The sequence below is a fragment of the Cobetia sp. LC6 genome (assembly GCF_030264805.1).
Lineage (GTDB): Bacteria > Pseudomonadota > Gammaproteobacteria > Pseudomonadales > Halomonadaceae > Cobetia.
Genome location: NZ_JASSPL010000003.1, coordinates 229,520 through 287,190 on the forward strand (window position 1 = coordinate 229,520; position 57,671 = coordinate 287,190).

A 57,671-nucleotide genomic window follows, 5' to 3' on the forward strand; every position below is an offset into this window, starting at 1 on the left:
GGGTGTCTCGCTGGTCGAGACATTGGTGCTGGAAGTGCCAGGCGAGGAAGGGGAGCGCCACCTTCTGCGCCTCAAGCGCGACTGATAAAGCGCCTCAAGGTGTGCGCAGGGATTGTGCCGGGCGCAAAAGGCAGGCAGCCTGATGTTTTCACGAGGGCAGATCATTGATCTGTCCTCGTGAGCATGTGGCTGGTGCCAATGGCCCCGCTTCTCAAGGAACCAAGGAAGTCGCTCGTGACCAAGATCATCGCGCTGACCAACCAGAAGGGTGGCGTCGGCAAGACCACCACTGCCGTCAATCTGGCGGCGTCGCTGGCGGCACTCGATCGCCGCGTTCTGCTGATCGATCTCGACCCGCAGGGCCATGCCACCATGGGCAGCGGCATCGACAAGCACGACCTCGAAGGTAGCGTGTTGGATGTGCTGCTGGGCGAGCTGCGTGCCAGTGACGTGATTCTCGATTGTCCCGATGCCGGCTACGCCCTGTTGCCCGGCAATGGCGACCTTACCGCCGCCGAGGTCGATCTTCTCGGTGTCGAGGGGCGTGAGCGCCGCCTCACGGAAGCTCTGGCGCCGATCGCCGCGGAATATGACGTGGTACTGATCGACTGCCCGCCCTCGCTCAACATGTTGACCGTCAATGCCCTGACCGCCGCCCATGGCGTGCTGATCCCGCTGCAGTGCGAGTTCTACGCGCTGGAAGGTCTGTCAGCGCTGCTCGATACCGTCGAGCAGATTCAAGGCAACGTGAATCCGGCCCTCGACGTGTTCGGGATCGTGCGTACCATGTACGACGCTCGCAACAGTCTGACCCGCGATGTCAGCAAGCAACTTTCCGATTACTTTGGCGATACCCTGATCAAGGCGACCATTCCGCGCAACGTGCGGGTGGCGGAAGCGCCGAGCCACGGCCTGCCGGTGACCAAGTATGCGCGTCTGTCGCGTGGCAGCCAGGCCTATCGGGTGCTCGCCAAGGAATTGATTCGTCGTCTCTCGCTGTAACTTCACCGAGGAAGGTCCATGACGCGTAAGCGTGCCCTGGGAAGGGGCCTGGATGCCCTGATTGGCGCCGGAAGCCGCCGCCGCCATGTCGAAGCCGATATAGAAACTGTCGATGGCGACGCCATCGATGCGTCACCGGATGCCGCGCTGGCCGCGAATCCGGCCGCTGCCACGGCGGAATTGCCTAGCGAGCGCCTCGAGCGCCTGCCGCTCGGGCAGTTGCAGCGTGGCAAGTATCAGCCACGGCGTGACATTCAGCCGGAAGCGCTCGAGGAGCTGGCGGATTCCATCCGGGCTCAGGGCGTGATGCAGCCCATCGTGGTGCGTCCGGTGGGGGAGGGACGCTACGAGATCATCGCCGGCGAGCGCCGCTGGCGTGCCTCGCAGCTGGCGGAGCTGGATACCATTCCTGCCGTCGTCCGCGAAGGCATCAGCGATGAGATCGCGCTTGCGCTGGCATTGATCGAGAACATCCAGCGCGAGAACCTCAATCCGGTCGAGGAAGCCCTGGCGCTCAAGCGTCTGCTTGAGGAATTCGAGCTGACCCAGCAGCAGGTGGGCGACGCCGTCGGGCGTTCACGCGCCCAGGTCACCAACCTGCTGCGGCTGCTGACGCTGGAACAGGAAGTGCAGACCCTGCTGGAGCGCGGTGAGCTCGACATGGGGCACGCGCGTGCCCTGATCGGCCTGAACCCGGCACGCCAGCGCAAGCTGGCTCATGAAGTGGTCGAGCGCGAGCTGACCGTGCGCCAGACCGAAGCGCTGGTGAAAAGCGTGCAGAAGGGTGAACAGTCCAAGCCGGCGCCGGCACGACCAGACGCCGACATCCAGCGTCTGGAAACGCGCCTCTCGGAGCAGCTGGGCGCCGCCGTCAACATCCGTCATGGCAAGAGCGGCAAGGGCAAGGTCACCATCTCCTACACCAGTCTGGATGAGCTGGACGGCATTCTCGGCCATATCCACTAATGGGGGAGCAGGGGAGGGCTGACCGCTCGTCACACCTCCCTTGGCGGCAATTTTTCGCATGACGGGCCACGATATTCTTTCGCGCCCCTGTGACTCATTGTCGCAGGGGCGCGAAATGCATCTGACATTCAAGATATTGAAGGATATTGCTGACGTCTGGTTGTGATTCATGCAACCCTGTGTCGCTCGCACCGCAAGCGACTGTCAACGTAAGCAAACTGTCATCGGTTTCCCGCAAGATAGTGAGGCTTTGGTCGTAAGCTTGCGAAAGATCAAGGAATTTAGCTTGTCGTTTGGTTGATGGCGGTGAAGCGCTCCCCTATAATCCGGCGAGTTTGCTCCCGGGCTGTGTCCAGCGCAGCGCCAGAAATGGCGAAGGCCATCATTGCGAGACACAGGTCCAAGATGCACAAGACGACACCCGCTGCTCTACAACGCCCTCAGGTAGCTCGATTGCTCTGGGGCCAGGCGCTGGTCATCGTGATTGCCGTCTTGCTGGCGGGAGTGATGAAAGGCAGTGGTGCGGCGCTTTCCGCGCTGTGTGGTGGGCTGGTCTGCCTGCTGCCCAATCTGTTTTTCGCCTGGCGTTCACTGCGTGTGACCGGTGCACGCTACGCCCAGGCAATGGTCAAGGCCTTCTATCAGGCCGAGGCCGGTAAGTTCGGTTTGACGGCCGTATTGTTTGCGTTCTTCTTCATTGCAGTGCCGCCCTCAAACCCCGCTTTATTTTTTTGCGCTTACGTGGCGGCAATGGCGGTTCACTGGCTGGGCCCCTGGCTGGTGAAGCGAACACCGTACACACGAACCTGAGGCAGAGTCATGGCAGGCACCAACCCGAGTCCCTCCGAATATATTCAGCACCACCTGCAGAATCTGACGTACGGCAACCACCCGGAACATGGATGGTCACTGGCGCACAGCGCTCAGGAAGCGGCCGACATGGGATTCTGGGCCATCCACCTGGACACCATGGGCTGGTCCATCGGTCTGGGCCTGATCTTCCTGTGCCTGTTCCGCAAGGTCGCCAAGTCCGCCACCACTGGCGTTCCCAGCGGTCTGCAGAACTTCGTCGAATTGATGGTCGAGTTCGTCGATCAGTCCGTGCGTGAGACCTTCCACGGCCGTTCACGCCTGATCGCACCGCTGTCACTGACGATCTTCTGCTGGATCTTCCTGATGAACCTGATGGACTTGATCCCCGTCGACTGGCTGCCTGGCGTTGCTGCCAAGGTCGGTGAGATGTTCGGCGCCGATCCGGCTCACGTGTTCTTCAAGGTGGTGCCGTCCACTGACATCAATGCCACGCTGGGCATGTCACTGTCCGTGTTCGCGCTGATCATCTTCTATTCCATTCGCGTCAAGGGCCTCAAGGGCTTCCTGGCCGAACTGACGCTGCACCCGTTCAACACTCCGAACAAGCTGGCACAGATCGCGCTGATTCCGGTCAACTTCCTGCTTGAGTTCGTGACGCTGATCGCCAAGCCGATCTCTCTGGCGCTGCGTCTGTTCGGTAACATGTATGCAGGCGAGCTGATCTTCATCCTGATCTCGCTGGTCGGTATCTGGCAGCTGCCCCTGCACTTCCCGTGGGCGGTCTTCCATATCCTGGTCATCACCCTGCAGGCATTCATCTTCATGATGCTGACCATCGTCTACCTGAGCATGGCCAGCGAAGACCACTGATGCAATTCGCCCCACGCCATCCGTGGCGTGGGGCAAGATTTCCGAGCTCTGCTCACACCCTCAACCCCTTGACTTAAACTTGACTAAAACTGGAGTTCCACAATGGAAGCACAAGTTCTTGGCATGACCGCTATCGCCGTCTCCCTGCTGATCGGCCTGGGCGCCCTGGGCACCGCCATCGGTTTCGGTATCCTGGGTGGCAAGTTCCTGGAAGGCGCAGCGCGTCAGCCGGAAATGATCCCGCAGCTGCAGGTCAAGATGTTCATCGTCGCTGGTCTGCTGGATGCCGTGACCATGATCGGTGTTGGTATCGCGCTGTTCTTCACCTTCGCCAACCCGTTTGTCGGTTAAACATCGGCTGGCCTCCGGCCTACCGTGTTTTTGACCCAACAATCGTGAAGCGAGAGGTGCTGGCGTGAATCTGAACTTAACCCTGATTGGTCAGGCCATCGCCTTTGCGGTCTTCGTTTATTTCTGCATGAAGTATGTCTGGCCGCCGGTCACACAGGCTCTGGCAGAACGTCAGAAGAAGATTGCAGATGGTCTGGATGCTGCCAGCCGTGCTACCCGTGACCTCGAACTGGCGCAGGAAAAAGCCACCGAGACTCTGCGGGAAAGCAAGGATGAAGCAGCACGCATCATTGAGCAGACCCATAAGCGCTCCAACCAGATGATCGAGGAAGCACGTGAAACTGCACGTGCGGAAGGCGAGCGTCTCGTTGCGCAGGCCCGTGCCGAAATCTCCCAGGAGATCAACCAGGCCAAGGACGAGCTCCGTGGCCAGGTCGCTGCTCTTGCAGTGATCGGCGCCGAGCGCATCCTGGAATCCTCCATCGACGAAGCCAAGCACCGCGAGCTGATTGACAAGCTCGCTGCCGAGCTCTGAGGAGACTGATTCCATGGCTGAAACGTCTACCTCCACCGCGGCTCGCCCGTACGCCAAGGCGGCGTTCGAGTTTGCACGCGGCCAGCAGGCGCTAGAGGCCTGGTCCGGCATGTTGTCGACAGCGGCGCTCGTCGCTGTCGACGCAAACGTCAAGGCGGTGCTCGACAACCCCAAGCTCTCCACCGAGCACAAGGTTGGCATCTTCCTGGACGTGTGCGGTGAGGCGCTGGATGACAGCGCCCGCAACTTCATCCGGACTCTCGGTGAGCAGGACCGCCTTGCGGCCCTGCCCTCCGTGGCCGAATTGTTCGAGGCCCAGAAGGCCGAGCAGGAACAGCGTGTCGAGGTGACCCTGGTGTCTGCCTTTGCACTGGAGAGTGAGCAGGAAGAAAAGCTCGCCACTGCCCTGCGCAAGCGTCTGAACCGCGACATCTCCATTACCACTCAGGTGGATAGTACGCTGCTCGGCGGCGTCATCATCCGTGCCGGAGATACCGTCATTGACGGCTCCGTGCGCGGCAAGCTGGCCCGGCTTTCCGAAGCACTGAACTCCTGAGTCCGAGGGACATGGCATGCAGCAACTGAATCCTTCCGAGATCAGCGACATCATCAAGCAGCGTATCGAAAAGCTTGACGTCGCATCCGAAGCCCGTAATCAGGGCACCATCGTCAGCGTCTCCGACGGCATCGTGCAGATCCACGGCCTCGCAGACGTCATGTTCGGTGAGATGATTGAATTCCCGGGTGGCGTCTTTGGTATGGCGCTCAACCTTGAGCGCGACAGCGTCGGTGCTGTCGTTCTGGGTGACTACCTCCAGCTCGAAGAGGGCATGACCGCGCAGTGCACCGGTCGTATCCTCGAAGTGCCGGTAGGCCCGGAAATGGTCGGCCGTGTGGTCGACGCGCTGGGTAACCCGATTGACGGCAAAGGCCCGATCGACGCCAAGCTGACTGACGCGGTTGAGAAGGTCGCTCCGGGCGTCATCGCCCGTGAGCCGGTCGACCAGCCGGTGCAGACAGGTCTGAAGTCCATCGATGCCATGGTGCCGATCGGCCGTGGTCAGCGCGAGCTGATCATCGGTGACCGTCAGATTGGTAAGTCCGCCATCGCGATTGATGCCATCATCAATCAGAAGGGCAAGGGCATTACCTGTGTCTACGTCGCCGTCGGCCAGAAGCAGTCCACCATTGCCAACGTCGTGCGCAAGCTCGAAGAGCACGGCGCGATGGAACACACCATCATCGTCGCAGCTGGCGCTTCCGACCCGGCTGCCATGCTGTTCCTGGCACCGTACGCCGGTTGCACCATGGGTGAATACTTCCGCGACCGCGGTGAAGACGCGATGATCGTCTATGACGATCTGACCAAGCAGGCATGGGCGTACCGTCAGATCTCCCTGCTGCTCAAGCGTCCGCCGGGCCGTGAAGCCTACCCGGGCGACGTCTTCTATCTCCACTCCCGTCTGCTTGAGCGTTCCGCACGCGTCAACGCCGAATATGTCGAGCAGTTCACCAACGGTGAAGTGAAAGGCAAGACCGGCTCCCTGACTGCGCTGCCGATCATCGAGACCCAGGGTGGCGACGTGTCTGCGTTCGTTCCGACCAACGTGATCTCCATCACCGACGGTCAGATCTTCCTCGAGACCAGCCTGTTCAACTCCGGTATCCGTCCGTCCATCAACGCGGGTCTGTCTGTTTCCCGTGTCGGTGGTGCTGCTCAGACCAAGATCATCAAGAAGTTGGGTGGTGGTGTGCGTCTGGCACTGGCTCAGTACCGTGAGCTGGCAGCTTTCTCCCAGTTCGCCTCTGATCTGGACGAAGCGACCCGCAAGCAGCTCGAGCATGGTCAGCGTGTCACCGAGCTGATGAAGCAGAAGCAGTACTCTCCGATGTCCGTGGCCGACATGGCGATCTCGCTGTTCGCGGCCAACGAAGGCTACCTGGATGACGTCGAAGTCGCCAAGGTGCTGGGCTTCGAGAAGGCGCTGCTGGACTTCATGCGCTCCGAGCACGCGGATCTTCTGGACAAGATCAATCAGTCCGGCGGCTACGATGACGAGATCAAGAATGGTCTCAAGGCTGGCGTCGAGAAGTTCAAGGCGACTCAAAGCTGGTAAGTGGCATGGCCCGGCCAGGCCGGGCCCTGTCGTTTCCCTTCGGGTGGCATGAATAAGGCAGATCGCTATGGCAGCTGCAAAAGAGATTCGCTCCCAGATCGGGAGCATCAAAAATACGCAAAAGATCACCAGCGCCATGGAAATGGTGGCTGCGTCCAAGATGCGTAAAGCGCAGGATCGCATGGCGGCCAGCCAGCCTTATGCTCATCAGATCCGCAAGGTTGTAGGACACATCGCCCGGGCCAACCCGGAATATCGCCATCCCTATCTGATGGAACGCGATGTGAAGCGTGTCGGTTATATCGTGGTCTCCAGTGATCGCGGCCTGTGTGGTGGCCTGAACGCCAATCTGTTCAAGGCTGTCACCAAGCATGCGAAGAGCTGGCGCGATCAGGGTGTCGAGGTGGACTTCTGTGCCCTCGGCTCCAAGGCCGGTACCTTCTTCCGCAACTACGGTGGCAACCTGCTTGCCGCCAAGTCCGGTCTCGGGGATTCCCCGGGTACCCAGGATCTGATTGGTAGCGTCAAGGCCATGCTGGACGCATTCGACGAGGGCAGCCTCGACCGTCTGTACGTGGTGTTCAACGAGTTCGTCAACACCATGACGCAGAAGCCGGTCGTGCGTCAGCTGCTTCCTCTCGAAGCTGATCTGAATGACGAAGAAACCGGTCCCACTACATGGGACTACCTGTATGAGCCGGATGCCGTCTCGTTGCTCGACAAGCTGCTCAAGCGCTATGTCGAGGCCCAGGTCTACCAGGCCGTGGTCGAGAACATCGCCTGCGAACAGGCAGCGCGAATGATCGCAATGAAGAGTGCGACCGATAACGCCGGCGACCTGATCGACGACCTTCAGCTGGTCTACAACAAGGCCCGCCAGGCAGCGATCACTCAGGAAATCTCCGAGATCGTATCCGGTGCCGCCGCCGTCTGATGACAGCGTGGCAACAGGCAAGCAGGTTTCAATCGCAGGTTTAAGAGGAACCAGGAATGAGCGGACGTATCGTACAAATCATCGGCGCGGTGATTGACGTCGAGTTTCCGCGGGACGCAGTGCCCAAGGTCTACGACGCCCTGAACGTCGCCGATAGCGAGACCGTACTCGAAGTCCAGCAGCAGCTGGGCGACGGCGTGGTCCGTACTATCGCAATGGGTTCGACCGAAGGCCTCAAGCGCAGTCTCGCAGTTGAGAGCACCGGTGCTCCGATCTCCGTGCCGGTCGGCACGGCGACTCTGGGTCGCATCATGAACGTGCTGGGTCAGCCGATCGACGAAGCTGGCGACGTGGGTGCTGAAGAGCACATGCCGATTCACCGTGCAGCCCCGAGCTTCGCGGAACAGGCAGCGTCCAGCGAGCTTCTGGAAACCGGCATCAAGGTCATCGACCTGGTCTGCCCGTTCGCCAAGGGCGGCAAGGTCGGTCTGTTCGGCGGCGCCGGTGTCGGCAAGACCGTCAACATGATGGAGCTGATCCGCAACATCGCCACCGAGCACAGCGGTTATTCCGTGTTCGCGGGCGTGGGTGAGCGTACTCGTGAAGGTAACGATTTCTTCCACGAAATGAAGGAATCCAACGTTCTCGACAAGGTTGCCCTGGTCTATGGCCAGATGAACGAGCCGCCGGGTAACCGTCTGCGCGTGGCACTGACCGGCCTGACCATCGCCGAGAAGTTCCGTGACGAAGGTCGTGACGTTCTGCTGTTCGTCGACAACATCTATCGTTACACCCTGGCGGGGACCGAAGTGTCCGCACTGCTGGGTCGTATGCCGTCCGCGGTTGGTTATCAGCCGACTCTGGCGGAAGAGATGGGCGTCCTGCAGGAGCGCATCACTTCTACCAAGACTGGCTCGATCACTTCCGTGCAGGCCGTCTACGTCCCCGCGGATGACTTGACCGATCCGTCGCCGGCGACCACCTTCTCGCACCTTGACGCGACTGTCGTACTGTCCCGTCAGATTGCCGAGCTGGGTATCTATCCGGCCGTTGACCCGCTCGACTCCACCTCTCGTCAGCTCGACCCGCTGGTCGTTGGCGAAGAGCACTACAACACTGCCCGTAACGTTCAGGGTGTGTTGCAGCGCTACAAGGAGCTGAAAGACATCATCGCCATCCTCGGGATGGACGAGCTGTCTGACGAAGACAAGCAGACCGTGGCACGTGCGCGCAAGATCCAGCGCTTCCTGTCACAGCCGTTCTTCGTTGCGGAAATCTTCACCGGCGCGCCGGGCAAGTACGTGTCCCTCAAGGACACCATCCGCGGCTTCCAGGGTATTCTGGACGGCGAATATGACGCACTGCCGGAGCAGGCGTTCTACATGGTCGGCACCATCGACGAAGCTGTCGAGAAAGCCAAGGGCATGTAATTTCCCTGTTCAGGCATGAGGAAACAGGTATGGCTATGAGCGTCCATTGCGACATCGTCAGCGCTGAGAAAGGCATCTTTTCCGGCTTGGTCGAGCGTCTCGTGGCTGCCGGCAGCGAAGGTGATCTCGGCATCATGCCGGGCCACGCTCCGCTGCTGACCGAGCTGCAACCCGGCCCGATTCGCGTTCAGCGTCAGGGTGGGGCCGAGGAAATCTACTACGTCAGTGGCGGATTTCTCGAAGTGCAGCCGAACCTCGTTTCAGTCCTCGCCGACACCGCAGTACGTGCCGACGATCTGGATGAGGCGGCAGCCCAGGAAGCCAAGGAAGTGGCCTTGAAGGCCATGAACGACCAGGCTTCCGAACTGGAATACTCACGCGCCACGGCCGAACTGGCCGAGGCGATGGCCAAGCTGCGCACCGTGCAGCAGATGCGTCGTCACACGCGCTGAGATGCACTGGGCCATGACGGCCAGTGACAGGAAAGAGGCGACCTTCGGGTCGCCTTTTTTTGTGCTTGGCACAATGGGACGGCCGGTCTGACCGGCGAGGCAGCCTGGCGTGATCCAAGGCTGAGCATACTCATTCGCCAGCGCCTTGAGTGCTGAGCCTATAGGCTCAAGCCTCTTGCGGGAGTACTGCTACTTTCTCGGGTCTGTTCTCGGCGACAGCCCCGTGGGTAAACCTCGTCACTGGCAGGTCACGGATCAGCTGCTATCATGGCGCCACTATTTTCAGGGCTTCAGGTATGAAGACCCGCTTTCTACAGGAGTTCACCGATGAGCAGCGCAGAGCGTACCGACGTCGTCATTCTTGCCGCAGGCCAGGGCACCCGCATGCGTTCCAGATTGCCGAAGGTGCTGCACCCGCTGGCAGGCAAGGCGATGGTGCGTCATGTGGCTGACACTGCTGCAGGTCTGAACGGTGCGCATCTGAATGTCGTCATCGGTCATGGTGGTGAGCGCGTCCAGCAGCAGCTGGCCGATACCGGTGCCAGTTTCGCGGTACAGGCAGAGCAGAAGGGCACAGGGCATGCCGTGGCCCAGTCACTGGACGCCATCGGTGATGGCAAGGTACTGATCCTGTATGGCGATGTGCCGCTGATTCGTCGCGAGACCCTCGAGGCGCTGCTGGCCGAAGTCAGTGAGCAGACCCTGGGGCTGCTGACGGTGATTCTGGAAGACCCGACAGGCTATGGCCGTATCGTGCGTGACGCCGAAGGCCGCGTCAGCGCCATCGTCGAGCACAAGGATGCCACGCCGGAGCAGCTGGCCATCCAGGAAGGCAACACCGGTATCCTCGCCACCACCGGTGCTCAGCTCAAGCGCTGGCTGCCGGCGCTGTCCGCCGACAATGCCCAGGGTGAGTACTACCTGACCGACATCATCGCCATGGCAGCCAGCGAAGGCGTCAACATCGCCACCGCCCAGCCGGCGGCAGTCGAGGAAGTGCAGGGCGTCAACAACCGCCTGCAGCTGGCCGATCTCGAGCGTGCCTTCCAGCGTCGTGAGGCCAACCGCCTGATGACCGAAGGCGCCAGCCTGGCCGATCCGTCACGCATCGATGTGCGCGGCAAGCTGACCATCGGCACTGACATCAGCATCGATGTCGGCTGCATCTTCGAAGGCGACGTCACCCTGGCGGATGATGTGGTCATCGGCGCCCACTGCGTGATCCGCAACGCCACCATCGGTGCCGGTGCCAACATCGCGCCGCACAGCGTCATCGACGGCGCCGTGCTGGAAGGCGACAACAACGTCGGTCCGTTCGCGCGTCTGCGTCCGGGCACCGAGCTTGCGCGTGGCGCACGTATCGGCAACTTCGTCGAGACCAAGAATGCCCAGGTCGGTGTCGATGCCAAGATCAATCACCTGAGTTATGTCGGCGATGCCACCCTCGGCGAGGCCGTCAATGTCGGCGCCGGCACCATCACCTGCAACTATGATGGTGCCAACAAGTTCCGCACCGAAATCGGCGCCAATGCCTTCATCGGCTCCAACTCGGCGCTGGTGGCACCGCTCAAGATCGGTGCCGGTGCCACTGTGGGTGCCGGTTCTACCTTGAGCCGCGATGTCGCCGAGGGCGCGCTGAGCGTGGCGCGCGGCAAGCGTATCGACAAGCCGGAATGGCCGCGTCCGACCAAGAAGTGATCGGCTGCAGTGATCGGCAGTAGTGGTAGTGATGCTTGCCCCCTGAGGGGAGATGAGCATCACCGGCGGGGAGGCACCGACAGGTGTCTCCCCGTTTTTCGTCACGGCCGATTGTGCTGGTTGACCGGCCGGGAGCGAATCGTCTCATCCTCTAGCGTCTTTCACTTGATGTTTCGATTAATCTCTCTTATCTTTCGGTTCGAAACTTTATGGGAGTCCCCGATGTCAAAGCGACTGACACCACAACGGCGTCACCAGATCCTTGATCAGCTGGCGCGTGTCGGTGAGGTCAGTGTCGAGGCACTGGCGCGGGAGCTTGCCACCTCGGAGGTCACCATCCGCAAGGACCTGGCCTTCCTCGAGAAGAGTGGCCTGCTGCTCAGGCGCTATGGCGGCGCTGTGGCCATGCCGCGTGAGCTGCTGGTACATGACGAGCCGGTCAGCGCCGCCAAGCAGGCCATCGCCCGCCTCGCCGCGAGCCGTATCCGCGCGCACCAGCGCATCATCATCGACAGTGGCACCACCACGGTGGTGTTGATTCCCGAGCTCAAGGGCCGGGATGACCTGATCGTGATGACCAACTCGCTGAGCGTGGCCAATGCCATCCGCGAGCTGGAAAACGAGCCGGTGCTGCTGATGACCGGCGGCACCTGGGACCCGCACTCGGATTCCTTCCAGGGTCAGGTGGCGGAGCAGGTACTGCGCAGCTATGACTTCGATCAGGTGTTTCTCGGCGCGGATGGTCTCGATCTCGAGCGTGGCACCACCACCTTCAACGAGCTGATCGGCCTGTCGCGCGTGATGGCCGAGGTGTCGCGAGAAGTGGTGGTGATGGCGGAATCCCACAAGCTGGGCCGTCGCATTCCCAACCTGGAGCTGGCCTGGACCAGCGTCAGTACCCTGATAACCGATGACGCGCTGCCTGATGCCGCGCGTGACCAGATTCGCGCTCATGGCGTCGAGGTGTTGATCGCCCCGCTCATCGAGCCAGCAACTGCATAAGGAGATCGCTCATGTGTGGCATCGTCGGCGCCGTCGCCAGTCGTAACGTCCAGAACATCCTGCTCGAGGGCCTGCACCGCCTCGAATACCGTGGCTACGACAGCGCAGGCATGGCCGTCCTCTCCGAAGAGGGGCGCCTGAACCGCGTGCGTGCGCTGGGCAAGGTCGCAGCGCTGCAGGAGCGTCTCGAGGAAGCGCCGCTCAAGGGGCGTGTCGGCATCGCGCACACCCGCTGGGCCACCCATGGTGCACCGAGTGAGGCCAACGCCCACCCGCACCAGTCCGGTGACAGTCTGGCCGTGGTCCACAACGGCATCATCGAGAACTACGAGACCCTCAAGCGCGAGCTGGAAGGTCAGGGTTATGTCTTTACCTCCGAGACGGACACCGAGGTCGTCGCGCACCTGCTGGCGCGTGAATACACCCTGAGTCAGGACCTTCTGACCGCGGTGCAGAAGGCGGTGGCGCTGCTCGATGGCGCCTTCGCGCTGGGCGTGGTGCATCGTGCCCAGCCGGACGTTCTGATCGGCGCGCGTCAGGGAAGCCCGCTGGTGATCGGTGTCGGGATCGACGAGCACTTCCTGGCCTCCGATCAGTTGGCGCTGCTGCAGGTCACTGATCGCTTCATCTACCTGAAGGAAGGCGATCTGGTGCGCATGACCGCCGAGCAGATCGAGATCTTCGAGCAGGGCGAGCGCCTGGTCACCGAGGCCAACGAGCGTCCGGTGCAGACCTTCGAGCACGCGCAGGATGCCGCTTCCAAGGGCGATTACCGTCACTTCATGCTCAAGGAAATCCACGAGCAGTCGCGTGTGCTGGCCGCCACGCTGGAAGGCCGCCTGAACGGTGACCACGTGCTGGTGCGCAGCTTCGGCAGCGAGGCGGAAAACCTCTTCCGTCAGGTCAAGCAGGTGCAGATCGTCGCCTGTGGGACCAGCTACCACGCCGGCATGGTCGCGCGTTACTGGATCGAGCGTCTGGCCGGCATTCCGGCGGCGGTCGAGGTCGCGTCCGAGTTCCGCTACCGTCCGGTGGTGGTCGCCGATGGCACCCTGTTCGTCACACTGTCCCAGTCCGGCGAGACCGCCGATACGCTGTCCGCGCTGCGCTATGCCCAGTCGCTGGGTGGCTTCCTCGGTAGCCTGGCGATCTGCAACGTCCCGGGCAGCTCGCTGGTGCGGGAATCAGACCTCAGCCTGATGACCATGGCCGGCCCGGAAATCGGCGTCGCCTCCACCAAGGCCTTTACCACCCAGCTGATCGGTCTGATGCTGCTGACACTGTCGCTGCGTCGTGTGCGTGGCGGTGATGAGGCGGGGGAAGCCGAGGTGGTGCGTGAGCTGCGTCAGCTGCCGTCGCTGGTCACCAAGGCACTGGCCATGGACAGCGAGATCGAACGTCTCTCCGAGGCCTTCGCCGACAAGCACAATGCGCTGTTCCTCGGGCGTGGCACCCAGTTCCCCATCGCACTGGAAGGCGCGCTCAAGCTCAAGGAAATCTCCTACATCCACGCTGAGGCTTATCCGGCGGGTGAGCTGAAACACGGCCCGCTGGCACTGGTCGATGCCGACATGCCGGTAGTGGCGGTGGCGCCGAACGACGAGCTGCTCGAGAAGCTCAAGTCGAATCTGCAGGAAGTGCGTGCGCGTGGCGGCGAGCTTTACGTGTTCGCTGACGAGAACATCAGCCTTGAAGAGAGCGAAGGCGTGCGTGTGCTGCGCATGCCGCATGTCAGTGAAGTGCTGGCGCCGATTCTCTACACCCTGCCGCTGCAGCTGCTGTCCTATCACGTCGCCGTGCTCAAGGGCACTGATGTCGATCAGCCGCGCAACCTGGCCAAGAGTGTCACGGTCGAGTGATCCGCGCTGCAGGACGGCTGCGCCCTATCTGGCGCAGCACTGGATGAGCCCAGTCTCATTGTGCCAACGGCAGCCTTCGGGCTGCCGTTTTTGGTATCCTGTGCGCCTGCCTTCTTATCCCCTTCCGTCCGCTGCGCGTTCATCGCCCGGCGCACGCACGTGACCTGCCATGACTGATCGCGACGCATCGCTTACCCGCCTCAACAAGTTCATCAGCGAAACGGGCTTCTGCTCGCGGCGCGAGGCGGACCGCTACATCGCCGAAGGACGCGTGACCATCAATGGGGACGTGCCCGAAATGGGTACCAAGGTCGCGCCGGGCGATGAAGTGCTGGTCAACGGCAAGCCATTGAAAGCCAAGCAGGAAGCGGTCTACCTGGCCTTCAACAAGCCGGTGGGCATCACCTGTACCACCGAGCGCCATGTCGATGGCAACATCATCGATTACATCGGTCATCCCAAGCGGATCTTCCCGATCGGCCGCCTCGACAAGCCCTCCGATGGCCTGATCTTCCTGACCAGTGACGGCGATATCGTCAACAAGATCCTGCGTGCCGGCAATGCCCACGAGAAGGAATATGTGGTGCGGGTCGACAAGCCGATCAACGCCGACTTCCTCAAGCGCATGGCCGCTGGCGTGCCGATTCTGGACACCATCACCCAGCCGTGTCGCATCGAGCAGATCTCGACCTATGTGTTCCGCATCATCCTGACCCAGGGCCTCAACCGTCAGATCCGTCGCATGTGTGAGGCGCTGGGCTATGAGGTCTTCAAGCTCAAGCGGGTGCGCATCATGAATGTCAGCCTGGACGGGCTGGGAGTCGGCGAATGGCGATATCTCACCCAGCGCGAGATGGCGGATATCCAGCAGATGATCGAGGGCTCCAGTGGTACCGAAGAAGCCTCGCGCCTGGCCGCGGCACCGCCGCCTTCCCAGCATGCGACGGCCGCGCGCCATCAGCGCGCCGCCCAGGATACGGACGCTGGCCGGCGTAGCGGGACTCGACGTCATGAAGGCGGCAATAGCGCTGTCGGTCAGCGTGACACACGTCGGCGCAGTCCGGGTCAGCGCAGCCCTGATAAGCGCGACACAGGTCAGCGCGGTGCTGATCAACGCCATCCGGGCCAGCGTTCAGGAGCCAAGCAGGAGAGTACAGGGCGTCGTGAGCGTTCTGATGAGCGCACCCCGGGGCGTGGCAATCAGGAAGGCAGAAGTGACGGTAAAAGTGCCCGCAGGAATACCACCAAGAGTTCGGGAGGCGCCGGCAAGCTCGCCGGCGGCCTCAAGCCGCGCACGCGTGGCAACGCCAGCGATGGTCGCAATGAGCGTGGCGCGGCCAACAGCAAGGGGGCTGTTAACAAGAGCTCTGCCAACAAAGGCTCTGCCAACAAGGGCGGTAGCAGCAAGAGTTACGGCAACACGAGCTCGGGGAAAAACAGCCCGGCTGGCAAGGGCGCCTCGTACAAGGGCGGCGGCTCTTCCAGCGGGGGACGCGGTCGCCGCTAGTGAGCCGTCTGTACCTGCTTGTCATGTGCCGGTGAAGCAGGCTGTGCGGTCTGGGGCGTGCGGCGATGGTAGCGGCCCAGCACGAAGGACAGTGTCGCGAATGCCAGTGCTGAACAGATGACCTGTGGCCAGGGGTAGACCAGCGCGGCGATCGCGATCAGCAGCAGGTCGAAGGCGAAGGTGGTGCGACCGGCATGGATGCCGAAGCGTCGCTCCAGATGCAGCGCCAGAATGTTCAGGCCGCCCAGTGAGGCGTTCTCGCGAAACAGCAGCGTGATGCCCAGGCCGATCAACAGGCCTGCGGCTATCGCCGCGACCGGCAGGCTGACAGCGCCCAGCGGCAAGCTGACCGCCAGCACATCGGACAGCACGGAGAGCAGGGTGACGCAGCCCAGCGTGCGCAGGGTGAAATTCAGCCCCAGCTGTTTCCAGGCCAGGCCGTAGAAGGGCAGGTTGATCAGGAAGAACAGGCTGCCGAAGCTCAGTGCTGTCAGGTCGGCACCCAGCAACGACATGCCGGCAGTGCCACTGACCAGCAGGCCACCGGCCTGCAGCAGGCGTACGCCAAGCGCCACCAGCAGGCAGCCCTCGATGAGCGTGATCAGGCTGCGCAGGGTGATGGCATTTGCCGCGCGTGAGCGGCTGCCGCTGGCGCGCAGTATGAGTCGTTGGAAAGCAGTCATGACAGGCTCCGGGGTATGGGCAGTCAACAAGAGTGTCTTCCGGCGCGGCTTGTGGCTGGCAGGAAGCGGAGTCAGGGCGGTGGGTGGACCGCCTGCTGACGTGTCATGCAGGATGCGGACCATAGCACGCCGTGATGACAGTTTTTATTGTGCTTACGTCGCTCTGGCAGACGATATTCTTCGGCTTGTTGGCTCTTTGACCCTTATATTCCTCTAGTTCTGGCCTCTTCATGCACCATTTTCATGCAGCCTCCGAACCGCCGGATACCTCGCACTCGGCGGGACATCTTCATCTCGGGCTCGCGATGTGGGCCAATGACGACTGGCGCGGCAGCCTGTTGCCGGGCAGCGGCCCGCGGGAACATCTGGCGGATTACGCCAGGGTCTTCGATAGTGTCGAGGGCAATACCAGTTTCTATGCCCAGCCCACGGCTGCTGCCATCGCCAGCTGGGCACGTCAGGCACCGGCCAATTTTCGCTTCTGCTTCAAGTTGCCGGGCCGACTGACTCATGAATTGCGTCTGCAGGGCATCGAGCAGGAATTGGCGGCATTTCTCGATTGCCTGGTACCGATAAAGGACCGCCTCGGTCCGATCATGATTCAGCTACCACGTGACCTCGGGGCGGACGTCCTGCCACGCCTCGAGCAATTTCTGCAGTCGGTGAAGGGAACAGGGCTTGCCTGGGCGGTGGAGCCCCGCGACCCGATATTCTTCGCCAAGGGTGAGGTGGAACGACAGTTGAATCGCTTGTTGATAACTCACGCAGTCGATCGCGTGATGCTGGATGTGCGTCCACTCTTCAGTGGCCCTACCACCGCGCTTCCGGGCCTTGCGGTGGCGCGCTCGGAAAAGCCTCACCGCCCATTGCATGTGTTCTCCAGCGGACAACATCCCGTGGTGCGTTTCATCGGGCATTACGATGAATCCACCAATCGGGCACTGTTTGCCCCCTGGGTAGAGCGTCTTTCCTTGTGGATAAGTCAGGGGAAAAGCCCGTTCCTCTTCGTGCATACACCGGACAACAAGGCAGCGCCCGCACTGGCACGCCTGTTGGCCAATCAGGTGCTGGCGAAACTGGGCCGCCCCTTGGTCGGGGCCTTTCCGGGCGAGGGGCAGGGCAGTCTGTTCTGACGCTCCATCAGGGCGTGATGTTTCTCCTGTGAGGCCATGGTCTGATGGTGGCTTGCTGGCAGATGGCCCCTCAATCGAGTAGCTTTAGCCACATGTTGCCGTTACCGCGGCGATATTTACCGGAGATGGGCAGTCTGCCCGTTCCGGCGTGCCTATCGGCACTTGCCTGTCATTCCCCACGACCTACCCGGTCAGCGTGAATGCCGGGAGCACCACAGCAGTGATCCTGCGACGCCATCGTGTTGGCCACGGATGATCCGTCCGCATTGGCAGCATGATGCAACAAGCACAACAAGGTGCCCGAAGTCGCTACCAGCGACAGGCGCCCTCGCGACGAATCAGGGATTCACATGTCATCCAAACCGCATTCCCACGCACAGTGGTCTTCTCGCCTGGCCTTTACCCTGGCTGCCGTCGGTTCTTCCGTCGGTCTGGGCAATATCTGGAAATTCCCCTACATGACAGGTGAGAGCGGCGGCGGTGCCTTCGTCCTCGTCTATCTGATCTGCATCCTGCTGATCGGCCTGCCGATCCTGATGTCGGAATGGCTGCTGGGTCGCTTGGGGCAGAAGAACCCCATCTCGACCATGAGCCACATCAGTGCCCGGCTCAAACGCAGTCCCGCCTGGGTCTTGATCGGGGTAGCCGGCGTGCTCGGCGCCTACCTGATCCTGTCCTTCTACAGCGTCATCGGCGGTTGGGCGCTGGCCTTCATCGCCGACGCGGCCAGCGGCAGTTTCGAAACCCTGACCTCTGACACGGCCGGTAGCCTGTTCGGCGGTCTGCTGGGGGACCCGACCACGCTGCTGGCCTGGCACAGTGCCTTCATGCTGATGGTGATCCTGGTCGTTGCCGGCGGGATCGCCGGTGGCCTGGAGCGTGCCGCCAAGATCCTGATGCCGCTGCTGGCGGTGATGTTGATCGTGCTGGTCGGCTACGCCGCCACCACCGATGGCTTCGCTGATGCGGCCGCCTGGCTGCTGACGCCGGACTTCTCCAAGCTCGACAAGGATGGCGTGCTGGCGGCCATGGGGCATGCCTTCTTCACCCTGTCACTGGGCATGGGCATCATGATGGCCTACGGCTCCTACCTGTCCGATGACGTCAACATCGGGCGTACCGCGCTGGTCGTGGTGGTGCTGGATACCGTCATCGCCCTGCTGGCCGGTCTGGCCATCTTCCCGGTGGTGTTCTCCAACGGCCTCGACGCCGCCGCGGGCCCGGGTCTGATCTTCCAGACCCTGCCGCTGGCCTTCGGTCACATGCCGGGCGGTGAAGTCTTCGGTGTGGTGTTCTTCGTACTGCTGGTATTCGCGGCCTGGACCTCAGGCATCTCGCTGCTGGAGCCCATCGTCGAATGGCTGGAAGAGAAGACACCGATGTCACGCGTCGGCTCGGCCTGGGTCGCGGGTATCGCCACCTGGCTGCTGGGCATCGCCACCATCCTGTCCTTCAACCTGTGGAGTGACGTGGCGCCGCTGGGCATGTTCGCCAAGTTCGAAGGCATGACCATCTTCGACCTGCTCGACTACGCGACCAGCAAGCTGATGCTGCCGCTGACCGGTCTGGCGACCATCGTCTTCGTCGGCTGGTTCATGGGCCGTGACGAAGTGCGCAGCCAGCTCAACATGAGCGACTCGGCCTTCTCGCTGTGGAGCTTCGTGGCGCGCTATATCGCCCCGATCGGTGTGGTCGTGGTGTTCGCGTCAAGCCTGTAACTACCTCCGTCCTCGCTGACCCCAGCAGAGGCACGTTACACTCAGCACGAAGATGCAGTACCTCAAGAGGCTCGCCTATCCGGCGGGCCTCTCGTGTTTCTGACGAGGCAAGAGGCGGATTCTCTGAGGTCAGATAGGGTCAGTGAGCGCTCGCACTGTAATGGTGCGTCATTGGTCGTAGGGTTTTGCAATATGAGGCATGAATATCACGACCTTTCGGCGAGATATCTTCAGGCCTTGTGTAGAAAACACGCCATTTCAGGAGATTTCAGACGCAACAGGGGCCGCAACAAGAAGTGTTTGTCGGGAGGATCTGACGAGAAATACCGCGAGAGGGGGGTACGACCATGCTCGAAAGAGATGGTGGAAGGTGTCGCATGGAGCCCGAACCCTGGCGGATCAGAGCGTGAAAACATCACTGATCGGCGGGGAGCGTATCGCCTCCCCGCCTGGAATCAGTGGGTGTCGATATCGCTTTCAGTATCCATTTCCAGCACTTCGATGTCGCTTAAATCCTCGCTTAGGCGCTTGATTTCGTTGTGCAATTCTATTCCACGACGGGCGCGGAGATGGCGGACTGCGCTTTGTTTCTTGCGGGCCTGATGTTCGTCGGCACCGAGAGTCATGAAAATATCGAGAAGCTCTTTCTTGAGCGTATCTACCTGCTCTGAATTACGCATGATTCGACCTCCATGGCATCCAAAGGATGTGGGCTTTCACTGGCGCCACACCGTTTTACTATAGCTCACTTGACAAAATTGTGACTATAGCCTGCCTGTGCAGGCGACACCCCCGGGGGGATGACGTAAGCTCAGGCATGCCCATGAAGTCTGCAAGGAGTGTGCCGTGAGCCATGCCATCTTCGACGACCTGAGGAGCCGGATGGAGAATTTCCGCCGCTCTGAACAAAAGGTCGCACGCTATGTCCTTCGCCATCCGGAGGAAGTGATTCACATGCGGATCGTCGATCTGGCCAGCGAGTCATCGGTCAGTGAGCCGACGGTCGTGCGTTTCTGTCGGGCAATGGGCTTTGCCGGCTTCCAGGATTTCAAGCTGCAGCTGGCGCAACGCCTCGCCACCGGCACCCAGTTCGCCCAGTTCTCCATGAATGATTCCGACAGCGTGGCCGAGTTCTCGCACTCGCTGTTCGATTCCACCATCGGTACCCTGCTGTCGGTGCGTGACCGCCTGGATGCCGAAGCCGTCGCGCGTGCCATCCACTCGCTGGCCTCCGCCAGCCGGGTCGAGTTCTACGGCTATGGCGCCTCGGGCGCCGTGGCTCACGATGCCCAGCACAAGTTCTTCCGCCTGCAGATCTCCACTGCCGCCTACACCGACCCGCACATGCAGAACATGTCAGCGGTGACGCTGGGGCCGCGTGACGTGGTGGTGGCCATCTCCCAGACCGGCCGCACCAAGGCACTGATCGCCAGCGTGCGGCTGGCGCGTGACGCCGGCGCGACCGTCATCGGGCTGTGCCCGAGTGGTTCGCCACTGGCGGATGAAGTCACGCTGCCGCTGCACATCGATGTGCACGAAGACACCGAGATCTACACCCCGATGAGCTCGCGTATCGCGCACCTGGTAATCGTCGATACGCTGGCGGTCGGTGTCGCCAAGGCGCGTGGCCCCAAGCTCAAGGAGCAGCTGGAGGCAGTCAAGAAGAGCCTCGCCACTCTGCGCATCGACGACCACGACTTCGATACCCACTGAGCATCACTTGGGCATCCTCTGCCTTGAAGGCAAGTGCAAGGCACGTATGTGCAAGGAAGGCCGGCGCGGGGAAGAGCAGGGCAGGCCGCTGTGATAAGGTGGATGCCTGAACAGGGGCAGCGAATCTCACGCTGCTCCGCTCCTCGACTCCTCTGCCCTGTGGTGAGCCCTGCATGACCGAATCGCCCCTCCTCGATCACCTCAACACGCATCAGCGTGAGGCCGTGTCCGCGCCGCCGGGCAACATGCTGGTACTGGCGGGGGCCGGTTCCGGCAAGACCCGCGTGCTGGTTCACCGCATCGCCTGGTTGATGGACCAATATCAGTTCTCGCCCTACGCCATCCTGTCGGTGACCTTCACCAACAAGGCCTCGCGGGAGATGCGCACGCGTCTCGAGGCGCTCAATGGCAGCAGCCTGCGCCACATGTGGGTCGGTACCTTCCACTCAATCAGTCACCGTCTGCTGCGCACCCATTGGCAGGAGGCGCGCCTGCCCGAGCACTTCCAGATCATCGACAGCGATGACCAGCTGCGCATGGTCAAACGGCTGCTCAAGGAGCACAACGTCGATGATGAGCGCTGGCCGCCCAAGCAGGTCCAGTACTTCATCGCCGGCTGCAAGGAGGAAGGTCTGCGCGCCCATCAGGTGCAGACCCATGGCGATGCCTACATGGGCAAGATGGTCGAGATGTATGAGCTCTATCAGCTCGCCTGTGAACGCGGCGGCCTGGTCGATTTCGGTGAGCTGCTGCTGCGCTCGCTGGAACTGCTGCGTGATACGCCGCATCTGCTGGCGCATTACCGCGAGCGCTTCGCCCACCTGTTGGTCGACGAGTTCCAGGATACCAACACCCTGCAGTACGCCTGGCTGAAGCTGTTGGCCGGTGATCGCGAGTGCATGACCGTGGTCGGCGATGATGACCAGTCCATCTACGGCTGGCGTGGCGCGCGGGTCGAGAACATCCAGCGCTTCACCGAGGAGTTCGCCAACACCCGCGTGGTGCGTCTGGAGCAGAACTACCGCTCCTCCAGCGCCATTCTGGAGGCCGCCAACGCTCTGATCAGCCACAACGGCGGGCGCATGGGCAAGGAGCTGTGGACCGATAGCGGTCGTGGCGAGCGCATTCGTGTCTATGCCGGCTTCAATGATATCGACGAGTCGCGTTATATCGCCGATACCATCCGTGAGCTGGTCAATGAGCATGGCTACAGCCGCGACGAGATCGCGATCCTGTATCGCTCCAATGCCCAGTCACGCGTGCTGGAGGAGACGCTGATCCGCCAGGGCATGCCCTATCGCATCTATGGCGGCCAGCGCTTCTACGAGCGTCTCGAGATCAAGAACGCGCTCGCCTATCTGCGCCTGATGAACAACCGCGAGGACGATGCCGCCCTGGAGCGCGTGATCAACGTGCCGGCGCGTGGCATCGGCATGCGCACCGTCGAGCAGCTGCGCGAGCGCGCACGCTACGGCAACCTGACCATGTGGCAGGCGATGAGCGATGCGGTCTCCGATGGCGCCCTCAAGGGACGCGCCGCGACTGCCGTGCGAGCCTTCGCCGACATCATCGATGGCCTCGACAACGACACCGCCGGCATGGCGCTGCATGAGCTGGTCGAGCACGTCATCCACGCCACCGGCCTGCGTGAGCATCACGCCGCCGAGAAGGGCGAGAAGGGCCAGGCACGCCTCGAGAACCTCTCGGAGCTGGTCAATGCCTGCCGTGCCTTCAGTCAGGGCGAGCGCATGGACCCGGAAGCCCCCAGCGAAGGGGCCGAGGCGCTGGAACCCTTCCTCGCCGAAGCCGCACTGGATGCCGGCGACCATGAAGCCGCCGAAGGCGAGGAATGCGTGCAGATGATGACGCTGCACTCCGCCAAGGGACTCGAATTCCCGGTGGTATTCGTCGCCGGGGTCGAGGAGGGACTGTTCCCGCACAAGATGTCGCTGGAAGAGCCGGGGCGTCTCGAGGAAGAGCGTCGCCTGTGTTATGTCGGTGTCACCCGCGCCATGCAGCGCCTCTACCTGACCTACGCCGAGCTGCGGCGCATGCACGGCAAGGAGACTTTCCAGCGGCCGTCGCGCTTCCTGCGTGAGCTGCCGGAAGAGCTGCTGGAAGAGGTGCGTCTGCGTGGTCAGGTCTCGCGTCCGGTCTCGACCCAGCGCGCCACGCCGAATCGCCGTCCATCCGGTCCGCGTCAGGAGAGTGTCGAGGCCAATGGCGACATGCCGGCACTCTCGCTCGGCAGCCTGGTGCGCCATCCGCTGTTCGGGGAAGGCGTGGTCATCAATGCCGAAGGCCAGGGTGAGCGCGCGCGCGTGCAGATCAGCTTCGAGGGCGAAGGCGACAAGTGGCTGGTGCTGGGCTTTGCCAAGCTGGAAGTGCTGAGCTGACAGCAAGTCCTGATAGCAGGCGCTGATACGAGGCGCTGGCAAGAGGTGAAGAGTGGCGCAGGGGGCGCGGTATTCGTGCGCCATTACGGCCTTGGTGCAGTTGTGGGCCATCCATGGGTCGCGGCATAGTGGCAGACAATCTGCTGTCTTGATGCCGTGTCATGCATTGCCCACAACTCGAACAAGGAAAGTCCCATGCAACGCCGCCGTTTTCTCTCTGCTCTGGGGGCCGGTGCTGCCGGTCTCGCCGCCGCGCCTTTCGTGTCCACCGCCAATGCCTCCGAGGGCGAGACCATCCACTGGAAGATGGTCACCTCCTGGCCGAAGAACTTCCCGGCACTGGGCACCGGTGCCAATGAGTTCGCCAGCCTGATCGGTCAGCTCTCCGGTGGTCGCCTGCAGGTCAAGGTCTATGGCGCCGGCGAGATGGTGCCGGCGCTGGAAGTCTTCGATGCCGTGTCCTCCGGCACTGCCCAGATGGGCCACTCGGCCTCCTACTACTGGAAGGGCAAGGTCCCTGCGGCCCAGTTCTTCACCGCCGTGCCCTTCGGCATGAACACCACCGAGACCAACGCCTGGCTGTATCACGGCGATGGCATGAAGCTGTGGGACGAGATCTACTCGCGCCACAACCTCAAGCCGCTGGCGGTGGGCAACACCGGCACCCAGATGGCTGGCTGGTTCAACAAGGAAGTGAACAGTCTCGAGGACATGAAGGGCCTGAAGATCCGCCTGCCGGGGCTGGCGGGCGAAGTGATGAATCGCATCGGCGCCAGCGCGGTCAATCTGCCGGGCAGCGAGATCTTCACCGCGATGGAAACCGGCGTGATCGATGCCACCGACTGGGTCGGCCCCTACAATGATCTGGCCTTCGGCCTGCATCAGGTGGCCAAGTATTACTACTCACCGGCCTGGAACGAGCCTTCCGCCATCCTCGAAGGCACCGTCAATCTCGAGGCCTGGCAGGCATTGCCGGAAGATCTGCAGCAGGTGGTGATCCAGGCGGCCAGAATCGCCAATCACGCCATGGTGGATGAGTTCGCGCTGCGCAACGCTACCGCGCTGACCTCGCTGGTCGAGGAACACGGTGTGGAACTGCGTGAATTCCCCCAGGACGTCTATGCGGCGCTGTTCGATGCCTCCAACGAGGTGCTGGACGAGTTCATCGCCAAGGACGAGGACGCCAGGCGCGTCTATGAGTCCTATCGCGCCTTCCAGCAGCAGGTCGCGCCCTGGTCACGTATCGGCGAGCAGGCCTATCTGGATGCGCGTGGACGAGTGCTGGGCGAAGCCTGAGCGAGTCTCTTTCGGGCTACCTGACGGACTGTCTGACTGCGTGACTGACTGTTGACGAAAAAGCCGCCCCTGAGGGCGGCTTTTTCTTGGCGTGTGGCTGACAAGAAGAGGGGCGAGGCGCTTGGCTCAGTCCTGCTCCCCGGTGATGGCGGTGCTGGCCTGCTCCGGTACGGCACGGATGCGGCCATTGTCATCGAGTGCCACCATCACGTAGCAGGCTTCGGTCACCTTGGTCAGCGCATGTTGATTGCGCTCCTGCGGCGGGCGGATCCAGACCTCGACGGAGAGTCTGATCGAACTGCGCCCGACCTCTGCCACCTGAGTGAAGATATTGACCACCGAGCCGATACGCACCGGCGACAGGAAATCGAGACCCTCGACGGCTACGGTGGCAGTGCGCCCGTGGGCGACGCGCCCGGCGGCCAGCTCACAGGCCTCGTCCATGCGGTGCATCAGCCAGCCGCCGCTGATGTCGCCATAGAGATTGGTGTCCTGGCGCTGGGCGATCAATTTGAGCGTCAGTGTGCCGTTCGGCGTCGGGATATCATCCAGAGCTTGCATGTCATGACTCGCTATCTTGTTGTTATAAAATGGCCATTTCATTTCTGCACCCTTCCATCTGAAAAAGGTGCGTCTTTTGGCGCAGTGCGCTTCCTTGCCTGGGGCACTTCCTTGCGCAGGGCGCTGCCTTGCAAAGGAGGCTTCGGCAATGGCCGAAGGACGTCATCGGGTGCCATCGGTGGCAGCAGCGCGACGCAGGCCATGGCGGATGAGCCGCAGCGGCTTCATCATCTCCTGTATCCTACTCTGGCGGACAAAGCACTGTCCTCACTGACAAGGGACTGTCAGGAAATTTTTTTTGCGCTGCAGCATGGAGTATCGTTCCTCAACGCAGCAATGGCGGATACTCGCAGTGTTTCGTCATGCTACATGGGCCATCCTGAGCTACCGTCGCATGCCCGTCACCACGGGCATGGCAAGCAGTGGCCAGCTCCGTGTCGCATCGTCATCTCGTTCATTCTCTGGTGGGAAGTCGCCATGTCAGTTTCCGTCGGGACGCTTGTCCGTACAGGCTTTCGCGCCGTGTTCGCTTCGCTTCGCGGGTCATCCGTGCCTTCCTCTTATGTGCCCTCCGCAGGTGCGCCTCGTCTGCGCTCAAGCCCACCGTCGCTGCGACTGATGTCGCTTGCCTGCCTGCTGGGGCTCTCGACGCTCTCGGCTCCGGCGCTGGCCGACAAGGTGCCCGAATATCGCCCGGTGTCCGGGGTAGTGGGCAACCTGACGGCGGTGGGCTCCGATACCCTGTCGGTGCTGGTGACGCGCTGGGCTGCCCAGCTGCGCCGCTATCATCCGGGGGTGCGCGTGCAGCTGCAGGCCGCGGGCTCCTCGACGGCGCCACCGGCATTGATCGCCGGCACCACTCGCATCGGCCTGATGTCGCGCCCGATGAGTGACCAGGAGCGTCAGGACTTCACGCGTGAATTCGGCTATCCGCCGCTGGGGGTGCCCGTGGCACTGGATGCGATGGGCATCATCGTGCATCGCAGCAATCCGCTGGAGGAGATCAGCATCGCGCAGCTGGATGCCATCTTCTCCGCCACGCACAACTGTGGTGGCCAGGCGGCCAGTCGCTGGGGCCAGCTCGGGCTGAGCGATGAGTGGGATGACCGCCAGCTCACTCGCTTCGGGCGCAGTGCCACCTCGGGCACCTACGGCGCCTTTCGCCGAATCGCGCTGTGCGATGGCGATTTCCGTCTCGATGTCAGCGAACAGCCGGGCTCGGCCTCCATCATCGGTGCGGTGGGCTCCTCGCCCAATGGCATCGGCTATGCCAGCTTCAGCACCTCTTCGCCGCTGGTGAAGCAGCTATCCGTCAGCCGTGAGGCGGGTGGCCACGCTGTCTTCCCGAGCCGGGCCAGCATTCGCGACGGCCGCTATCCGCTGACCCGTGCGCTGTACATCTACGTCAATCGCGTGCCGGACGAGCCGCTCCCGGCGCTGGAACAGGCCTTCCTGTCATTGATCATGTCGCGTCAGGGCCAGCAGGCCATCCTGCGTGGTGGCTATGTGCCATTGCCGGAAAAGCAGCTGTTGCACTGGCGTCAGCAACTGGGGCTCTAGGATGTTGATGCCCTCTGATTCGCCTTTGTCATCTTTCTGTCATCACCTGGACATAATCTCGGTGCCATACCTGCTTCATGCGTCTGCGGAGTCGACACTCCCGGGCGCGAATCCTTTCGTGGTGATATTTCATGTCGGCAGTTGATGCCTCCCGAATGCAGCGTCGTCGTCTGCGGCATGACCGTCTTGCCAGTCTGTGGCTGACAGCGGCCGGATTGGGCGTGATGGTCATCGTCGTCGTGATGCTGGCCTATCTGGTCAGCGTGTCGTGGCCGCTGCTCAAGCCCGCCAGCGTCAAGCCGCTCGAACAGCAGGCGATCGACCAGCAGATGCCTGCCGCTCAGACCGACCTTGACTGGCTGAGCGACCCTGATTGGCTGAGCGCCTTGCCTGGCATGCGGCTATTCGCGCGTGACGGGCTGCCTCCCGTGCTGGCCAGTGATGATTCGACGGCGGACTTGCGCACCTCGCCGCTGGCGGGTGTCTGGCTCGCGGATGATCGTCTGCAGGTGGTACAGCAGTCCGCCGCGGGCATTCGCCTGCGCGGCAGTGCCATCGAGGTTCCCGCAGGACTTGAGCGCCGCCAGGCAAGCCTGGTGCTCAGTCGCGACCAGCTGTGGCTGCGTATTCCGTTCGAGGATGGCGATGGCCTGTGGCTGGCACGCCTGACGCTGTCGGCGTCGCACGCCACCGCAGGCGCGCTGGATGGCGATGCGGCAAGTCAGCCCCGGCACTCCGAGTGGCAGCAGCAGTGGTTGCCGGGCACGGCCAGACTGTCTTCGCAGCAGGGGCGTCTGCTGGTCACCGCTGACCGCGATGGCTTCACCCAGTGGCAACTGAGCGAGGCCTCCAGCGGGACCGGGCCGCTGGCACGCAAGCTGGCACATCACGCTGTGAGCTCTTCTGCCTCCGCGTCATCGCCGGCGATCACCGCGCTCAGCGTCCTGCGTGGCGGCAGAAGCCTGATCGTCGGGGACGCGGCAGGCGGCCTGACCCATTACCTGTTGCCGGCGCACGCGCAGCCGCTGGTCAAGGCCGGCGTCTTTGACAGTGGCCTGTCGGCGCCGGTGGTGACGATGGCTGCCGCCCATCACAGCCTCGGCTTTGCCGCGCTGGACGCCAACGGCCGCCTTGGCCTCTATCTGGCCACCAGCGAGCGTCGCCGTCAGGTGCTGGACTGGCTGGATGCCTCCCGGGTCGCGACAGGCGTGGCGCTGGAGTTCGACAATGATGACCACCGCTTGCTGGCATCGGCGGTCCGGGAGGCAAGGTTGCCCGGTCAGCTCGCTCAGGACGCGCCGCTGGGGGCGCTCGGCAAGGCCTATGCCGGGCTTGCGATACATGACCCGCATCAGGCCGTCGGGCTCGACGCCATCTTTGGCAAGGTCTGGTATGAGGGACGCGCTGCGCCGGAGTGGATCTGGCAGCTGGAGAGCACCGGCACCCACGAACCCCGTCTGTCGCTGGTGCCCATCATGTGGGGCACGCTCAAGGCGGCGCTGGCCGGGCTGCTGTTTGCCGTGCCGTTGGGGCTCGGCTGTGCCATCCATGTCGCCTGCTTCATGGCGCCGCGCCAGCGTTCCCGCATCAAGCCGCTGCTGGAGATGATGGAGGCACTGCCGACCGTGGTGATCGGCTTCATCGCCGCTCTGGTGGTCGCGCCCTTTGTCGAGCGTGAGCTGATGGCGGTGTTGCTGGGACTGGTCCTGATTCCGCTGGGCACCATGGCGGCCGGCTTCCTGTGGACCCTGGCGCCGCGCGCATGGCGCAACCTGCTGCCGGAAAACATGGCGGCCTTCGGGCTGTTGCCACTGCTGTTCGTGCTGCTGTGGCTGGATGTGACCATCGCCGGCCAGGTCGAGCAGTGGTGGTTCGACGGCGACCTCCGTCAATGGCTGTTCAGCCACTACGGCATCGATTATGCCCAGCGCAATACCCTGGTGACCGGCATGGCGTTGGGGCTGGCGGTGATGCCGACCCTGTTCACGCTCAGCGAGGATGCCCTCTCGTCGGTGCCGCGTGGCCTGGCCGCCGGCTCTGCGGCGCTGGGCGCGACGCCATGGCAGAGCCTGCGCCGCGTCATCCTGCCAGCCGCTGCGGTCGGGCTGTTCTCGGCGATGATGATCGGCATGGGGCGCGCTGTCGGTGAGACGATGATCGTGCTGATGGTGGCCGGCAATACGCCGCTGGTGGATGCCAGCCTGTTCGAGGGCCTGCGCTCACTGGCCGCGACCCTGGCCATCGAGCTGCCGGAGGCCGAGGTCGGCAGCAGTCACTACCGCTTGCTGTTCCTCGCTGCCCTGGCATTGTTCGTCTTCACCTTCGTGGTCAATACGCTGGCGGAAGTGCTGCGACAGCGCTTCACGCCGCCCAATCAGGGGAGCTGGGGATGAGACGCCCTGACACGAATCGCGCCAGCTCCTCACTGCTGCGCCCACGTGAGCCGCTGGTCGGACGCCTTCAGCGATACTGGCGTGATGGCGGCCCGTGGGGCTGGCTGAACGCCATGGCGGTCAGTGTCTCGCTGGTGCTGGTGCTGGGCCTGCTCAGCCTGCTGGTGGTGGGCTCCTTCAGTCACTTCTGGCCCTCCCGGCTGGTCGAGGTGGAGCTGACGGCGCAGCCGGGGGAAAGTCCCACGGCCCTGACCACCACGCGCGGAGAGCCGGCGGCCGACAATCGCCATCTGCTCGGCGAGCTGATGCACGAGGAGATGCGCCGTGTCGCCTCGGGCGAGGGGGACGACGCTCGCCAGCAATGGTGGTTGCTGCAGACATCCTCGCGTGACGGGGCCGCGGCCAGCTGGCAGTGGCTGCCGGAGACGCTGCTCGACAGGATGACCTTCCCCCGCCAGGCGCTGATGCTGGAAATGCGCGACGGCCGTACTCTCTACGGCATGCCACGGGCGCTGAGTGACCCGATGACAGGGGAGATGGACCACACGCCCGATGTTGGCGACGGGCCTGCCCGGCCCTTGGCCGAAGACACCGAGCCACTGTTTGCCCGCCTGAAGATGATCGAGAGCGAGCGCCGCCAGCTGCAGGCGCTGCGCCTGGACAGTGAAGCCTTGAGCAGTCGCTATCAGGCGCTGCAGCAGTCTCTGGCATCCCGGCGCAGGGCCACTGCCGACGGTGACGCGACGCGGACTCAAGAGGACGCTGAGCTCGAGCGGGAGATACAGGAGGAGTTGGAAGAGGTGCGCAGCGCCTTCATCGAGCGTGAAGGTCAGCTGAGTGCCCTGCGTGATGCCCTGGCGGGCGGACAGTTGCTGCTGGGCGGCAATGGCGGCTACGAAGGCCGCATCGCGCTCGATGATATCCGCAATGCCTGGCAGCCCAATGCGATGGGCTTCAGCGGCCGGCTGATGATGACGTTCCAGCGTTTTCGCGACTTCGTGGCCGGTGCCTCCACCGAGGGCTTCGGTGGCGTCTGGCCCGCCATCTTCGGCACCGTGCTGATGGTGGTGCTGATGTCGATCATGGTGATGCCCTTCGGCGTGATGGCGGCGCTCTATCTGCACGAGGTGGCCCATCAGGGGCGCCTGACGCGCCTGACGCGCATCGCGCTGCGCAATCTGGCCGGGGTACCCTCCATCGTCTACGGCGTGTTCGGTCTCGGCTTCTTCGTCTATGGACTGGGGGCCGGGATCGATGAGCTGTTCTATTCCGAGCGGCTGCCGACGCCGACCTTCGGGACCGGCGGCATTCTGTGGGCCTCGCTGACGCTGGCTCTGCTGACCTTGCCGGTGGTGATCGTCGCCACGGAAGAGGGGCTGGCGCGCGTGCCGCGTCGTCTGCGCGAAGGCGCGCTGGCGCTGGGAGCGACCCGCCTGGAAACGCTCAAGCGCGTGGTGATTCCGGCCGCCTCGCCGGCGCTGATGACGGGGCTGATTCTTGCCGTGGCGCGTGCGGCGGGTGAAGTCGCGCCGCTGATGCTGGTCGGGGTGGTCAAGCTGGCCCCGGACCTGCCGCTGGATGACAGCTTCCCGTGGCTGCATCTGGACCGGAAATTCATGCATCTGGGGCATCAGGTCTATGATCTGGCCTTCCAGAGCAGCGACGCCTTCAGCAGTCGGCCGCTGGTCTATGCGACCGCGCTGGTGCTGGTAGTCGTGATTCTATGCCTCAATCTGAGTGCCATTCGCCTGCGTCACATGCTGGCACAACGTTACAAGGGAGCCACCGAATGAGGCGTGACTCTGAACAGCCCAAGCCCCAGTTGTTTCTTCAGGAGACGCCTGCGCGGCCAGCTGAGGACATCTGCCTGGAAACCCGCCACCTGAGCCTCGATTATCAGGCGCGTGTCGGCAAGGAGAACCAGACGCGACGCGCACTGGAGGATGTCAGCCTGCAGATCGCACGCAAGCGCGTGACGGCCTTCATCGGCCCTTCCGGCTGCGGCAAGTCGAGCCTGTTGCGTACCTTCAATCGCATGACCGATCTCGACGAACAGTCACGTCTTTCCGGCAAGGTATTGCTCGAGGGCGAGGACATCCATGCGCGCGGCGTGGACGTGCCGATGCTGCGCCGCCGGATCGGCATGGTCTTCCAGACACCCAACCCCTTTCCGATGTCGGTCTACGAGAACGTGGCCTTCGGGCTGCGGCTGGTCGGCGAGAATGACAAGCGCCACCTCGATGACAAGGTCGAATCCTGTCTGCGCTCCGCGGCACTCTGGGAAGAGGTGAAGGATCGCCTGCACGACAGCGCGCTGGGGCTCTCGGGTGGCCAGCAACAGCGGCTGGTGATCGCGCGGACACTGGCGGTCGAGCCGGAGGTGCTGCTGCTGGATGAGCCGGCCTCGGCGCTGGACCCCATCTCGACGCTCAAGATCGAGGAGCTGATCCGTTCGCTGCGCTCACGCCTGACGCTGATCATCGTCACGCACAACATGCAGCAGGCCGCGCGGGTCTCGGACGATACCGCCTTCCTGCATGAGGGCCGCCTGGTGGAATTCGCCCCGACCGATCAGCTGTTCACCAACCCGCGCCGCCGCCAGACCGAAGACTACATCACGGGGCGTTTCGGTTAGCGCGCTCATGCGCGAACGTGCAGCCAGGTAGCCTTTTCGCCCTGATATTGCTGACGATGTAGGCCAGATAGCGCCTTTGAGTGATGGGTGAAACATAACTGCAATCAAGTGTCGGCATGCTGAGGGGGAGCCCGCTGTGTCAGTCAGCAGTGGGCCATACTTGTCACGTCATTCATGTCACGCCCCCTGACTCGGTGGGCGACTTTCCGGGAGAGGGAAATGGATATCACCAGCGATTCGCACGGCAAGCATATCTCAGAGCAGTTCAATCACGAGCTGGATGCACTGAAGACACACCTGCTGGCCATGGGCGGACTGGTAGAGAAGCAGCTGCAGGATGCCGTCACGGCATTGCTGGAAGGCGACAGTGAGACCGCCACACGGGTGCGCGACAACGACAAGGCTGTCAACGACATGCAGCTCAAGATCGATGACGAGTGCACCCGGGTGCTGGCCCGCCGTCAGCCGGCGGCCTCCGACCTGCGTCTGGTGCTGGCCGTCATCCGCGCCACCTCCGATCTCGAGCGTATCGGTGATGAATCGAGCAAGATCGCACGCAACGCCATCTCGCTGGTCGAGAACGGCCAGAGCCCGCGCGGCATGGTCGAGGTGCGACACCTCAGCCAGCACGTGCGCAGCATGGTGCGTGACTCCCTGACGGCCTTTGCGCGCTTCGATACCGACCTTGCCCTCAAGGTACTGCGTGAAGATGCCTCGGTGGATCTGGAATATCAAAGTGCCATGCGCTCGCTGATGACCTTCATGATGGAAGACGCGCGCCAGATCACGCCGGTGCTCAATGTGATGTGGATTCTGCGTGCGCTGGAGCGTATCGGTGACCACGCCGACAACCTGGCCGAGTACGTCATCTTCCTGGTCAAGGGCGTGGACGTGCGTCATACCGACACCCATGACCTGAAGCCGCAGGACCTGGACAAGAAGTGAGCTGAACTCCCGGGTGTGACGCAACGCCCGCAGACTTCTGCACGATGCTTCGCCCCGCACCTGCCCATCGGCAGGCCGCGGGGCGATTGCGTCATGGGAGCGCGAGCAGTCTCATGCGGCCGACAGCTGCGCTGCGCAGGCGGGAGTGCTAGGGTGTGGCTCCGGTCAGTCTGCTGGCTGGCCGGTTCTTTTGAGATGACGAGGACGTCGCATGATTGATGCCGTATCGGCGCTGGTCCGCGGGACCCGTATGGTCTATACCCCGGGGCTGCGCCGCTTCGTATTCGTACCGCTGGCGATCAACCTGGTGCTCTACAGCATCACGCTGTGGGTGTTGTTCAACCAGTTCGGTGGCTGGATCGATTACTGGATGCTCAAGGTGCCGGCCTGGCTGGACTGGCTCAGCTGGTTGATCTGGCCGCTGCTGGTGGTGAGTCTGTTGCTGGTGGTGTTCTTCACCTTCAGCCTGGTGACCAACCTGATCGCCGCGCCCTTCTACGGCATTCTGGCCGAGAAGGTCGAGCATCGCCTGGATGGCACACTGATTGACGATGACCGTGGGCTGGTGAAGATCGGCGTCGACTCGCTGGGACGTGAAATGGCCAAGCTGGGCTATTTCATCCCGCGCATGATCGCGCTGTTCATCATCGGTTTCATCCCGGGTCTGAACCTGCTCTCGCCGCTGTTGTGGGGGCTGTTCTCGGCCTGGAGCATGTCGATCCAGTACCTCGACTACCCGATGGACAACCATCAGGTCAGCTTCGGTGACATGAAGCAGCGCCTCAAGGCGCGCTGGTGGCCCTCACTGACCTTCGGCGCCGCGGTGTTCGTCATGACGCTGGTGCCGCTGGCCAATCTGCTGTTCATACCGGGCGCTGTCGCCGGGGCGGTACTGATGTGGCAGAGCCACTACCGTCAGTTGCCGGCGCCGCGTCGTTGAGACAGCCTGTCGCAGCTGGTTCATCGCTGTACTGGTTCATCGCTGTACTGGCTTGTCGTTGAGGTAGCCGCAGCGTCGTCTGGCGGACCAAAAGAAACGCCCCGCAGTCGCCTCCTTTCGAGGTGGCTGCGGGGCGTTCTGCGTTGGGCTGGCCTCCGGCTCAGCACATCACGGAGTCAGCACATCACTGGGCTAGCGCACTGCTGGTCCGGGGAGCGCTCGCCTGACAAGCGCGCTCGTCGGGGAAGTGACAGCGGAAGCGCGCACCCTCGCCGGGGTGGCTGTCGATCTCCAGATGGCCCTGATGGCGAATCAGCACATGCTTGACGATGGCAAGCCCCAGACCGGTGCCTCCCGTGGCGGTGCTGCGGCCCTTGTCGATGCGGTAGAAGCGCTCGGTCAGACGCGGCAGGTGGACCGGGTCGATGCCATCCCCGTCATCTTCCACCTCGACCAGCAGGCCCTGGTCATCCGCCTTCCAGCGCAGGGTGATATGGCAGTCTTCGGGAGTGTAGCGCACCGCATTGAAGACCAGATTCGAGATCGCGCTGCGCAGTTCCTGCTCCTCACCGCGTAGTGACAGGCTGGCATCGGCCTCGATGGAGAAGGTGTGGCGTCCCTGGGACAGGCCTTCGGCGTCGTCGCGGATATGGCCGAGCAGGGCACTCATGTCGATGCAGCGGCCGTTGTCGGACAGCTCGTCGGTTTCCAGGCGTGACAGGGTCAGCAGGTCCTCGACCAGGTGCTGCATGCGGTCGGTCTGGCTCTTCATCTGGCCCAGCCCACGCTGCCAGCGCGGTGGCAGGTCATCGGCGTAATCGGAGTAGGTCTCGAGATAGCCGGCCAGTACCGTCAGCGGCGTGCGCAGTTCATGGGAGACATTGGCCACGAAGTCGCGGCGCATCTCTTCCAGGCGATAGAGGCGGGTGACGTCACGCAGCATGACCAGACGTTCGTTGTCACCGAACAGGGTGATGGAAATCTGCAGCGTCAGGTTGTCAGACAGCGGCGACTGCAGCGTCAGCGGCTCGCGGTAGGCCAGCCGATTGAAGTAGTCGATGAAGGCGGGGTCACGCAGATAGTTGGTGATGTGCTGGCCGCGGTCGTGGCTGGCCTTGAGACCGACCAGCTGCTCGGCAGCGCTGTTCCACCATTCCATGTCACCGTGGTTGTCCAGCATCACCAGGCCGTCGCGCATGGCCTCGGAGGATTCCTGGATACGGTTGAGGATGCTGCGCAGTCGCTCCTGAGTCTGACGCTGGCCCTTCTGATAGCGGTAGAGACGATCGAGCAGGTCTCCCCACACACCATCGCCGGGCGGTGGCTCTTCATGGGGATTGGTGATCAGCCAGGTATAGAGGCTCTTCAAGTGCTTGAGATGGACGAACAGATACAGCGCCAGACCCAGCGCCAGGCCCCAGCCCAGATGGCCCAGCAGGCCACCGATCAGGCCGAAGCCACCGGCAAGGTAGCCGAGGCGCCATAGCTCGTTGGTCCAATAGCGCATGAATCCCTCAGGCCTGAGCGCTGAAGCGGTAACCGGTGCCACGGACGGTCTGGATCAGATGCTGATGGCCTGTGCCCAGCGCCTTGCGCAGGCGGCGGATGTGCACGTCCACGGTGCGCTCCTCGACATAGACGTTACCCCCCCATACCTGGTCGAGTAGCTGGCTGCGGGTGTAGGCACGCTCCTGATGCGTCATGAAGAACTGCAGCAGGCGATATTCGGTCGGGCCGACATCCAGTGAGTTGCCGTGGGCGGTGACGCGGTGGCTGGCCGGGTCGAGCATCAAGCCTTCGACTTCCACTGCCTCCTCGACCCCCTTGGGGGTGGTGCGACGCAGCACGGCCTTGAGACGGGCGACCAGCTCGCGTGGCGAGAAGGGCTTGGTGATGTAGTCGTCGGCACCGGCTTCCAGGCCTTGAATCTTGTTGTCTTCCTCGCCCTTGGCGGTCAACAGGATGATCGGCAGTTCCGAGGTGGTCTCGTCTCGCTTGAGACGCCGCGCGAGCTCCAGGCCACTGGTGCCCGGCATCATCCAGTCCAGCAACAGCAGATCGGGCTTTTCATCGACGACGATGGCGTGGGCGTCCTGGGCATTGTCTGCCTCCAGCACGCGGTAATCCGCCATTTCGAGGGCGACGGCGATCATCTCGCGAATCGAGGATTCATCGTCGACAATCAGTACGGTCTTGGAGCTCATCGCTAGATCCCATGCAGCAGTCGGCGCACGCGCCAGAATGACAAGTCGATGACGATTACAACCCGCTTATATGACAACCAGATGACAACTGCCAGCATGGCAGCTTGCACGCAAGCCTGCCAGCCGCCTTGGAGGCGCGGCAGGCAGGCATGAATCGTGGGCTGGGGAGCAACCGGGGGCAGGGATAGCTTTAAATTAAATAATGCGAATATTTATGCAGGAGTCAGCTCATCGGCCAGGTCGCCAGGGCGATACCGGCGAAGATCAGCAGCCCCGTCCAATGATTGTTGAGGAACGCCTGGAAGCAGGGCGCACGCTCACGCTCACGGATCAGACGTTGCTGCCAGACGAAGGTGACGGCGGCGGCAGCCAGCCCCAGCCAGTAGAAGATGCCCAGCGCCAGCTGCAGGCCGATGCCGATCAACACCACCAGCATGCCCAGCTGCAACAGGCCGATCATCAGCTTGTCGGCACGCCCGAACAGCACGGCGGTGGACTTGATGCCCACCTTGAGGTCGTCGTTGCGATCGACCATCGCATAGGCGGTGTCGTAGGCCACCGTCCACATCAGGTTGGCCGCGAACAGCCACCAGCCGTAGGTCGGCACCTCCTCCAGCGTCGCGGCGAAGGCCATCGGAATCGCCCAGCCGAAGGCGGCGCCCAGCACTACCTGGGGCAGATGATGGAAGCGCTTCATGAATGGGTAGCTGGCTGCCAACAGCACGGCGACGATCGACAGCAGCACCGTGGTCAGGTTGGTGAAGCACACCAGCACGAAGGCGGCCGCGACCAGCCCCCCGAACAGTGTCAGCGCCTCGCGCTCCGAGATGCGGCCCGAGGTCAGCGGTCGGTCACGCGTGCGCTCGACATGCTTGTCCCAATGCCGATCGGCGTAGTCGTTGATCACGCAGCCGGCGGCGCGCATCAGGTAGACCCCGGCGATGAAGATCAGCAGGGTCGTGCGCTCGGGGATGCCATCTGCCGCCAGCCACAGTGCCCATAGGGTCGGCCACATCAGCAGCCAGGTGCCGATGGGGCGGTCCAGCCGTGTCAGGGCGAGGTAGTCGGCCAGTCTGGAAGGACGCGAAGCGGCGGAAGTGGATGACGCGGTCATCGGGGCTCCTGGGCGGGTGGTAGTGGGCAAGGGAAGAGAGGGAAACGAGGCCAGTCGGCCGCACGGCTCAGGCCAGTTGCAGCGCGTGCTGGAAGGCTGGCGTGAAGCCCTCCTGCACCAGCACCTTGAAGCGACCATGCGAGAACATCGAGCGGCGCATCCACAGGCTGGTGGTGCGGGCCAGCGGCCTGGAGCTCGAAAGCACCAGCGGGGCGCGGCTGATATCGATGGCGCTGCGTATCAGGTCGGGCTGGCGAAACAGCCAATGGCCCAGCGAGCGCTCGCCCAGCGTCGAGAGGCGATGACCGTGGGCCAGGTCCAGCGCCGCCAGCGAGCGTGCGATCACCCATGGCGTATCGCCATGACAGAGCGCCACTTCGCGTCGCCAGACATGCCGGCGTGGGCCGATGCCCAGCAGGCGTGCTTCATCAAGCCGCGCGGGGCCGGTGTCCTGAAGCAGCAGGCGCACGCGCAGGCCCTGGATGGGCTGACCTGCGCGTTCATCCTGCTGCTGCATGGCGCTGGCAAGGCGCTGTGTCAGCGAGTCCGTCGAGGAGAGCCACGCCCACCAGCCGGCCGGCATGACACCCTGCAGCGCGGCAGCCGGCTGCCAATGACGGCGCACCGCCGCCGAAGCCGTGGGTACGGCGCGCGTGGGCGAAGGCCAGCGAAGCACAGGTTGGTACGGGTTCTCGGCTGACGAATGAGGTGCCTCACAGGTGGAGGTCTGTGGCGTGAGCGCTGCGCGATGAGGCTCGCCTGCTGGGCATCGGACCACGGTGAATTCCCTGTCAGGATGACGAAATGGCGAGTCTAGCATGGCCGAGCGGCAAGGCCTCCCGCTCAGGCATGCCTGCACTGCAGGCGGGCTGGTATGCTGGGCGCATTCATCGGCGTTCATGACGGACGCTGCTGGCGCTCTTTCATCAGCGCTTCCCTCGGATCGATCTCAGGAGATGGTGCCATGCGCGACCCTCGCACCCTTGTCATCATTGGTACCGGCATGGCGGGCATTGGTCTGGCGCGCGCGCTGCGTGCGCGTGACAAGGATAGCCGGCTGATCCTCATCAGCCAGGACAGTGGCCACGATTATGCCAAGCCGATGCTGTCCACCGCCTTCGCCAAGAAGATGTCGGCCACCGACCTGTCGCGTCAGGCGCCGGTGGCGCTGGCAGACGAGCTGAATGCCGAGCTGCGTACCCATCAACGCGTCACTGCCATCGACGGTGATGCCCGCCAGCTATGGCTGGGCGAGGAGTGTCTGGCCTATGACGAGCTGGTGCTGGCACTCGGCGCGGCGCCGCGTCGTCCCTTCCCCGTCGCCGCGGAAGTGGCCTCACGCGTGCAGAGCATCAATGACCTCGATGACTATGCGGCCTTCTGCGCGACGCTGGCGAGGGCCCGCGAGCGCGGAGAAGACGGGCATGTGGTGATTGTCGGTGCCGGACTGGTCGGCTGTGAATACGCCAATGATCTGACGGCGGCCGGCCACCGCGTCACCTTGGTCGCGCCGGAGGAAACTCCGCTGGATGGATTGCTGCCGCAAGCACTGGGGCAGCGTCTGGGTGCGGCGCTGGATGGGCTCGGTGTGACGCGTCGCCAGGGCGAGATGGTCGAGACCATCGCCGCCAGCTCAGGCGAGGAGGCCGAGCGCCAGGCTGCGCCAGTCGAGGTGCGCCTGCAGAGCGGTCGTCGCCTGACGGGCTCCGTGGTTCTGCTGGCGACCGGCTTGGCGCCGCGCATTCGTCTGGCGCAGGCCGCGGGTCTGAGTGCCGGCGGCGATGGCATCCGTGTCGACCGCCACCTGGCCACCTCCCAGCCGTATATCTGGGCGCTGGGCGATTGCGTCAGTGTCGAGGGCGTCAATGCCATGTATGTCCAGCCGCTGCAGATGGCTGCGCGCACCTTGGCGGCCAACCTGTGTGGCGAGCCGAGCGTGCTCGACTGGAAGGCGTGGCCGGTGCTGGTCAAGACACCGGTCTTGCCGGTGGTGGCCTATCCGCCGCGTTCGGCCGTGGCGCGCTGGGAAATCAATGGTGACGGCGATGATCTCGAAGCGCGTGCACTGGATATGAACGAACGCTTGATTGGATATGCGTTGACAGGCGCCGCCGTTCGCAGGAAAGTCGAGCTAGCGCGGCAGGCGCCGCCGTTGCTAGGCTAGGCGATGCCATGATCGATGGTCGTAAATCCCTTGCTGCCAGCGCGGTCAGGCACGATAGTGAATGCTCCGTCAGACATGCTGCTCGGCGGGCGTGGTCTGACAGATTGCTGCCATCGACAGGTTTGATACGGCAAAGCTTGCCGAGAGCGGATTGCGTCGCCGCCATACGCCACCGCTAGCAAGTGCAAGAACAACAATGGAAACGGCGGCTTGGCCGCCCGTGCAGAATGCCAAACCAGGAGGGCTTTTCATGCGCAAGCCAGAACTCGCTGCGGCCATCGCCGAGCGTGCGGATCTATCCAAGGACAAGGCCAGTCAGGTACTGAACGTGATTCTCGACGAGATCACTCATACCGTGGCCAAAGGCAATGACGTCTCACTGATCGGTTTCGGTTCATTCACCGTGCGCCAGCGTGCGGCGCGTACCGGCAAGAATCCCCAGACAGGCAAGCCGCTGACCATCCCGGCCAGCAAGACCGTTGCCTTCAAACCCGGCAAGTCGTTGAAGGATGCAGTGACCAAGTAACCTCGGCGCATGCTTCAGCGCAGACCCGGGGTGACTGTCGCCATGGCTTTCAATCGTCGTCATCCAAAGCCCTGTCGGCTGTCATGCTGATGCCACCGGTTCCGCCCTGCGGGGCCGGTGGCATTTTCATATGGCCTGCGTGAACGATGCTTCGCGATTCAAGGAATGACACCATGAAGCTCAAGATATTGCTGTGGGTGCTGGGTCTGCTGCTCAAGCGGGCCTTCAAGCGTGACCCCGAATTTCGTGCCGAGCTGGAAAAGCGTCCGCTGGATTGGGGTGTCGCGACCGAAGACATGAGCATCGCGCGTCACTACCGCATGTCCCACGCGGGCGTCACCACGGGCAGTGGCCTGCCGGTGGATACCGAGCTTGAGCTGCGCTTCGCCGATAGCGACAGTGCGGTGGCCTTTCTGCTCAAGCCCTCGCCGCGTGCCTTCCTGCAAGGCCTGATGGACCAGCGCGTGCGACTGGTCGGCGATTCGGCTCAGCTCAACCGCTTGCAGTCATTGCTCAAGCGCATTCGCTGAATGTCCCTGTGCCGTGCCTGCATGAACGAAAGACGCCCCGCTGAGAGAATCAGCGGGGCGTCTTTTCGTCACGCGCCTTTCTTTTGTCACGAGCTTTTCTTTTGTCGCGAGCCTCTCTTGGGGGGCGTTACAGCAGCTGCCTGAGGCCCGGAATGCCTTCCAGCACCTGATCGACCACGCCATCGCCGGCTTCTTCGCGGGCATAGCTCAGCGTCTCTTCGGCCACGCCGCGCGCCTGGTCCATGTTCAGGTCCAGCCCCATCAGCTTCTGGCCCAGTTCCAGCGCGCCGCCACCGCTGCCGCCGGTGAAGGCGCTGACGGCGCCCATCAGGCCGCCCATGAGGCCACCGCCACCGGACTCGGCGGCTTCCTCGCCTGCGCTGCCGATCAGGCCTTCCGCCCCCGGAATGGCGCCCAGCAGTGAGGCGGCCGGGCCATCCGGCCCCTGCTCGCGCACGAACTTGAGAACCATGCCGACCGCCTGCTCGGCGATTTCCGGTGACAGCCCGAGGGAGTCGGTGACGCGTTCGATAAGAGGATGCATCGGTATTCTCCATGAAAGCCAATGAGGTCAGGAGTCTTCAGAGTGGCACGTCGCGGCGACTCGACGTTCGACGCGCCTGCCAACGCTTGCATGCGCCATGGCTATCGGACACGGCAGAACGGGGTGTTATGCTAGCGATATAAATCTAAAGTCTAATGCGCTGCCCGGCGCCCTGGTCACGGAACACTTCATGACACGCTCTCTCCTGGACTCCCTCATGCACTCTCTGCGTCGATTGTGGACGCTGGATGCCTTCAGCTATTCGCTACGCATGTTGATCGCGCTGGGTGGCGTGATGGCGGTGGGGTTCTGGCTTGACGAGATGGCGGTGGTGATTCCGCTGTTTCTGGGCGTGATCGCCTCGGGGCTGGCGGAAACCGATGATCACTGGCGCGGTCGACTGCGCGCTCTGGGCATGACGCTGGCCTGCTTCAGCATCGCTGCCGTCTCGGTGGAGCTGTTGTTCGGCATGCCGCTGCCCTTCGTGATCGGGCTGGCGCTGGCCACCTTCGCGATGCCGATGCTGGGCGCCATCGATGCCCGCTACGGCGCCATCGCGCGCGCTTCGTTGATTCTGGCCGTCTACACCATGATCAGCCTCGAGCAGCAGCATGGTGATGGTCAGATCGCGGTGCTGGAGCGCAGCCTGCCCGAATGGCTGCGGGAACCGGGGCTGGGCATCAATCTGGTCCAGCCGTTGCTGCTGGTGGTGGGGGCGTCCTGGTATGGCCTGCTCTCGGTCGTGTGGTGTGCGCTGTTCTCGCGCCAGCCACTCAAGCACAGCATGGCGACGCTCTACCGTGAGCTGGGGCGCTATCTGATTCTCAAGGCGCAGCTGTTCGAGCCGCTGCGCAATGTCGACCAGTCCGCCCGCCGCCTGGCGCTGGCCGAGCAGAACGGCCGCGTGGTGGTGGCGCTCAACCAGACCAAGGAGATGGTCTTCCGGCGCCTTGCCGGACGGCGCGATACCACCAAGCTCGACCGCTACCTGCGCCTCTACTTCATTGCCCAGGACCTCCACGAGCGCGCCAGCTCGAGCCATTATCCCTATGGCCAGCTCACCGACGCCTTCTTTCATCACGATATCCTGTTCCGCTGTCAGCGCCTGCTGGAGCAGCAGGGGCGCGCCTGTCGCGGGCTCGGCAAGGCGCTGTTGATGCGCCAGCCCTTCGATGCCAGTGACAGCCAGCAGGCGCTGGAAGACCTCAATGCCTCGCTCGTCTATCTCAAGCAACAGCAGCGGCCCGAGTGGCACCATCTGATGCAGGCGCTGGAAGCCCTCGCCAGCAACCTGCGCCTGATCGAAGGCCAGATCGCGCGCCTGAATGATCTCGAAGCCGTCAGCAATGAAAGCGACAACAGCCTGCTGGACCGCTCGCCCCACGGCACGCGCGACATGTTCGAGCGTATCCGCAGCCACCTGACACCGCGCTCGCCGATCTTCCGCCATGCGCTGCGTCTGACCGCGACGCTGGTGGCCGGCTATGGTGTGCTGCTGGCGGTGCACCCGACCCAGGGGTACTGGATTCTGCTGACCGGGCTGTTCGTGTGCCGTCCCAGCTATGGTGATACGCGCCGTACGCTGGCGCAGCGGATCCTGGGCACGCTGATCGGTCTGGTCGCCGGCTGGGCGCTGATCAGCCTCTTCCCGGCGCCCACGATCCAGGCCGGTATCGCCGTGGTCGCGGGGGTGCTGTTCTTCGCCACCCGTGGCTCGCGCTACACCCTGGCCACCGCCGCCATCACGCTGATGGTGCTGGCGTGCTTCAACCAGGTCGGCGATGGTTTCGATCTCATCTGGCCACGCCTGTTCGATACGCTGGTCGGTGGCCTGCTGGCCGGGCTGTCGGTGGTGCTGATCCTGCCTGACTGGCAGGGCCGCAAGCTCTATCGTCATGCCGGCGTCAGCCTCAAGACCAGCGGCCGCTATCTGGGCGAGGTGCTGTCCCAGTACCGCCATGGCAAGCGCGATGATCTGGCCTACCGTCTGGCGCGGCGCAATGCCCACAACGCCGACGCGGCCTTCTCCAATCTGCTGGCCACGGCCCGCAAGGAGCCCGGGCACTTCCGGCGCGATGTCGAGCCGGGCTTCGGCTTCCTGCTCCACGCGCACACCGTGCTCGGCTATCTCTCGGCGCTGGCAGCGCATCGCGGCGAACTGGAATCCACCGCCTCGGCCAGCAGCGGCATCGAGACGCTGCTGCGCCATGGCGAGCGCCTGAGTCAGCAGCTGACGGCGTTGGGGGAGCAATTGGAGTCGGGCGGTGAGATCGCCGTCACACTGGACAGCGAAGACGAGATAGCGGCGCTGGAAGCTGAGGTCGAGCAGGTCGAATCCACCACCGGACGCCTGGCGCTGTCGCAGCTGATTCTGGTGCTGCGGCTGTTGCAGCCGCTGGAAAGCGCCGGCACCCAGCTGATCAAGGCCAGCCGCGCCAGCTGAGTCGCTGGCGCGCGGCGGCTCAGACGGCGCCGTATTGCCCGGCCGCCTCGCCCAGCCAGCGGCGAATCAAGGGCTCCGCGGCCTGCGGGGCCTCGCTGAGGATGGCATCGGCCAGTGTGGTGGTCGGGGCGATCAGGTCACTGTCACGCTCTAGATCGGCGATCTTCATTCCCGCCAGCCCCGTCTGGCGCGTGCCCAGCACTTCGCCGGGTCCGCGTAGCTCCAGGTCCTTCTCGGCGATCTTGAAGCCATCCGTCGTCTCGCGCATCACTGCCAGGCGCTGCTTGGAGTGCTGCGACAGCGGTGGATGATAGAGCAGCACACAGAAGCTCTCGGTGCTGCCACGCCCGACTCGGCCACGCAGCTGGTGCAGCTGCGACAGGCCGAGACGCTCGGGATTGTCGATCACCATCAGGCTGGCATTCGGCACATCGACCCCGACCTCGATCACCGTGGTCGCCACCAGCAGGTCATGCTCGCCGTCCTTGAATGCCGCCATCACCTCGGCCTTCTCGGCCGCCTTCATGCGGCCATGGACCAGGCCGATGGACAGCTCCGGCAGCGCCTCGGTCAGCTCGTCACGCGTCACCTCGGCGGCCTGGCAGGTCATCACCTCGGATTCCTCGATCAGCGTACATACCCAATAGGCCTGACGGCCCTCGGAGCAGGCGGCGCGGATGCGCTCGACCACCTCGGGACGGCGCGGGTCGGCTACCGCGACGGTCTGCACCGGGGTGCGTCCCGGCGGCAGCTCGTCGATCACCGACAGGTCGAGGTCGGCGTAGGCGCTCATCGCCAGGGTGCGTGGAATCGGCGTCGCGGTCATGATCAGCTGGTGCGGCGTCAGACCACCGGCTTCCCCCTTTGCCCGCAAAGCGAGACGTTGATGCACGCCGAAGCGGTGCTGCTCGTCGACGATCGCCAGCCCCAGGCGCTGGAAGGTCACGTCGGCCTGAAACAGTGCATGCGTGCCGACCACCATGCGGGCCCGGCCATCGGCGATGGCGGCCTTGGCATCCAGCCGCGCCTTGCCCTTGAGCTTGCCGGCCAGCCACGCTACCTCGATGCCCAATGGCTCCAGCCATTCGCGGAAGTTGCGATAATGCTGTTCGGCGAGAATCTCGGTGGGCGCCATCAAGGCCGCCTGACAGCCGCCGCCGATCGCGATCAGCGCCGCCAGCGCGGCGACCACCGTCTTGCCCGAACCCACATCGCCCTGCACCAGACGCAGCATCGGCACTTCGCGCGCCAGGTCGCGGCGCACGTCTTCCAGCACACGATGCTGGGCGCCGGTCAGCGAGAAGGGCAGCTGGGTGAGAAAGCGCGTGCTGAGGCCGCCACTGGCGCTCAGCGAGGGCGCGCCATCCTGCTGGATACGCGCGCGCACCTGACGCAGGCTCAGCTGGTGGGCGAGCAATTCTTCCTGGGCGAGGCGGCGCTGACTCGGGTGCACGCCGTCACTCATCTGATCGACGGGCGCATCCGGCGGCGGCTCGTGCAGAAAGCGCAGACACTCGATCACGCCGGGCAGGCGAAAGCGCGTGCGCAGCGCCTCGGGGATCAGGTCCGGCAGCTCGTGGGGCGTCTCCTCGAGCTGCTTGAGCGCCTGGGCGATCAGGGCACGCAGGCGCGCCTGGTTGAGGCCTTCGGTGGCCGGATAGATGGGCGTGAGGTGGTCTTCCACCGGTGCGGTGCCCTGGCCAAGCAGGCGGTATTCCGGATGGTAGATCTCGAGACCGGTGGCCCCGGCGCGTGCTTCGCCGAAGCAGCGCACGCTATGGCCACGCTGGAATTGCTGCTGCTGGGCTGGGGAGAAGTGGAAGAAGCGCAGACTGAGAATGCCGCTGCCATCGCGCAGACGCACCAGCAGGCTGCGGCGGCGGCCCTTGACGATGTCACAGGCCGTCACCTCGCCTTCCACCACCGCCTCCATGCCGCTCTTGAGCGTGCCGATGGGCGTGACGCGGGTCCGGTCCTGATAGCGCAGCGGTAGATGGAACAGCAGGTCTGCGACGCGCTCCAGCCCCAGGCGCGACAGCTTCTCGCTCAGCGCAGGGCCGACGCCGCTCAGGCTGTCCAGCGGTTGGGCCAGCGCGCCGGTGGCGAAGACACCGGCGCTGGCGGGCCCGGCAGATGAGGCTTCCGTGCCCGCCCTGCTCATGCCGGTTCGTGGCTCTGGGAAGCGGAGCCCTGCATGCCGTTCTCATTGCTCTGGCGGGCACGATTGGAGCACTCGGCGATCGCCTGGCTGATCACGTCGATGGCCTTGGGGCGCGGGAAGCTGGCACGCCATGCCAGGGCCACGCTGCGGCTGGGCGCCGGGCCCTTGAAGGGGCGCGTCTCGAGCACGCCGCTCTCGTAATGACCGGTCCCGGTGGCCGAGTAGGGCAGCACGGTGATACCGAGGCCGGAAGCGACCATGTGGCGGATGGTTTCCAGCGAGCCGCCTTCGGCGATCAGCGTATTCTCGGGGTTGTTGATCTGATTGCCGATGGCCGGGCAGGCCTCGAGAATCTGATCACGGAAGCAGTGGCCCTCGCCAAGCATCAGCAGACGCTCGTTGATCAACTGCTCCTTGGCGATGCTGTCCTGCTCGAGCAGGGGGTGGCCGGCCGGCAACAGGACTTCGAAGGGCTCTTCGTAGAGGATCTTCGTCAGTACGTCGGTCTCGGTGAACGGCAGTGCGACGATGATCACGTCCAGCTCGCCATTGCGCAGCTTGCGACGCAGATCGCCGGTCATGCCTTCCTCGATGTAGAGCGGCATCTTCGGCGCACGCCGCGTCAGTTCCGGCACCAGGTGCGGGAAAAGATACGGTCCGATGGTATAGATGGCGCCGATGCGCAGCGGGCTGGAGAGCTGATCCTTGCCGGAATTGGCCAGTTCCTTGATCACGCTGGACTGCTCCAGCACGCGCTGGGCCTGCTGAACGATCTTCTCGCCGAGCGGTGTGACCTGTACGGTGGACTTGGAACGCTCGAACAGTGCGACTCCCAGCTCTTCCTCAAGCTTCTTGACGGCCACCGACAGGGTGGGCTGCGAGACGAAGCAGCGCTCTGCGGCGCGTCCGAAATGACGCTCCTGGGCCAAGGTTACGATGTAGCGGAGTTCTGTTAGAGTCATGATTCCTGCCCGGAACTGGCATCCTGGGATGCGGTGGGTACCGATTCGTTTTACCAAGGAGCACGGCAAAGGTGAAGAAGACGAGTCTCATCCTCGGTTGTGGCGACGTTGGCAGCGCGCTGGCACGCGAACTGCTCAAGGCCGGTCAGCACGTCATTGGTGTCAGGCGCGATGTGTCCAGGCTCGCGGATCTCGGCATCGAGACGCTGGCGTTGGACATCACTGCCGAAGGTGCACTGGCCAGCTTGCCAGATGCCGACACGGTGGTACATGTGCTGAGCGCCGACCGTTTCGACGAAGAGGCCTATCGCGCCGCATACGTCGACGGCATTCGGGCGCTGGTGACGGAGCTCGAGTCGCGCGCCAATCCGCCGACCCGCGTGCTGTTCGTGTCCTCGACCTCCGTCTACGCCCAGAAGGATGGCGAGGAAGTCGACGAGCAGTCGCCCACCGATGCCACCAGCTTCTCGGGCCAGTTGATGCGTGAAGGCGAGCAGGCGCTGCTCGACTCCTCGCTCAACGGCACCGTGGTGCGCTTTTCCGGCATCTACGGGCCGGGCCGCGACATGCTGATCCGCCAGGCGCGTGATGGTCGCATCGCCGCCAGCAACCCGCCACTCTACTCCAACCGCATCCATCGTGACGACTGCGCGGGCGTGCTGGCGCACCTGATCGCGCTGAGCCTCGAGGGCAAGCCGGTCGAGCCGATCTATCTGGCCACCGACTGCGATGGCGCACCGCTGCACGAAGTGATGGCCTGGTTGGCGCGTCAGCTCAAGGTCGAGTCCACCGAGGTGATCCAGTCACCGCTGCGACGTCGTTCCAGCAAACGCTGTGGCAACGCCCTGTTGCTCGAGAGCGGTTACACCTTCCGTTACCCGACCTTCCGCGAAGGCTATGCCGAAGTGCTCAAGGAGCACGGCGTGACGGTGCCGAAGGGCGAATTGTCGGGCCGCTGATCTTTCACTTGTCCACATGCGGTTGCGCGTCGAGCCGCCAGACCGGGTGTGGACAAGTTGCTCGCCGAGACTGGCTGAGGAGCGGCCAGTTCTTGAGTGACGCAGTGCCCAGATGAAGCGCCAACTGACAGTGCCCGCCCCGGGATCCCGGGGCGGGCACTGTCGTCTCTGCGTCAGGCACTCCTTGCGGGTGACCTGCCATCGTCAGTGAGCGGGTGCTCAGTCACCGATGACCATCACGCCTTCGGCTTCGAAGGCCACGCCCTTGGGCAGCGCCTTGACGCCGACCGCGGCACGCGCCGGGAAGGGCGCGGTGAAGAACTCTTCCATCACCGCGTTGACGCGCGCGAAGTCGTCCAGATCGGTCAGGTAGAGGTTGAGCTTGACGATGTCGCCCAGGCTGCCGGCGGCTTCTTCGCACACGGCATTCAGGTTGGTGAAGACCTGACGCGCCTGCGCCTCGATACCGCCTTCGACGACTTCCATCGTCTGCGGGTCCAGCGGAATCTGGCCGGACAGATAGACGGTGTTGCCCGCCTTGATCGCTTGGGAATACGGACCGATGGCAGCAGGGGCCTTGTCGGTGTTGATGATCGCGCGATTGCTCATGACATGCTCCTTGTGACTGCGCTCAAGCCTTGCCGGTTGCGAGTGTTGTGCGGTGGCGGCCTTCAGCAGCGGGTTACGATTGTGGTTATAGGGGCTCGCCGTCCACGGCGAGTTCGGCCGCGGTCAAGGTCATGCACTGCCGTCGAGCTGACGTGCATGGCCTTGGCCGCGACACGGGTGTTCAAGAAGAACGTGTCCGATGGCTACTCTGCGGCAGCCTTGAAAACAAAAACCGCGCCGCCCGCCAGTGGCGGACGACGCGGCCAGTACGCTGGATCAGCTGAGGACGCGGGTGATTCGCTCCACGTGCAACAGGTTGCGCATGCGCTTGATGATACGCGCCAGATGAATGCGATCACGCACGGCCAGCGTCAGATTGACGATGGCCAGATGGGCGTCGCGTTCCTCGATGCCGATGCGCTCGATATTGGCTTCGGCATCGGTGACCAGCTCTGCCAGCTCGGCGATCAGGCCGCGCTGGGTCTGTGCCTCGATACGCAGCGCCACCGTGAAGTCGCCTTCGACCTGATCGGCCCAGGTCAGCGGGAAGACGCGTTCCGGATCGCTGGCCAGTTCGGTGATGTTGCTGCATTCCTGACGATGGACCACCAGGCCCTTGCCGGCCGACAGATGGCCCATGATCGGCTCGCCGGGCAGCGGGTGACAGCAGCGCGCGTAGCTGGTGACCATGCTGTTGCCACCGCTGACCTGCATCGGGCTGTTGCCGCTGTTCTCCGCCTGGACATTGCCGTCCTTGGCCGAGAACTTGGGCTGCTGTGCCGTGGCGCTGGTCGTGTCGCTAAGAAGGCTCTGGGCCACGCTGTAGGCGGCGCGGGTACCAAGCCCGATGGACTCGAGCAGATCATCACGCCCGCCTTCCAGCTCCAGCTCCGCGGCCAGCGTATCGAGACGCCTGGGCGGCAGTTGCTCGAGGGAAGCGTCCAGCCCGGCGAGTGCCTTGTTGAGCAGGCGCTGACCCAAGGTCACGGATTCGCTGCGCTGCTGATGCTTGAGGTAATGACGCACGGCAGAGCGCGCCTTGGCTGTGGTGACGAAGTTGAGCCACGCCAGATTGGGCTTGGCGCCCGGCGCGGTGATGACTTCGACGGTCTGGCCACTCTCCAGCGGCGAGGATAGCGGCGCCAGATGACGATCGATGCGGCAGGCGATACAGCTGTTGCCGACATCAGTGTGCACCGCATAGGCAAAATCGACCGCCGTCGCGCCGCGCGGCAATTCCATGATGTCGCCCTTGGGGGTGAACACATAGGTATCGTCGGGGAAGAGGTCGTTCTTGACGTGCTCGATGAACTCGAGCGAGTTGCCGGCATGGCGCTGCATCTCGAGCAGACCCCGCACCCATTCGCGGGCACGCGCATGGCTGCCGGCACCGATGGGGCGGTCGGTCTGGCCGGCCTTGTACAGCCAGTGCGCCGCGATGCCGTTGTTGGCCATCGCTTCCATCTCGCGGGTACGGATCTGTACCTCGATGGGCATGCCATTCATGCCGAACAGCGTGGTGTGCAGACTCTGGTAGCCGTTGGCCTTGGGGATCGCGATGTAATCCTTGAAGCGACCCGGCACCGGCTTGTAGAGATTGTGTACCACGCCGAGGATTCGATAGCAGCTGTCCACGTCATCGGTGATGATGCGGAAGCCGAACACGTCCATCAATTCATTGAAGGGCTTCTGCTGGTCACGCATCTTGCGATAGATGGACAGCAGATGCTTCTGACGACCGATCACCGAGCCGGGCAGCTGATCGCGCTCCAGCGCGTTCTGCAGACTGGCCTGGATCTCGCGCATCAGGGTACGGCGATTGCCACGCGCGGCGGTGACGGCACGCTTGATGCGTTCGGAACGCATCGGGTGCAGCGCCTGGAAGGAGAGGTCTTCCAGCTCGACGCGAATGGTGTTGATACCGAGACGGTTGGCGACGCGGGCGTAGATCTCGAGCGTCTCACGGGCGATGCGACGCTTCTTCTCGGGGCGCAGGGCGCCGAGGGTACGCATGTTGTGCAGACGGTCGGCGAGCTTGACGATGATGACGCGGATGTCCTGGGACATCGCCAGCACCATCTTCTGGAAGTTCTCGGCCTGGGCGACGGCCTTGTCCTCGAAGGTGATCTGGGTCAGCTTCGAGACGCCATCCACCAGCAGGGCGACGGGTTCGCCGAACTGGCCTGCCAGTGCCTCGAAGGTCACGCTGGTGTCTTCGATGACATCGTGCAGCATGGCGGCCATCAGGCTCTGATGGTCCATGTGCATGTTGGCGAGAATGTTCGCCACCGCCAGCGGGTGGGTCACATAGGGTTCACCGGAACGTCGGCGCTGGCCATCGTGGGCCTGCTCGGCGTAATAGAAGGCGCGCCTAACCTGACGGATCTCTTCCTCGGGAAGATAACCGCCCAGGCGGTCTGCCAGGTCATCGATCGTGAACATTCAGCGGCCTTGGCTCAGAGTGTTTCCGGGCCCGCACCCCGTGCTCCGGCCACGAGGGCGGGAGTGGCAGAGGTGCGGAAGCACACATGCAGTCGGCAGGCTGAGCGTAGGCTCAGTCTTCGATCTGCGGCATTACCGGCTTGCGCTGGATCGGAGCTTCGACCGGCTCGTTCAGGATGTCACGACCGACCAGACCTGCCGCCACTTCGCGCAGGGCGAGGACGGTGGGCTTGTCGTTTTCCCACGGCAGTTGGGCGTTGCGGCTGCCGCGTGACAGCTGACGTGCACGACGTGTGGCGATCATCACCAGCTGGAAGCGGTTGTCGACGTTCTCGAGGCAATCTTCTACGGTTACGCGAGCCATGGCGGTGCACCTATCAATAGCGGGATATTCGGGGTTCGCTGTCGGCGTGTAATCAGCGCAGAGTGCCGCGACCGCTAGGGGCCACTTACCCTGATCATCTGACAGTATCTCGCACACGACGCAAGCACAATGCCGCTGAGCCGGCCCGCCAGGGGCGAGACGGCTCAGCGGCCAATGATTCTGAAAGGGAATCGAGTCTACTCGACGCCGTCGTGACATGACAAGTCAGGCGCGATCAACTCCTTCGCCCGGCGCGTCTGTCGGCGGCGTACGCGACCACAGCGCGCATGATCAGGACGAAAGCCTGCAAATCCTGCCCGGTTGTCGGGCCAGCCTCGCGTCTGACTGAGCAGGCGGATTCCCGACGCCGTCATCAGTCGGCCAGCAGGGAATCGAGCAGTGCCGCGTGGCGATGCTGCACGCGTGGCAGACGCGCACGCTGGGCATTGACGAGTCCGCACAGCTCGTCGAGCGCCTGCTCAAAGTCATCATTGATGACAATCAGGTCGTATTCGTCGTAGTGGGACATCTCGCTGACCGCATCGCGCATGCGACGCGCGATCACGTCCTCGCCATCGGTACCGCGACCGGACAGGCGCTCGAGCAGCGCTTCACGCGACGGCGGCAGGATGAAGATGGAGACGGCTTCCGGCACCTGGGCACGCACTTGCTGGGCACCTTGCCAGTCGATCTCGAGGATGACGTCCTCGCCCTTGCTCAGGCGAGCTTCGACCGCCGGGCGCGAGGTGCCATAGAAGTTGTCGAAGACCTGGGCGTGCTCGAAGAAGTCGCCCTGCTCGATCATGGTCTTGAAGTGATCGACGTCCACGAAGTGATAGTTGACGGCGTCCTGCTCGCCCGGGCGCTGGCCGCGGGTGGTGTGCGAGACGGATACGCCGATACCGTCCATGCGCTCCAGCAGTGCCTTGACCAGGGTGGTCTTGCCGGCGCCGGACGGCGCGGAAATGATGTAGAGCGTGCCACGTGCGTTGCTGGCCGCCGAGGAAGATGCTGAAGAAGTCGAAGACATGGAAGTGATCCGCTTGCTGTCGCTGAATCGCGGCATTATCGCATAATCCACCCCGCTTGGGCTGCACGCGCGCATGACAGTCCCGCGATGCAATGTTGCAGCTCGGGCATCACAGTTGTCGTCGCGAAGTGGCTGGGTTGGCGTGGCGTTATCTGCAACAATGGTCGTATATTTCAGTTATCACTCAAGCGTCGGCCAGTTCTCGCGTCAGCCAGTTCTCGCGCCGGCCTGGGGTCTTGAAGGGACACGCGGTTTGCCACCGCCTCGCCATGCTGGCCTGAGCTTGCGCACTCCCGTGATTCCCGACGCGCCTTGCCAGACGCGTACATAAGTCGATAGAGCAGCGCCAGACGTGCCGCAGGCCTCCGCCAGAGAGGCCGCGCACGAGCGCATCACCCGTTACCTGTCCCGCGCGCCATTCATTCCCGCCTTCCGGCTGATGATGAATGGCGCGCGGTCTTTTGCCCTGTGTAGCGCCAGCCATGCGCGGGCAATGTCAGCCGTGACCTGCCCCTGACAGTGGCGCCATGGCTGAGTACGGCCACGGGTGATACCCCCCTTTTCAAGTTTCAGGAGACCCGGACATGTCTGCCTCCCCCGTTGCGCGCCATCCGCGCATCGCCGAACTGGCGCTGGCGCTCGGCGCCTTTGCCATCGGCACTACCGAATTCGTGATCATGGGCCTGATGCCCAACATCGCGGCGGATTTCAATGTGTCCTCGCAGCAGGTCGGCTACGCCATCAGTGCCTATGCGATGGGCGTGGTGGTCGGTGCGCCCCTGATCTCGGCGCTGGGCGCACGCCTGCCGCGTCGCGGGTTGCTGATCGGCCTGATGCTGCTGTTCGCGGTCAGCAACGTGGCCAGCCTGCTGGCACCGTCGCTGACCAGCTTTGCCGCGCTGCGCTTCATCGCCGGCCTGCCGCATGGTGTCTATCTGGGCGTTGCGGCCCTGGTGGCGGCGGATGCTGCCCCGGCCGGTGAGCGCGGGCGGGCCGTCGGTCGCGTGATGCTGGGCCTGACGGTGGCGATTCTGATCGGGGCGCCAGCGGCGACCTGGTTCGGCAGCCTGTTCGGTTGGCATTCCGCCTTCCTCGTCGTCGGCCTGCTGGCACTGGTCACGGCGCTGCTGGTGCGCGGCTTCGTGCCCTATCAGGCCGGCAATCAGGACGCGACCCCGCTGACCGAGCTGGCCGCTCTGATCAAGCCGCGGGTGCTCTATACCCTCGGCATCGCCTGCATCGGTTTCGGCGGCATGTTCAGCGTCTACAGCTATGCGGTGGAGACGCTCAATGTCCAGGCCGGGCTGTCCCAGAATCTGGTGCCGATGGTGCTGGCCGTCTTCGGGGTAGGCACCATCATCGGCAACCTGATCGGTAGCCGTGCCGCGGACATCGACCTGATGCGAACCATTCCTGCCGTGCTGATCTGGAGCGCGCTGGTGCAGGGCGGCTTCTACTTCGCCGCCGATGGTGTCTGGAGCGGCATCCTGTTCGTCGGGCTGGTCGGTACCGGTATCGGTCTGGCGCCGGCGCTGCAGATGCGCCTGATGGATGTGGCGGAAGACGCCCAGACCATGGCGGCGACGCTCAATCATGCGGCCTTCAACATCGCCAATGCGCTGGGCGCCTGGTGTGGTGGCATGGCCTTCGCCTATGGCCCGTCGCATTCCTCCATCGGCCTGGTCGGGGTGGCGATGGCCATCGCGGGCTTGATCGTCTTCCTGCTTGGTCAGCGTCATGAGCGCCGCGAGCTGCAGACGGCTTCTGCCTGATGTGGGCCTGAAGCGAGGTCGTGAGCGCGAGGCCAGGAAAGTGAGGCCAGGAAAGTGAGGCCAGGAAAGTGAGGCAAGACAGAGTCTCGTGAGCACAAGCCGCAACGAAAGAACGTCGCCCTTCGGGGCGGCGTTCTGCGTTTGCGTGGCGAAAAGTCTGTGGAAGGCAGTCTGTGCAGGGCTGTCTTGGTAGCGGCACCGGCACGTAAGCAACAGGGCACTGTCAGCGCTGTTGACGCGCACGCGTCGGCGACATGCCGAAGTAATCGCGGAAGCAGTGGCTGAAGTGGGTCGTGCTGACGAAGCCACAGGCTACGGTGACCTCAGTGATGCTGGCGCTGCCCTGTGTCAGCAGCTGGCGAGCCCGGGTAAGGCGCAGCTCCAGATAATGGCGCGAGGGCGTGGTATCCAGATGGCGGGTGAACAGGCGCTCTATCTGGCGGCGTGACAGCGTCACGCAGCGCGAGATCTCGCTCATGTTCAAAGGCTCCTCGAGGTTGTTGCTCATCAGCTCAAGGATGGTGCGAAGTGCCTCCGGGTGCTGGCTGTCCGGCGCGGGCAGCGTCTGGTCCGGGTGCCAGGGGCTGGGCGTCGCGGGGCGCTCGCAGGCGAGGATTTCCTCGACACTGCGCGCCAGGTCATCGCCGTGACGCTGGCGCATGGCTTCCAGCATCATGTTCAGCGCGCTGCCGGCATTGGTGCAGCTGAAGCGCGCCGCTTCCACCACCAGCGGGGCACGCGACAGCTCCAGCTGGGGGAATGACTCGCTGAACAGCGCCGCATTCTCGGGATGGATGGTGCAGCGATGGCCCGCCATCACGCCGGCGGCCGCCAGGAAGTAGCTGCCATTCCACAGGCTGCCGAGGCGACAACCCTGGTGATCGGCTCGGCGCAAGACCTCGCTCAGCAAGGGAATCTCGTCCAGCTGCACCCGGTAGCCGCCACACACGATGATCATGTCGATCTGCGCCTGCCCCAGCGACTCGAGCCCGGCGCTGGCCATGATGTCGATGCCCAGATCACTGCGCACGCTGCCCGCCGTCACCCCGAAGGTGTGAATGCGATAGAAGGGAACGTCTCTGAGCAGATTGGCCGTGACCAGCACATCGAGTGCGCTGGTGAAGGCGGGCATCGAGAAATGCTCCAACAGAATGAAGGCGACATTGAGCGGTGCGCTCTGGGCACAGGTCACGTCCTTGAGCAGATGCTGGTTGCGACGCTTCATCGCGGGAGTGAAGTCGCGGCGGCGGGGCGAGGTCATGGCTTGCGTTCGTTGCAGGGGCCGCGAGCGGCAGTGGATCGAAGGCGACCGGCAGGCTGGCCACCGTGAGACTCCATCCTCGCAGCTGCGCGCTCCCGCGGCGAGCCTCTCGCTGGCGGTTACGGGGTGGCAGGCATGTAATGAGGCTGTTGGCTTGATGATACGTCGCGTTACATGGGTGTAAAAACAATCACTTGTGTCATATTCGGCGCTTTCTCGCCTGTTAGACTGCCCTGTCACTCAGATCATGCCCCGAGGCTGACTAATGACGGATACCACCCGGACTGCCTTGTCCGGCTCCGCAACCCAAGCAGCTCCCCTTTCCGATCACGCCGCATCTCTTGCTGATCACACCGCATCCTCTCCCGATCAAGCCGCATCACTTCCTGATTCCGAGCTCACCGCGCTCAACAGTTCCCGCAGTCTGGACTGGCCGGTCTTCCTCCTCAGTGGAGGCGTGATGGCGCTGTTCGTCGCCGCCGCGCTCATCGACCTGGACGGCGTGTCGGCCCTGATCAATCACGCCTTCGACTTCTCGACCACCTGCTTCGGTGCCTATTGGCAGGGCTTGATGATCGTGACCTTCCTCGTCGCCGTCGGCATGACCTTCGGGCGCACAGGGCGCGTGGTCTTGGGCGGATTGTCGACGCCTGACATCTCCACGCCGCGCTGGATGGCGACCATTCTGTGCACCCTGCTCGCCGGTGGTGGCGTGTTCTGGGCCGCCGCTGAGCCCATCGCGCACTTCGCCTCGCCGCCGCCCGTCTTCGGGCCGGAGGCGCCGGTCGGCAATCTCGATGCGGCCTACAATGCGCTGGCGCAGAGTTTCATGCACTGGGGCTTTCTCGGCTGGGCGGTGCTGGGCAGTCTGACGGGCGTCGTCTTCATGCACCTGCACTATGAGAAGGGCTTGCCGCTCAAGCCGCGCACCTTGCTCTATCCGCTGCTCGGAGAACGCGTGATGCGTGGGCCGATCGGCGCACTGGTCGATGCCTGCTGCGTGCTGGCCGTCATCGCGGGCACCGTGGGGCCGGTCGGTTTCCTCGGTATCCAGGTCAGTTATGGTCTCAATGCGCTGTTCGGCATTCCCGATACCTACGCGACGCAACTGGTGCTGTTGGCCATCCTGACCCTCGTCTACACCCTGTCCGCCGTCAGTGGCGTGATGCGCGGCATCCAGTTCCTGAGCAGTGCCAACGTGCTGATCGGCGGCGCGATGCTGTTCTTCATCGTGCTCTTCGGGCCGACCGAATTCCTGCTCAAGGCCTTCCCGTTGGGCATGGTCGACTACCTGGACAACATCGTGCCGATGGCGGTCTTCCGCGGCGACAGCGGCTGGCTGGATAGCTGGACGCTGTTCTTCTGGGGCTGGTTCATCGGCTTCGGTCCGCTGATGGCGATGCTGGTCGCGCGTATCTCGCGGGGGCGCACCCTGCGCCAGATGGTGCTGTTGATCACCATCCTGTCGCCGCTCGCGACCTGTGTCTGGTTCACCATTCTCGGCGGCAGCGGCCTGGCCTTCGAGCTGGAAAACCCGGGCAGCGTCTCGGGCCCGTTCAGCGGCTTCAATCTGTCGGCGGCCTTGATCGCCATCACTCAGCAGCTGCCGTTCGGCTTCATCATGTCGGTGCTGTTCCTGATTCTGTCGGCGCTGTTCGTGGCCACGACCGGGGATTCGATGACCTACGCCATCTCGATGGTGATGTGCGGGCACGACAATCCGCCACGCAGCGTGCGCGTGTTCTGGAGCCTCATCATGGGGGTCGTGGCGGCGATCCTGATCTCGATGGGCAATGGCGGCATCAATGCGCTGCAATCCTTCATCGTGGTGACCGCGGTGCCTGTCTCGCTGGTGCTGTTGCCCAGTCTGTGGAATGCCCCACGTATCGCGCGGCAGATGGCGCGTGAGCAAGGGTTGTAACTGGCTGATGTGAAAAAGGCCGCCCGAGTGGGCGGCCTTTGCATGTCGTCACGCACGGATCAGTCTGGCATGGCCCGAAGAGGGCAGCCGAGGGAGGTCATGAGTTGTTATCACCGATGCCCGGATGTAAAACGGCTGTAGGCTTGGTGATACGTCGCGTTACATGGGTGTAAAAACAACGGCTTGTGTCATAGTTCAGCGTTTTACGGCTGATACACTGCACCGTCACTCAGATCATGCCCAGAGGCTGACTAATGACGGATTCTTCCCGGACTGTTTCGTCCGGCTCCGCCACACCGGTAAATCCCCCCGCTGAACCCGCACACACCCCGCAAGGTATCGACTGGCCCGTCTTCATCATCAGTGGTGGCGTATTGGCAGTGTTCGCCATCGCCGCACTGGTGGATCTCGACGCTGTCTCCGCGCTCATCCAGAGTGCCTTCGGTGTCTCGACCCAATACTTCGGTGCCTACTGGCAAGCGCTGATGCTGGCGACCTTCGTCATCGCCATCGTGCTGACCATCGGCCGTACCGGACGGGTGCGCATGGGCGGGCTGGCAGCGCCGGATATCTCGACGCTGCGCTGGATGGCCATCATCCTGTGCACGTTGCTGGCGGGTGGTGGTGTCTTCTGGGCAGCGGCAGAGCCGATCGCTCACTTCACCTCACCGCCGCCGGTGTTCGGTGCGGACGCCCCGACGGGCAATGCCGATGCCGCCTACAACGCGCTGGCTCAGAGCTTCATGCACTGGGGCTTTCTGGCTTGGGCGATGCTCGGCAGCCTGACCGGCATCATCTTCATGTACCTGCACTACGAGAAGGGCCTGCCGCTCAAGCCGCGCACGCTGCTCTATCCGCTGTTCGGCGACCGCGTCATGCGTGGTCCCATCGGTGCGCTGGTCGATGCCTGCTGCGTGCTGGCCGTGGTCGCTGGTACCGTCGGCCCCATCGGCTTCCTCGGTCTGCAGGTCAGCTATGGCCTCAATGCGCTGTTCGGCATCCCCGATACCTACGCGACCCAGCTCACGCTGCTGCTCCTGCTGACCGTCATCTACACCCTGTCCGCCGTCAGCGGCGTGACCCGTGGCATCCAGTTCCTGAGCAGCACCAACGTCCTGCTCGGCGGCGCGCTGCTGCTGTTCATCCTGATCATGGG

At 63.5% G+C, this 57,671-nt stretch carries 50 protein-coding genes (2 of these 50 running past the window's edge); 35 read left to right on the top strand and 15 right to left on the bottom strand.

Features of this window, described 5'->3' with window-relative positions; genetic code table 11:
• The 16 genes from rsmG to rluF all read left to right on the top strand — a co-directional run.
• Positions 1-85: the final stretch of a 16S rRNA (guanine(527)-N(7))-methyltransferase RsmG gene (gene rsmG, locus QQF40_RS05965; RefSeq protein WP_285460697.1), read on the top strand. Its footprint begins 566 nt before the window's first position; the window shows 85 of its 651 coding nt (coding positions 567-651); its start codon lies beyond the left edge, outside the window; it ends in the stop codon at positions 83-85.
• Positions 86-234: 149 nt separating this feature from the next.
• Entirely contained in the window at positions 235-1,002 is a 768-nt protein-coding gene (locus QQF40_RS05970) for a ParA family protein (RefSeq protein WP_043331702.1), read from the top strand.
• Between the two features lie 18 nt (positions 1,003-1,020).
• Entirely contained in the window at positions 1,021-1,968 is a 948-nt protein-coding gene (locus tag QQF40_RS05975) for a ParB/RepB/Spo0J family partition protein (protein ID WP_285460698.1), read from the top strand.
• 405 nt (positions 1,969-2,373) lie between these two features.
• Positions 2,374-2,778, top strand: a complete 405-nt coding sequence (locus QQF40_RS05980; RefSeq protein WP_043331819.1) for an ATP synthase subunit I — start codon at positions 2,374-2,376, stop codon at positions 2,776-2,778.
• A gap of 9 nt (positions 2,779-2,787) precedes the next feature.
• Positions 2,788-3,651, top strand: coding sequence for a F0F1 ATP synthase subunit A (atpB, locus tag QQF40_RS05985; protein ID WP_043331706.1), 864 nt, complete (start codon positions 2,788-2,790; stop codon positions 3,649-3,651).
• A 102-nt stretch (positions 3,652-3,753) separates the two neighbouring features.
• Entirely contained in the window at positions 3,754-4,002 is a 249-nt protein-coding gene (gene atpE, locus QQF40_RS05990) for a F0F1 ATP synthase subunit C (protein ID WP_011508579.1), read from the top strand.
• Between the two features lie 64 nt (positions 4,003-4,066).
• On the top strand, positions 4,067-4,537 hold the full coding sequence (locus tag QQF40_RS05995) for a F0F1 ATP synthase subunit B (RefSeq protein ID WP_175088902.1): 471 nt from the start codon (positions 4,067-4,069) through the stop codon (positions 4,535-4,537).
• A gap of 13 nt (positions 4,538-4,550) precedes the next feature.
• Positions 4,551-5,093 carry a F0F1 ATP synthase subunit delta gene (locus QQF40_RS06000; RefSeq protein ID WP_285460699.1) on the top strand — a complete coding sequence of 181 codons (543 nt, stop codon included), beginning with the start codon at positions 4,551-4,553 and terminating at the stop codon, positions 5,091-5,093.
• 16 nt (positions 5,094-5,109) lie between these two features.
• Positions 5,110-6,654: a F0F1 ATP synthase subunit alpha gene (gene atpA / locus QQF40_RS06005; protein ID WP_175088901.1), complete on the top strand. Its 1,545-nt coding sequence runs from the start codon at positions 5,110-5,112 to the stop codon at positions 6,652-6,654.
• 67 nt (positions 6,655-6,721) lie between these two features.
• Positions 6,722-7,588, top strand: coding sequence for a F0F1 ATP synthase subunit gamma (gene atpG / locus QQF40_RS06010; RefSeq protein ID WP_043331714.1), 867 nt, complete (start codon positions 6,722-6,724; stop codon positions 7,586-7,588).
• 56 nt (positions 7,589-7,644) lie between these two features.
• Positions 7,645-9,018: a F0F1 ATP synthase subunit beta gene (gene atpD / locus QQF40_RS06015; protein WP_175088900.1), complete on the top strand. Its 1,374-nt coding sequence runs from the start codon at positions 7,645-7,647 to the stop codon at positions 9,016-9,018.
• Positions 9,019-9,047: 29 nt separating this feature from the next.
• Positions 9,048-9,470 (top strand): F0F1 ATP synthase subunit epsilon, encoded by a 423-nt coding sequence (locus QQF40_RS06020; protein WP_054556360.1) that lies wholly within the window; start codon positions 9,048-9,050, stop codon positions 9,468-9,470.
• A gap of 327 nt (positions 9,471-9,797) precedes the next feature.
• On the top strand, positions 9,798-11,168 hold the full coding sequence (gene glmU, locus QQF40_RS06025; protein ID WP_175088899.1) for a bifunctional UDP-N-acetylglucosamine diphosphorylase/glucosamine-1-phosphate N-acetyltransferase GlmU: 1,371 nt from the start codon (positions 9,798-9,800) through the stop codon (positions 11,166-11,168).
• 222 nt (positions 11,169-11,390) lie between these two features.
• Complete coding sequence (locus tag QQF40_RS06030; protein WP_285460700.1) at positions 11,391-12,170, top strand: DeoR/GlpR family DNA-binding transcription regulator; 780 nt, start codon at positions 11,391-11,393, stop codon at positions 12,168-12,170.
• A gap of 11 nt (positions 12,171-12,181) precedes the next feature.
• Positions 12,182-14,029 carry a glutamine--fructose-6-phosphate transaminase (isomerizing) gene (gene glmS / locus QQF40_RS06035; protein ID WP_285460701.1) on the top strand — a complete coding sequence of 616 codons (1,848 nt, stop codon included), beginning with the start codon at positions 12,182-12,184 and terminating at the stop codon, positions 14,027-14,029.
• Positions 14,030-14,198: 169 nt separating this feature from the next.
• The gene (rluF, locus tag QQF40_RS06040; RefSeq protein WP_285460702.1) at positions 14,199-15,536 is read left to right on the top strand and encodes a 23S rRNA pseudouridine(2604) synthase RluF; all 1,338 of its coding nucleotides are present in this window, start codon (positions 14,199-14,201) and stop codon (positions 15,534-15,536) included.
• On the opposite strand, the gene QQF40_RS06045 is transcribed toward rluF, so the two are convergent.
• Entirely contained in the window at positions 15,533-16,219 is a 687-nt protein-coding gene (locus tag QQF40_RS06045) for a YitT family protein (protein ID WP_175088895.1), read from the bottom strand. The genes rluF and QQF40_RS06045 overlap by 4 nt on opposite strands.
• A gap of 230 nt (positions 16,220-16,449) precedes the next feature.
• On the opposite strand from QQF40_RS06045, the gene QQF40_RS06050 reads away from it, so the two are divergent.
• Together QQF40_RS06050 and QQF40_RS06055 are read left to right on the top strand one after the other, a co-directional pair.
• Positions 16,450-17,352, top strand: a complete 903-nt coding sequence (locus QQF40_RS06050; protein ID WP_285460703.1) for a DUF72 domain-containing protein — start codon at positions 16,450-16,452, stop codon at positions 17,350-17,352.
• A gap of 350 nt (positions 17,353-17,702) precedes the next feature.
• Complete coding sequence (locus QQF40_RS06055; RefSeq protein ID WP_285460704.1) at positions 17,703-19,070, top strand: sodium-dependent transporter; 1,368 nt, start codon at positions 17,703-17,705, stop codon at positions 19,068-19,070.
• A 455-nt stretch (positions 19,071-19,525) separates the two neighbouring features.
• Here the strand turns inward: QQF40_RS06055 and QQF40_RS06060 are convergent, their stop codons facing one another.
• Positions 19,526-19,750: a PA3496 family putative envelope integrity protein gene (locus tag QQF40_RS06060; protein ID WP_043331728.1), complete on the bottom strand. Its 225-nt coding sequence runs from the start codon at positions 19,748-19,750 to the stop codon at positions 19,526-19,528.
• 166 nt (positions 19,751-19,916) lie between these two features.
• On the opposite strand from QQF40_RS06060, the gene hexR reads away from it, so the two are divergent.
• From hexR to QQF40_RS06075, 3 genes are all read left to right on the top strand, one after another.
• Positions 19,917-20,783, top strand: coding sequence for a transcriptional regulator HexR (gene hexR / locus QQF40_RS06065; protein ID WP_043331730.1), 867 nt, complete (start codon positions 19,917-19,919; stop codon positions 20,781-20,783).
• Positions 20,784-20,956: 173 nt separating this feature from the next.
• The gene (gene uvrD, locus QQF40_RS06070; RefSeq protein WP_175088893.1) at positions 20,957-23,179 is read left to right on the top strand and encodes a DNA helicase II; all 2,223 of its coding nucleotides are present in this window, start codon (positions 20,957-20,959) and stop codon (positions 23,177-23,179) included.
• A gap of 195 nt (positions 23,180-23,374) precedes the next feature.
• The gene (locus QQF40_RS06075; RefSeq protein WP_175088892.1) at positions 23,375-24,475 is read left to right on the top strand and encodes a TRAP transporter substrate-binding protein; all 1,101 of its coding nucleotides are present in this window, start codon (positions 23,375-23,377) and stop codon (positions 24,473-24,475) included.
• Positions 24,476-24,601: 126 nt separating this feature from the next.
• Here the strand turns inward: QQF40_RS06075 and QQF40_RS06080 are convergent, their stop codons facing one another.
• Positions 24,602-25,036: an acyl-CoA thioesterase gene (locus QQF40_RS06080; protein ID WP_175088891.1), complete on the bottom strand. Its 435-nt coding sequence runs from the start codon at positions 25,034-25,036 to the stop codon at positions 24,602-24,604.
• Between the two features lie 549 nt (positions 25,037-25,585).
• Here QQF40_RS06080 and QQF40_RS06085 point away from each other — a divergent pair.
• From QQF40_RS06085 to cysZ, 6 genes are all read left to right on the top strand, one after another.
• The gene (locus QQF40_RS06085) at positions 25,586-26,596 is read left to right on the top strand and encodes a PstS family phosphate ABC transporter substrate-binding protein (RefSeq protein WP_175088890.1); all 1,011 of its coding nucleotides are present in this window, start codon (positions 25,586-25,588) and stop codon (positions 26,594-26,596) included.
• Between the two features lie 131 nt (positions 26,597-26,727).
• Positions 26,728-28,989 (top strand): ABC transporter permease subunit, encoded by a 2,262-nt coding sequence (locus QQF40_RS06090; protein ID WP_285460705.1) that lies wholly within the window; start codon positions 26,728-26,730, stop codon positions 28,987-28,989.
• Positions 28,986-30,782, top strand: a complete 1,797-nt coding sequence (pstA, locus tag QQF40_RS06095) for a phosphate ABC transporter permease PstA (RefSeq protein WP_285460706.1) — start codon at positions 28,986-28,988, stop codon at positions 30,780-30,782. The genes QQF40_RS06090 and pstA overlap by 4 nt, the downstream gene beginning before the upstream one ends.
• Positions 30,779-31,624, top strand: coding sequence for a phosphate ABC transporter ATP-binding protein PstB (pstB, locus tag QQF40_RS06100; protein ID WP_084589238.1), 846 nt, complete (start codon positions 30,779-30,781; stop codon positions 31,622-31,624). The genes pstA and pstB overlap by 4 nt, the downstream gene beginning before the upstream one ends.
• Positions 31,625-31,843: 219 nt before the next feature.
• The gene (gene phoU, locus QQF40_RS06105) at positions 31,844-32,569 is read left to right on the top strand and encodes a phosphate signaling complex protein PhoU (protein WP_043331737.1); all 726 of its coding nucleotides are present in this window, start codon (positions 31,844-31,846) and stop codon (positions 32,567-32,569) included.
• Between the two features lie 211 nt (positions 32,570-32,780).
• Positions 32,781-33,509: a sulfate transporter CysZ gene (cysZ, locus tag QQF40_RS06110; RefSeq protein ID WP_285460707.1), complete on the top strand. Its 729-nt coding sequence runs from the start codon at positions 32,781-32,783 to the stop codon at positions 33,507-33,509.
• Between the two features lie 184 nt (positions 33,510-33,693).
• On the opposite strand, the gene phoR is transcribed toward cysZ, so the two are convergent.
• From phoR to QQF40_RS06130, 4 genes are all read right to left on the bottom strand, one after another.
• Positions 33,694-35,016, bottom strand: a complete 1,323-nt coding sequence (gene phoR / locus QQF40_RS06115) for a phosphate regulon sensor histidine kinase PhoR (RefSeq protein WP_285460708.1) — start codon at positions 35,014-35,016, stop codon at positions 33,694-33,696.
• Positions 35,017-35,023: 7 nt separating this feature from the next.
• Positions 35,024-35,713, bottom strand: coding sequence for a phosphate regulon transcriptional regulator PhoB (gene phoB / locus QQF40_RS06120; protein WP_043331741.1), 690 nt, complete (start codon positions 35,711-35,713; stop codon positions 35,024-35,026).
• Between the two features lie 223 nt (positions 35,714-35,936).
• The gene (ubiA, locus tag QQF40_RS06125; RefSeq protein WP_175088885.1) at positions 35,937-36,827 is read right to left on the bottom strand and encodes a 4-hydroxybenzoate octaprenyltransferase; all 891 of its coding nucleotides are present in this window, start codon (positions 36,825-36,827) and stop codon (positions 35,937-35,939) included.
• Between the two features lie 67 nt (positions 36,828-36,894).
• A complete protein-coding gene (locus QQF40_RS06130) occupies positions 36,895-37,503 on the bottom strand; it encodes a chorismate--pyruvate lyase family protein (protein ID WP_352230719.1) in 609 nt (202 codons plus the stop codon).
• 288 nt (positions 37,504-37,791) lie between these two features.
• Here QQF40_RS06130 and QQF40_RS06135 point away from each other — a divergent pair, with 288 nt between their 5' ends.
• From QQF40_RS06135 to QQF40_RS06145, 3 genes are all read left to right on the top strand, one after another.
• Entirely contained in the window at positions 37,792-38,991 is a 1,200-nt protein-coding gene (locus QQF40_RS06135; protein ID WP_175088883.1) for an NAD(P)/FAD-dependent oxidoreductase, read from the top strand.
• Positions 38,992-39,241: 250 nt separating this feature from the next.
• The gene (locus QQF40_RS06140) at positions 39,242-39,517 is read left to right on the top strand and encodes an HU family DNA-binding protein (RefSeq protein ID WP_024952843.1); all 276 of its coding nucleotides are present in this window, start codon (positions 39,242-39,244) and stop codon (positions 39,515-39,517) included.
• Between the two features lie 173 nt (positions 39,518-39,690).
• Complete coding sequence (locus QQF40_RS06145; protein WP_054556348.1) at positions 39,691-40,047, top strand: hypothetical protein; 357 nt, start codon at positions 39,691-39,693, stop codon at positions 40,045-40,047.
• A gap of 127 nt (positions 40,048-40,174) precedes the next feature.
• On the opposite strand, the gene QQF40_RS06150 is transcribed toward QQF40_RS06145, so the two are convergent.
• The gene (locus tag QQF40_RS06150; protein WP_285460709.1) at positions 40,175-40,591 is read right to left on the bottom strand and encodes a DUF2780 domain-containing protein; all 417 of its coding nucleotides are present in this window, start codon (positions 40,589-40,591) and stop codon (positions 40,175-40,177) included.
• 190 nt (positions 40,592-40,781) lie between these two features.
• On the opposite strand from QQF40_RS06150, the gene yccS reads away from it, so the two are divergent.
• Positions 40,782-43,034 (top strand): YccS family putative transporter, encoded by a 2,253-nt coding sequence (yccS, locus tag QQF40_RS06155; protein WP_285460710.1) that lies wholly within the window; start codon positions 40,782-40,784, stop codon positions 43,032-43,034.
• A 19-nt stretch (positions 43,035-43,053) separates the two neighbouring features.
• Here the strand turns inward: yccS and recG are convergent, their stop codons facing one another.
• Both recG and QQF40_RS06165 read right to left on the bottom strand, forming a co-directional pair.
• Positions 43,054-45,195, bottom strand: coding sequence for an ATP-dependent DNA helicase RecG (gene recG, locus QQF40_RS06160; protein ID WP_285460711.1), 2,142 nt, complete (start codon positions 45,193-45,195; stop codon positions 43,054-43,056).
• Entirely contained in the window at positions 45,192-46,157 is a 966-nt protein-coding gene (locus QQF40_RS06165; RefSeq protein ID WP_285460712.1) for a hydrogen peroxide-inducible genes activator, read from the bottom strand. The genes recG and QQF40_RS06165 overlap by 4 nt, the downstream gene beginning before the upstream one ends.
• A 71-nt stretch (positions 46,158-46,228) precedes the next feature.
• Between QQF40_RS06165 and QQF40_RS06170 the strand changes: the two genes are divergently transcribed.
• The gene (locus tag QQF40_RS06170) at positions 46,229-47,116 is read left to right on the top strand and encodes an SDR family oxidoreductase (RefSeq protein WP_285460713.1); all 888 of its coding nucleotides are present in this window, start codon (positions 46,229-46,231) and stop codon (positions 47,114-47,116) included.
• Between the two features lie 219 nt (positions 47,117-47,335).
• Here the strand turns inward: QQF40_RS06170 and QQF40_RS06175 are convergent, their stop codons facing one another.
• The 4 genes from QQF40_RS06175 to gmk all read right to left on the bottom strand — a co-directional run bounded on the left by QQF40_RS06175 (position 47,336) and on the right by gmk (position 51,561).
• Positions 47,336-47,725, bottom strand: a complete 390-nt coding sequence (locus tag QQF40_RS06175; RefSeq protein ID WP_043331752.1) for a RidA family protein — start codon at positions 47,723-47,725, stop codon at positions 47,336-47,338.
• A 276-nt stretch (positions 47,726-48,001) separates the two neighbouring features.
• The gene (locus tag QQF40_RS06180) at positions 48,002-50,167 is read right to left on the bottom strand and encodes a RelA/SpoT family protein (protein WP_175088877.1); all 2,166 of its coding nucleotides are present in this window, start codon (positions 50,165-50,167) and stop codon (positions 48,002-48,004) included.
• Positions 50,168-50,279: 112 nt separating this feature from the next.
• Entirely contained in the window at positions 50,280-50,531 is a 252-nt protein-coding gene (gene rpoZ / locus QQF40_RS06185) for a DNA-directed RNA polymerase subunit omega (protein ID WP_175088876.1), read from the bottom strand.
• Between the two features lie 373 nt (positions 50,532-50,904).
• On the bottom strand, positions 50,905-51,561 hold the full coding sequence (gene gmk, locus QQF40_RS06190) for a guanylate kinase (protein WP_052384319.1): 657 nt from the start codon (positions 51,559-51,561) through the stop codon (positions 50,905-50,907).
• 584 nt (positions 51,562-52,145) lie between these two features.
• Between gmk and QQF40_RS06195 the strand changes: the two genes are divergently transcribed.
• On the top strand, positions 52,146-53,333 hold the full coding sequence (locus QQF40_RS06195) for an MFS transporter (RefSeq protein WP_175088875.1): 1,188 nt from the start codon (positions 52,146-52,148) through the stop codon (positions 53,331-53,333).
• Positions 53,334-53,556: 223 nt separating this feature from the next.
• On the opposite strand, the gene QQF40_RS06200 is transcribed toward QQF40_RS06195, so the two are convergent.
• Positions 53,557-54,594 (bottom strand): GlxA family transcriptional regulator, encoded by a 1,038-nt coding sequence (locus QQF40_RS06200; RefSeq protein WP_175088874.1) that lies wholly within the window; start codon positions 54,592-54,594, stop codon positions 53,557-53,559.
• 265 nt (positions 54,595-54,859) lie between these two features.
• Between QQF40_RS06200 and QQF40_RS06205 the strand changes: the two genes are divergently transcribed.
• The gene (locus QQF40_RS06205) at positions 54,860-56,515 is read left to right on the top strand and encodes a BCCT family transporter (RefSeq protein ID WP_285460714.1); all 1,656 of its coding nucleotides are present in this window, start codon (positions 54,860-54,862) and stop codon (positions 56,513-56,515) included.
• Positions 56,516-56,769: 254 nt separating this feature from the next.
• A protein-coding gene (locus QQF40_RS06210; protein WP_285460715.1) for a BCCT family transporter crosses the window boundary here: on the top strand, positions 56,770-57,671 show its 5' portion. Its footprint extends 679 nt past the window's final position; only the first 902 of its 1,581 coding nucleotides appear in the window; the start codon lies at positions 56,770-56,772; its stop codon lies off the right edge, out of view.

Coding starts and splice junctions, on each gene's coding strand:
- atpE (WP_011508579.1), top strand. CDS start 3,754: ATGGAAGCACAAGTTCTTGGCATGACCGCTATCGCCGTCTCCCTGCTG.
- pstA (WP_285460706.1), top strand. CDS start 28,986: ATGAGACGCCCTGACACGAATCGCGCCAGCTCCTCACTGCTGCGCCCA.
- QQF40_RS06055 (WP_285460704.1), top strand. CDS start 17,703: ATGTCATCCAAACCGCATTCCCACGCACAGTGGTCTTCTCGCCTGGCC.
- uvrD (WP_175088893.1), top strand. CDS start 20,957: ATGACCGAATCGCCCCTCCTCGATCACCTCAACACGCATCAGCGTGAG.
- cysZ (WP_285460707.1), top strand. CDS start 32,781: ATGATTGATGCCGTATCGGCGCTGGTCCGCGGGACCCGTATGGTCTAT.
- phoU (WP_043331737.1), top strand. CDS start 31,844: ATGGATATCACCAGCGATTCGCACGGCAAGCATATCTCAGAGCAGTTC.
- QQF40_RS06030 (WP_285460700.1), top strand. CDS start 11,391: ATGTCAAAGCGACTGACACCACAACGGCGTCACCAGATCCTTGATCAG.
- phoR (WP_285460708.1), bottom strand. CDS start 35,016: ATGCGCTATTGGACCAACGAGCTATGGCGCCTCGGCTACCTTGCCGGT.
- QQF40_RS06165 (WP_285460712.1), bottom strand. CDS start 46,157: ATGACTCTAACAGAACTCCGCTACATCGTAACCTTGGCCCAGGAGCGT.
- QQF40_RS06080 (WP_175088891.1), bottom strand. CDS start 25,036: ATGCAAGCTCTGGATGATATCCCGACGCCGAACGGCACACTGACGCTC.
- atpB (WP_043331706.1), top strand. CDS start 2,788: ATGGCAGGCACCAACCCGAGTCCCTCCGAATATATTCAGCACCACCTG.
- QQF40_RS06195 (WP_175088875.1), top strand. CDS start 52,146: ATGTCTGCCTCCCCCGTTGCGCGCCATCCGCGCATCGCCGAACTGGCG.
- ubiA (WP_175088885.1), bottom strand. CDS start 36,827: ATGACCGCGTCATCCACTTCCGCCGCTTCGCGTCCTTCCAGACTGGCC.
- atpG (WP_043331714.1), top strand. CDS start 6,722: ATGGCAGCTGCAAAAGAGATTCGCTCCCAGATCGGGAGCATCAAAAAT.
- QQF40_RS06135 (WP_175088883.1), top strand. CDS start 37,792: ATGCGCGACCCTCGCACCCTTGTCATCATTGGTACCGGCATGGCGGGC.
- QQF40_RS06090 (WP_285460705.1), top strand. CDS start 26,728: ATGTCGGCAGTTGATGCCTCCCGAATGCAGCGTCGTCGTCTGCGGCAT.
- glmS (WP_285460701.1), top strand. CDS start 12,182: ATGTGTGGCATCGTCGGCGCCGTCGCCAGTCGTAACGTCCAGAACATC.
- QQF40_RS06140 (WP_024952843.1), top strand. CDS start 39,242: ATGCGCAAGCCAGAACTCGCTGCGGCCATCGCCGAGCGTGCGGATCTA.
- QQF40_RS06205 (WP_285460714.1), top strand. CDS start 54,860: ATGACGGATACCACCCGGACTGCCTTGTCCGGCTCCGCAACCCAAGCA.
- QQF40_RS06045 (WP_175088895.1), bottom strand. CDS start 16,219: ATGACTGCTTTCCAACGACTCATACTGCGCGCCAGCGGCAGCCGCTCA.
- QQF40_RS06175 (WP_043331752.1), bottom strand. CDS start 47,725: ATGAGCAATCGCGCGATCATCAACACCGACAAGGCCCCTGCTGCCATC.
- QQF40_RS06000 (WP_285460699.1), top strand. CDS start 4,551: ATGGCTGAAACGTCTACCTCCACCGCGGCTCGCCCGTACGCCAAGGCG.
- atpA (WP_175088901.1), top strand. CDS start 5,110: ATGCAGCAACTGAATCCTTCCGAGATCAGCGACATCATCAAGCAGCGT.
- QQF40_RS06145 (WP_054556348.1), top strand. CDS start 39,691: ATGAAGCTCAAGATATTGCTGTGGGTGCTGGGTCTGCTGCTCAAGCGG.
- yccS (WP_285460710.1), top strand. CDS start 40,782: ATGACACGCTCTCTCCTGGACTCCCTCATGCACTCTCTGCGTCGATTG.
- QQF40_RS06020 (WP_054556360.1), top strand. CDS start 9,048: ATGGCTATGAGCGTCCATTGCGACATCGTCAGCGCTGAGAAAGGCATC.
- gmk (WP_052384319.1), bottom strand. CDS start 51,561: ATGTCTTCGACTTCTTCAGCATCTTCCTCGGCGGCCAGCAACGCACGT.
- rpoZ (WP_175088876.1), bottom strand. CDS start 50,531: ATGGCTCGCGTAACCGTAGAAGATTGCCTCGAGAACGTCGACAACCGC.
- glmU (WP_175088899.1), top strand. CDS start 9,798: ATGAGCAGCGCAGAGCGTACCGACGTCGTCATTCTTGCCGCAGGCCAG.
- rluF (WP_285460702.1), top strand. CDS start 14,199: ATGACTGATCGCGACGCATCGCTTACCCGCCTCAACAAGTTCATCAGC.
- QQF40_RS06075 (WP_175088892.1), top strand. CDS start 23,375: ATGCAACGCCGCCGTTTTCTCTCTGCTCTGGGGGCCGGTGCTGCCGGT.
- pstB (WP_084589238.1), top strand. CDS start 30,779: ATGAGGCGTGACTCTGAACAGCCCAAGCCCCAGTTGTTTCTTCAGGAG.
- QQF40_RS06060 (WP_043331728.1), bottom strand. CDS start 19,750: ATGCGTAATTCAGAGCAGGTAGATACGCTCAAGAAAGAGCTTCTCGAT.
- QQF40_RS06200 (WP_175088874.1), bottom strand. CDS start 54,594: ATGACCTCGCCCCGCCGCCGCGACTTCACTCCCGCGATGAAGCGTCGC.
- phoB (WP_043331741.1), bottom strand. CDS start 35,713: ATGAGCTCCAAGACCGTACTGATTGTCGACGATGAATCCTCGATTCGC.
- QQF40_RS06150 (WP_285460709.1), bottom strand. CDS start 40,591: ATGCATCCTCTTATCGAACGCGTCACCGACTCCCTCGGGCTGTCACCG.
- QQF40_RS06050 (WP_285460703.1), top strand. CDS start 16,450: ATGCACCATTTTCATGCAGCCTCCGAACCGCCGGATACCTCGCACTCG.
- QQF40_RS05975 (WP_285460698.1), top strand. CDS start 1,021: ATGACGCGTAAGCGTGCCCTGGGAAGGGGCCTGGATGCCCTGATTGGC.
- QQF40_RS05980 (WP_043331819.1), top strand. CDS start 2,374: ATGCACAAGACGACACCCGCTGCTCTACAACGCCCTCAGGTAGCTCGA.
- recG (WP_285460711.1), bottom strand. CDS start 45,195: ATGAGCAGGGCGGGCACGGAAGCCTCATCTGCCGGGCCCGCCAGCGCC.
- QQF40_RS06180 (WP_175088877.1), bottom strand. CDS start 50,167: ATGTTCACGATCGATGACCTGGCAGACCGCCTGGGCGGTTATCTTCCC.
- atpD (WP_175088900.1), top strand. CDS start 7,645: ATGAGCGGACGTATCGTACAAATCATCGGCGCGGTGATTGACGTCGAG.